The organism is Microcystis sp. LE19-131.1A (genome assembly GCF_027532015.1).
Lineage (GTDB): Bacteria > Cyanobacteriota > Cyanobacteriia > Cyanobacteriales > Microcystaceae > Microcystis > Microcystis ichthyoblabe_A.
In genome coordinates, this window is the sequence record NZ_JAPZSS010000067.1 from 1 (window position 1) to 43,668 (window position 43,668).

The 43,668-nt window shown below is 43.6% G+C and carries 42 protein-coding genes and 1 pseudogene; 18 read left to right on the forward strand and 25 right to left on the reverse strand.

Annotated features, from left to right (window positions below):
• Nucleotides 1–370: 370 nt before the first annotated feature.
• The gene (gene mutL, locus O9323_RS05915; RefSeq protein WP_288124820.1) at nt 371–2,023 is read right to left on the reverse strand and encodes a DNA mismatch repair endonuclease MutL; all 1,653 of its coding nucleotides are present in this window, start codon (nt 2,021–2,023) and stop codon (nt 371–373) included.
• Nucleotides 2,024–2,265: 242 nt separating this feature from the next.
• Between mutL and aroQ the strand changes: the two genes are divergently transcribed.
• Nucleotides 2,266–2,721 (forward strand): type II 3-dehydroquinate dehydratase, encoded by a 456-nt coding sequence (aroQ, locus tag O9323_RS05920; protein WP_002745954.1) that lies wholly within the window; start codon nt 2,266–2,268, stop codon nt 2,719–2,721.
• Nucleotides 2,722–2,745: 24 nt separating this feature from the next.
• Here the strand turns inward: aroQ and O9323_RS05925 are convergent, their stop codons facing one another.
• The 4 genes from O9323_RS05925 to O9323_RS05940 form a co-directional block, all read right to left on the reverse strand.
• Nucleotides 2,746–4,545: an ABC transporter ATP-binding protein gene (locus O9323_RS05925; RefSeq protein WP_024969314.1), complete on the reverse strand. Its 1,800-nt coding sequence runs from the start codon at nt 4,543–4,545 to the stop codon at nt 2,746–2,748.
• A gap of 40 nt (nt 4,546–4,585) precedes the next feature.
• Nucleotides 4,586–5,662 (reverse strand): phosphotransacetylase family protein, encoded by a 1,077-nt coding sequence (locus O9323_RS05930; RefSeq protein ID WP_002752744.1) that lies wholly within the window; start codon nt 5,660–5,662, stop codon nt 4,586–4,588.
• 37 nt (nt 5,663–5,699) lie between these two features.
• On the reverse strand, nt 5,700–6,074 hold the full coding sequence (ebsA, locus tag O9323_RS05935; protein ID WP_103111116.1) for a type IV pilus biogenesis protein EbsA: 375 nt from the start codon (nt 6,072–6,074) through the stop codon (nt 5,700–5,702).
• A 119-nt stretch (nt 6,075–6,193) separates the two neighbouring features.
• Nucleotides 6,194–7,450, reverse strand: coding sequence for a GAF domain-containing sensor histidine kinase (locus O9323_RS05940; protein ID WP_002773209.1), 1,257 nt, complete (start codon nt 7,448–7,450; stop codon nt 6,194–6,196).
• Nucleotides 7,451–7,838: 388 nt separating this feature from the next.
• Between O9323_RS05940 and O9323_RS05945 the strand changes: the two genes are divergently transcribed.
• Together O9323_RS05945 and O9323_RS05950 are read left to right on the forward strand one after the other, a co-directional pair.
• Nucleotides 7,839–8,159: a DUF3155 domain-containing protein gene (locus O9323_RS05945; RefSeq protein ID WP_002732265.1), complete on the forward strand. Its 321-nt coding sequence runs from the start codon at nt 7,839–7,841 to the stop codon at nt 8,157–8,159.
• A gap of 371 nt (nt 8,160–8,530) precedes the next feature.
• Entirely contained in the window at nt 8,531–9,547 is a 1,017-nt protein-coding gene (locus O9323_RS05950) for a type I glyceraldehyde-3-phosphate dehydrogenase (protein ID WP_002731954.1), read from the forward strand.
• 88 nt (nt 9,548–9,635) lie between these two features.
• On the opposite strand, the gene O9323_RS05955 is transcribed toward O9323_RS05950, so the two are convergent.
• Nucleotides 9,636–10,412 carry an ABC transporter permease gene (locus tag O9323_RS05955; protein ID WP_002734326.1) on the reverse strand — a complete coding sequence of 259 codons (777 nt, stop codon included), beginning with the start codon at nt 10,410–10,412 and terminating at the stop codon, nt 9,636–9,638.
• Nucleotides 10,413–10,539: 127 nt separating this feature from the next.
• Between O9323_RS05955 and O9323_RS05960 the strand changes: the two genes are divergently transcribed.
• Nucleotides 10,540–11,652 carry a DegT/DnrJ/EryC1/StrS family aminotransferase gene (locus tag O9323_RS05960; protein ID WP_002752735.1) on the forward strand — a complete coding sequence of 371 codons (1,113 nt, stop codon included), beginning with the start codon at nt 10,540–10,542 and terminating at the stop codon, nt 11,650–11,652.
• A gap of 406 nt (nt 11,653–12,058) precedes the next feature.
• On the opposite strand, the gene O9323_RS05965 is transcribed toward O9323_RS05960, so the two are convergent.
• Both O9323_RS05965 and hflX read right to left on the reverse strand, forming a co-directional pair.
• Entirely contained in the window at nt 12,059–12,226 is a 168-nt protein-coding gene (locus tag O9323_RS05965; RefSeq protein ID WP_288124821.1) for a hypothetical protein, read from the reverse strand.
• A 506-nt stretch (nt 12,227–12,732) separates the two neighbouring features.
• Nucleotides 12,733–14,436 (reverse strand): GTPase HflX, encoded by a 1,704-nt coding sequence (hflX, locus tag O9323_RS05970; protein ID WP_149107765.1) that lies wholly within the window; start codon nt 14,434–14,436, stop codon nt 12,733–12,735.
• A gap of 508 nt (nt 14,437–14,944) precedes the next feature.
• On the opposite strand from hflX, the gene O9323_RS05975 reads away from it, so the two are divergent.
• A complete protein-coding gene (locus tag O9323_RS05975) occupies nt 14,945–15,664 on the forward strand; it encodes a Uma2 family endonuclease (RefSeq protein ID WP_002752731.1) in 720 nt (239 codons plus the stop codon).
• 6 nt (nt 15,665–15,670) lie between these two features.
• Here the strand turns inward: O9323_RS05975 and rpsF are convergent, their stop codons facing one another.
• Nucleotides 15,671–16,060 carry a 30S ribosomal protein S6 gene (gene rpsF, locus O9323_RS05980; RefSeq protein ID WP_149107763.1) on the reverse strand — a complete coding sequence of 130 codons (390 nt, stop codon included), beginning with the start codon at nt 16,058–16,060 and terminating at the stop codon, nt 15,671–15,673.
• Nucleotides 16,061–16,205: 145 nt separating this feature from the next.
• On the opposite strand from rpsF, the gene O9323_RS05985 reads away from it, so the two are divergent.
• Nucleotides 16,206–16,988 (forward strand): fumarylacetoacetate hydrolase family protein, encoded by a 783-nt coding sequence (locus O9323_RS05985; RefSeq protein WP_288124822.1) that lies wholly within the window; start codon nt 16,206–16,208, stop codon nt 16,986–16,988.
• Here the strand turns inward: O9323_RS05985 and tpiA are convergent.
• Nucleotides 16,985–17,710, reverse strand: coding sequence for a triose-phosphate isomerase (tpiA, locus tag O9323_RS05990; RefSeq protein ID WP_016515627.1), 726 nt, complete (start codon nt 17,708–17,710; stop codon nt 16,985–16,987). The genes O9323_RS05985 and tpiA overlap by 4 nt on opposite strands.
• A gap of 377 nt (nt 17,711–18,087) precedes the next feature.
• On the opposite strand from tpiA, the gene O9323_RS05995 reads away from it, so the two are divergent.
• Entirely contained in the window at nt 18,088–18,852 is a 765-nt protein-coding gene (locus tag O9323_RS05995) for a metallophosphoesterase family protein (RefSeq protein WP_002778142.1), read from the forward strand.
• Here the strand turns inward: O9323_RS05995 and O9323_RS06000 are convergent.
• The 3 genes from O9323_RS06000 to pgl all read right to left on the reverse strand — a co-directional run bounded on the left by O9323_RS06000 (nt 18,771) and on the right by pgl (nt 21,605).
• Nucleotides 18,771–20,018, reverse strand: coding sequence for a site-2 protease family protein (locus O9323_RS06000; protein WP_288124823.1), 1,248 nt, complete (start codon nt 20,016–20,018; stop codon nt 18,771–18,773). The genes O9323_RS05995 and O9323_RS06000 overlap by 82 nt on opposite strands.
• Nucleotides 20,019–20,123: 105 nt before the next feature.
• The gene (locus O9323_RS06005; RefSeq protein ID WP_002752720.1) at nt 20,124–20,750 is read right to left on the reverse strand and encodes a double zinc ribbon and FHA domain-containing protein; all 627 of its coding nucleotides are present in this window, start codon (nt 20,748–20,750) and stop codon (nt 20,124–20,126) included.
• Nucleotides 20,751–20,882: 132 nt separating this feature from the next.
• Entirely contained in the window at nt 20,883–21,605 is a 723-nt protein-coding gene (gene pgl, locus O9323_RS06010) for a 6-phosphogluconolactonase (RefSeq protein WP_002733040.1), read from the reverse strand.
• Nucleotides 21,606–21,998: 393 nt separating this feature from the next.
• Between pgl and O9323_RS06015 the strand changes: the two genes are divergently transcribed.
• The 3 genes from O9323_RS06015 (at nt 21,999) to O9323_RS06025 (ending at nt 26,805) form a co-directional block, all read left to right on the forward strand.
• On the forward strand, nt 21,999–22,790 hold the full coding sequence (locus O9323_RS06015; RefSeq protein ID WP_130757105.1) for an HpsJ family protein: 792 nt from the start codon (nt 21,999–22,001) through the stop codon (nt 22,788–22,790).
• A 525-nt stretch (nt 22,791–23,315) separates the two neighbouring features.
• Nucleotides 23,316–24,047: an undecaprenyl-phosphate galactose phosphotransferase family protein gene (locus O9323_RS06020; RefSeq protein ID WP_002752714.1), complete on the forward strand. Its 732-nt coding sequence runs from the start codon at nt 23,316–23,318 to the stop codon at nt 24,045–24,047.
• Nucleotides 24,048–25,176: 1,129 nt separating this feature from the next.
• Complete coding sequence (locus tag O9323_RS06025) at nt 25,177–26,805, forward strand: cation:proton antiporter (RefSeq protein ID WP_002752713.1); 1,629 nt, start codon at nt 25,177–25,179, stop codon at nt 26,803–26,805.
• On the opposite strand, the gene O9323_RS06030 is transcribed toward O9323_RS06025, so the two are convergent.
• The 6 genes from O9323_RS06030 to O9323_RS06055 form a co-directional block, all read right to left on the reverse strand.
• The gene (locus O9323_RS06030) at nt 26,762–27,478 is read right to left on the reverse strand and encodes a potassium channel family protein (RefSeq protein ID WP_149107760.1); all 717 of its coding nucleotides are present in this window, start codon (nt 27,476–27,478) and stop codon (nt 26,762–26,764) included. The two genes, O9323_RS06025 and O9323_RS06030, sit on opposite strands and share 44 nt — an antisense overlap.
• A gap of 261 nt (nt 27,479–27,739) precedes the next feature.
• The gene (locus tag O9323_RS06035) at nt 27,740–28,078 is read right to left on the reverse strand and encodes a toxin-antitoxin system TumE family protein (RefSeq protein WP_238142021.1); all 339 of its coding nucleotides are present in this window, start codon (nt 28,076–28,078) and stop codon (nt 27,740–27,742) included.
• Between the two features lie 57 nt (nt 28,079–28,135).
• Nucleotides 28,136–28,438 carry a hypothetical protein gene (locus tag O9323_RS06040; RefSeq protein ID WP_002747587.1) on the reverse strand — a complete coding sequence of 101 codons (303 nt, stop codon included), beginning with the start codon at nt 28,436–28,438 and terminating at the stop codon, nt 28,136–28,138.
• A 115-nt stretch (nt 28,439–28,553) separates the two neighbouring features.
• Nucleotides 28,554–28,961, reverse strand: coding sequence for a ferredoxin (locus tag O9323_RS06045; RefSeq protein WP_002747586.1), 408 nt, complete (start codon nt 28,959–28,961; stop codon nt 28,554–28,556).
• Nucleotides 28,961–29,347 carry a DUF1257 domain-containing protein gene (locus tag O9323_RS06050; RefSeq protein WP_288124824.1) on the reverse strand — a complete coding sequence of 129 codons (387 nt, stop codon included), beginning with the start codon at nt 29,345–29,347 and terminating at the stop codon, nt 28,961–28,963. Before O9323_RS06050 ends, O9323_RS06045 begins: the two co-directional genes overlap by 1 nt.
• A 44-nt stretch (nt 29,348–29,391) precedes the next feature.
• Nucleotides 29,392–29,607: a DUF2997 domain-containing protein gene (locus tag O9323_RS06055; RefSeq protein WP_002752708.1), complete on the reverse strand. Its 216-nt coding sequence runs from the start codon at nt 29,605–29,607 to the stop codon at nt 29,392–29,394.
• Between the two features lie 310 nt (nt 29,608–29,917).
• Between O9323_RS06055 and bioU the strand changes: the two genes are divergently transcribed.
• Nucleotides 29,918–30,919, forward strand: coding sequence for a (S)-8-amino-7-oxononanoate synthase BioU (bioU, locus tag O9323_RS06060; RefSeq protein ID WP_024969126.1), 1,002 nt, complete (start codon nt 29,918–29,920; stop codon nt 30,917–30,919).
• Here the strand turns inward: bioU and O9323_RS06065 are convergent.
• Nucleotides 30,916–31,842: an RluA family pseudouridine synthase gene (locus O9323_RS06065; RefSeq protein WP_002734135.1), complete on the reverse strand. Its 927-nt coding sequence runs from the start codon at nt 31,840–31,842 to the stop codon at nt 30,916–30,918. The genes bioU and O9323_RS06065 overlap by 4 nt on opposite strands.
• A 301-nt stretch (nt 31,843–32,143) precedes the next feature.
• The gene (locus O9323_RS06070) at nt 32,144–32,485 is read right to left on the reverse strand and encodes a phage holin family protein (RefSeq protein WP_002752706.1); all 342 of its coding nucleotides are present in this window, start codon (nt 32,483–32,485) and stop codon (nt 32,144–32,146) included.
• A gap of 295 nt (nt 32,486–32,780) precedes the next feature.
• Between O9323_RS06070 and O9323_RS06075 the strand changes: the two genes are divergently transcribed.
• From O9323_RS06075 to O9323_RS06085, 3 genes are all read left to right on the forward strand, one after another.
• On the forward strand, nt 32,781–33,170 hold the full coding sequence (locus O9323_RS06075; RefSeq protein WP_149107371.1) for a DUF8738 domain-containing protein: 390 nt from the start codon (nt 32,781–32,783) through the stop codon (nt 33,168–33,170).
• A gap of 300 nt (nt 33,171–33,470) precedes the next feature.
• Complete coding sequence (locus O9323_RS06080; RefSeq protein WP_002752704.1) at nt 33,471–33,827, forward strand: iron-sulfur cluster assembly accessory protein; 357 nt, start codon at nt 33,471–33,473, stop codon at nt 33,825–33,827.
• 175 nt (nt 33,828–34,002) lie between these two features.
• Entirely contained in the window at nt 34,003–37,995 is a 3,993-nt protein-coding gene (locus tag O9323_RS06085; RefSeq protein WP_288124826.1) for an Eco57I restriction-modification methylase domain-containing protein, read from the forward strand.
• A 77-nt stretch (nt 37,996–38,072) separates the two neighbouring features.
• Here O9323_RS06085 and O9323_RS06090 read toward each other — a convergent pair whose 3' ends face one another.
• Complete coding sequence (locus O9323_RS06090; protein WP_288124827.1) at nt 38,073–38,534, reverse strand: DUF29 domain-containing protein; 462 nt, start codon at nt 38,532–38,534, stop codon at nt 38,073–38,075.
• Between the two features lie 321 nt (nt 38,535–38,855).
• Here O9323_RS06090 and O9323_RS06095 point away from each other — a divergent pair, with 321 nt between their 5' ends.
• A complete protein-coding gene (locus tag O9323_RS06095) occupies nt 38,856–39,071 on the forward strand; it encodes a type II toxin-antitoxin system HicB family antitoxin (RefSeq protein WP_288124828.1) in 216 nt (71 codons plus the stop codon).
• Here the strand turns inward: O9323_RS06095 and O9323_RS06100 are convergent.
• Nucleotides 39,014–39,967: a LysR substrate-binding domain-containing protein gene (locus O9323_RS06100; protein WP_288124829.1), complete on the reverse strand. Its 954-nt coding sequence runs from the start codon at nt 39,965–39,967 to the stop codon at nt 39,014–39,016. The genes O9323_RS06095 and O9323_RS06100 overlap by 58 nt on opposite strands.
• Before the next feature lie 147 nt (nt 39,968–40,114).
• Here O9323_RS06100 and O9323_RS06105 point away from each other — a divergent pair, with 147 nt between their 5' ends.
• Together O9323_RS06105 and O9323_RS06110 are read left to right on the forward strand one after the other, a co-directional pair.
• On the forward strand, nt 40,115–40,798 hold the full coding sequence (locus O9323_RS06105) for a cadmium resistance transporter (RefSeq protein WP_016514555.1): 684 nt from the start codon (nt 40,115–40,117) through the stop codon (nt 40,796–40,798).
• A gap of 132 nt (nt 40,799–40,930) precedes the next feature.
• Nucleotides 40,931–41,365, forward strand: a complete 435-nt coding sequence (locus O9323_RS06110; protein ID WP_002734854.1) for a YidH family protein — start codon at nt 40,931–40,933, stop codon at nt 41,363–41,365.
• 10 nt (nt 41,366–41,375) lie between these two features.
• Here the strand turns inward: O9323_RS06110 and O9323_RS06115 are convergent, their stop codons facing one another.
• A complete protein-coding gene (locus tag O9323_RS06115; protein ID WP_024970193.1) occupies nt 41,376–42,173 on the reverse strand; it encodes a sulfite exporter TauE/SafE family protein in 798 nt (265 codons plus the stop codon).
• A 274-nt stretch (nt 42,174–42,447) separates the two neighbouring features.
• Here O9323_RS06115 and O9323_RS06120 point away from each other — a divergent pair, with 274 nt between their 5' ends.
• Nucleotides 42,448–43,452: a sulfate/molybdate ABC transporter ATP-binding protein gene (locus O9323_RS06120; protein WP_002778122.1), complete on the forward strand. Its 1,005-nt coding sequence runs from the start codon at nt 42,448–42,450 to the stop codon at nt 43,450–43,452.
• Nucleotides 43,453–43,548: 96 nt separating this feature from the next.
• Here the strand turns inward: O9323_RS06120 and O9323_RS06125 are convergent.
• A pseudogene (locus tag O9323_RS06125) lies at nt 43,549–43,668 on the reverse strand (IS5/IS1182 family transposase); the annotation flags it as partial.

The following is a 43,668-nucleotide window of genomic DNA, read 5'->3' on the forward strand; positions in this document are numbered from 1 at the left end:
ACCCTTATAGAGACAGACATTACCGCGATTTTTGTCAATTGTTTGCGATCTAGAGCGAACTAATCAATTAAATCTCTTGCCAGATAAGGATTTAGTCGATTTATGCCCCCATATCGAACCATACCAAGTCCCGAAGAGCCTTAATTTGCAAGAGTTCTAGTAAGTCAATTACTGTTTCTTTATAATCGGCGAAGTGATAGTTATTAAATCTTTCGGTGCTGGTTTGATCTTTGGGTTTCTTTTCCTTATGTGAAGAAGCCGAAAATCAATTTAGTTGTAAAATACCTACACCTGTCAGAGAGGGGAGAGGAGAATAAATAAAAATAATCTCCTGAATCCTGACTCCTGAATCCTGAATCCTGATAACTGATTAAATGCCGTGACTTTTGCCGATTACCCAATGACGACGGAAGAAGCGAGCGAGCGAAGTTTCTTCTAAGGATAAGTAAATCGGTCTTCCGTGGGGACAAGTGCGGGGATTACGAGTATTTTGCCAATCATCGAGTAAATTCTGCATTTCTTCTAAACTTAAAGCTGTACCGTTACGGATCGCACTACGGCAAGCGGTGGCCACCTGAGCAGTTTGTAAATCCCCCCCTAAACTTAATTCTAGTAAAGCATCAGCCCGATCCTCCCGTTCTTTTAGGAGAACAGGAATACTACGAATTGCCCAAGAGCGATCGCCAAAACTAGCAATTTCTAATCCTAAACGTTGTAATTGTTCGATTTGTCGAGTAGTTAACTGATTTAAGATGATCGGAGTATCTAACGGCACGATTTCCCAGTTATCCTCTAAACGTTCGTACAAAACCCGCTCATGGGCAATATGTTGTTCCACTAACCATAATCCGTTAGGATGTTCGGCAACTATATAAGTTTGGTGAATTTGAGCTAATGCCTTTAATTCCAGCCGATTTTTCCTGGATTTCTCCCCTATTGTATAGGTGCTTTTTTCTTCGGCAGCCTTGAGAATTTGACTGACGCGCTGATTTTGCGCTTTTTCGGGCATATGTTCGGGATTTAGTCCTAACGCCTTGTCTATGGCTGAAATTATCTGTTCTTGCCAAAAAACGAGGTTATGCAGGTATATTTCCGCTTTAGCTGGGTGACGATTCCAATCGATCGAACGAGGGTTAAGATGTAAATGGAGAAAACAAACGGGATAGCGATCTTTAGGGACTGTGCGAGCGAAAGCTTGAAATATTGCCTGTTCTAACTCCGATGAGCGCACCATTCGCCCATTAACAGCAATTTTAACCCAATCCGGTTGATGGCGAGAAATGCGATCGGGCAACCCAATGACTAATTCAATTTGAGCCAATTCTGCGTCAGGAGTCGTTAAGTCAAGTTTTAGGGCTGCTAAATCGTTAAAATGCAGAGATTTAACTAATTGCGGTAATATTTGACTGGCATCCTTACCCGGACTAATGCGTAACCAATCTTGATGATCTTGGAAAACCTGCCAAGTAATTTGGGGATGACAGAGAGCAAAATTATGAATTAAAATCTGTATATCCTTTAATTGTTTGTTAATTGACGGTAAAGCTTGACGACGCACAGGAAAGTTAGCAAAGAGATTTTCTACCGTGACGATAGTGCCGATAGCTATAGGAATCGTTTCTAAATTATCCGGCTCGCCCTGGTGATTGTAAAGACAATAACAACCTAAATCATCGTCATGACGACTGGCAACCCGCAGACGCGCCACCTGTGCGATACTGTGCAAAGCTTCACCACGGAATCCGAGACTGGTAATCTGCCAAAGATCGTCCCGTTGGCGGATTTTGCTGGTACTGTGGGCATAGCTACACAGTTGCAAATCTTCTCTAGACATTCCCCTACCGTTATCCGATACTTGTATTCGCCAATTTTGGGGAGATATATCGATGGTAATCCTATCTGCCCCCGCATCAATGGCATTTTCGACTAATTCCCGCACCACAGCGCCTAAAGAGTCGATTACCTCTCCTGCGGCAATTAAATCGATTACGTCTTGGGGTAAAACTTGTATGGGCAAGGTCATCAATTAATGGTTTTAGCCAAGGGCAAACTCGATATATTGTCCCACAGGGGGTGCATGATTAAGGATTCCCCCCCTAGCAATTTATCGGCGATCGCTGCTTCCTTGCCATCCCGCTGCACCGATCAAATATAGCGATAGTCCTGGAGCAAGTCCAATGATACTAAATCGGCAAAAATGTTGTTGATAGGCAATAATCCCTGATCGAGATAAGATTAATTCTGGTGATGATAGGGAAGACAGTGGTGAATAAACTAAGCATTCTGGTTTTACACGGACCGAATTTAAACCTATTGGGGAAAAGAGAGCCGAATCTCTACGGTAACATCAATTTAGAAGCGATTAACCAGTTTTTAAGCGAAGAAGCTACCCGTTTAGGTGTGAATTTAACCGCGCACCAGTCCAATCAGGAAGGGCAATTAGTGGACTGGATTCAGCAAGCATGGGGTCAGCATGACGGTATTTTGATTAATGCAGCAGCTTATACTCATACCAGTATCGCCATCCGCGACGCACTCTTAGGCACAAAAATTGCCTGTGTGGAAGTACACTTAAGCAATATTTACAAACGCGAGTCTTTTCGTCATCATTCCTACATTGCCGATATAGCTATCGGACAGATTAGCGGTTTTGGGGCCGAAAGTTATCGCTTAGGATTATGGGCATTAGTCGATTATTTGCAAAAGAATGGGAAAATTTAAGACAAATGCTGGAACTTCGGGCTTTTAAACCCAAATTTTCGATAAACTAGCGTAGAGGCCGTCTTTAGTTAATAAATCTTCATGGGTTCCCGATTCGACTAATTCCCCGCGTTTCAGGACAAGAATTCGATCGACATTGCGAATAGTAGAGAGACGATGGGCGATAATAATAGCAGTACGATCGACTAAAATCTGTTCTAAAGCTTCTTGAATTAATACTTCCGTTCCCACGTCTAAACTAGCAGTAGCTTCATCTAAAACTAAAATTTCTGGGTTACGAATAGCGACTCTCGCAAAAGCGAGTAATTGTTTTTGTCCTCCCGACAAATTTGCGCCCCGTTCGCGTAAAAGAGTATGATAACCATCGGGTAACTCCTCGATAAAGTGATCGATATTAGTTAATTTAGCCGCTGCCTTCACCTGCTCAAAATCATAATTTTCTCCTAAAGTAATATTGCGAGTAACATCTCCAGCAAAGAGAAAAGTTTCTTGGAGAATCACACCGATATAACGTCTTAATTCCGCTTGGGGAAGATAACGGATATCGATACCATCCACTAGAATTCTGCCCTTACTTGGTTCATAAAGACGACAGAGAAGACGAATAATCGAACTTTTTCCCGCACCAGTGGGACCGACTAAAGCGACTTTTTCACCGGGATTAATGGTAAAATTAAGACCTTTAATAATATATTCATCAGGTTTATAACCAAACCAAACATTTTCAAAAATAATCTCGCCAGTTTTAAGTTTTGCTGGGAAAGAAATCTCTTTATAATTGTTAGAATCAGTAATTTCAATGGGAATACTCATTAATTCCCCAATGCGTTCAATAGCAGTAAAACCCGATTGAAACATGGTAAATTTTTCAGCAAACTGACGCAGGGGATTAAAGAGACGTTGGGAGAATAAAATAAAAGCCGATAAAATCCCAAAATCAATGGTTTTTTGGAGAATAAAAATACCCCCTAACCATAATACTCCTGCCACGGCAATTAATCCGATCCATTCCAACGTAGCTGAGACGGCCGAATCATAAAAAATTGTTTTATCTAGGGATTGACGATAGTGAGTATTGGTAGCGCGAAACATTTCAGCGTTAAAACGTTCGCGGCGAAATAATTGAACAATATTAACTCCGACTACATTTTCCTGTAATTGGGCATTAAGTTTTGATAATTCCTCGCGTACTTGATAGTTAGCCCTGCGATATTGTTTTTGAAAAAAGATAATTAAAGCAGTGACAGGAAATAACATCAACACCAACAATAGAGCTAATTGCCATTGCAGGGTAAACATGGTGAGGATAATAACTAAAATATTGACCAGATCACTGACAACTCCGATCGCCCCACTAGCAAAAACTTCTCCTAATGCTTCCACATCGCTGGTTAAACGAGTGACTAAACGTCCCACGGGAGAGCGATCAAAAAAACTAGAGGAAAGGGAAGTAACATGACTAAATAAATCTTCCCGGACATTAGCAGTAATTGACTGACCGACTTTCTGCACTAGATAACCTTGTGTTGTCCCTAAAATCAGTCGTAAAATAATCGAAACCGACAGGATAATAATTAAGGTATTAATGGCTGCTGTTAAGGGCATTTGAGCCAAAAAACCCCAGGTTTGTTCCTTTTGCAAAAGGGAAACCGCTTGACCGATAATTAAGGGTTGGATCGCCCCCGTCAGAGATAGGGGAAAAAGAAGTATTAATGAACAAAATAGCAGGGCTTTTTGCTTTTTTGCGTAGGGAAGTAATCTTAATAATAAGCTCCAGTCATTTTCTTTGACCGGAGGGGACACAGGGGAGGATGATAGACTCATGAAGTGATTTCCCATGAAATTCTGGGCAGCAGGGGAGAAATTACGCCCCTATTGTTAACTTTTCTAACAGGCGATCGATTTGGAAATGTTCCCCCATTAATTCTCGAATACAAGCGACTTTTACCTGTTCCTGTAAGCGAATTTTCCCGAAGGCCTGATCGACGATTTCCACGGTACTGAGAGTATCTAAATTTACCGAGAGAATCGGTACTTCTAAATCCTCGGCCCGTCCCAAAATTAGGGGATCCGGAGAGATAGAACCAGTTAAGATCAAACAGGTGGTAGAAGTTTCTAGGGCAGCTAACTGGAGGTCTGTGCGATCGCCGCCCGTAATCACGGCCATATTTTCCCCCTTGCGAAAATATTCTAAAGCGGCGTTGACATTCATCGCCCCGATCGCTAAACTTTCTACCATCCAATCTAAACGATCGGGACGACATAATACTTTGGCCCCCAAAAGATGGACAATTTCCCGAACACTAATACTACGCAATAATTTACTAGCAGGTAACAGTCCTAAAACTTCCACCCCTTGGCGGGACAAATAGGGTTTCAGGAGAGATTGTACTTCCTCCCAATCATCGGCCGGGATATCACTAATCACTACCCCCAGCAGCTGATTATTTAATTCCTCTCTTGCTTTCAGCAGACTCTCGGCAATTAGGGGAGAACTATAGCGGGCCACCAATAGGATTGGAGTCTGGAGAATTTTGGCCATCTCCCCCATCGATAACTGAAAAATACTGCCTTCCCAGAGAGTCCCCGGCCCTTCGAGGAGGATAATATCACTGTTAACTCGATCGAGATAACCAGCAAGAATATTGCCGTAGTCCTGTTGATCTACACCTTGTAAACGTTTAGCAACGGAATCCGCATCAGTGTAGATCAGGGGTAAACGCAGCTGCTCCGGGGATAATTCTAATAATTGCCGAATAAATTCTACATCCTCATCGACCAATTGCCCATCGACGTATCCCGGACAATTGCCCACTGGTTTGCCGTAACTTATCTCTAGTCCTTTTTGTCGCAAGAGATGCGCTAACCCGACGACAGTTCCCGATTTACCACTGAGGGGTTCCAGGGAAGAGATAAGTATAGATTTGGCTGATTTGGCCACGATTTGCTCCTTTTAACCCGTAAAATCCCGACTTTTATCATTCAAATTGCAGCAGTTTCCGATAAAATCCCTGCGAAAAGTCGGCCGAACCTAGCTGCTTAAAGGTTTTAATTGCACCGATGAGATACTCGATCAACTCGGCGTTAAGAATCGTCATTTCATAGCTTAGGTCGGCCTGTCCTTCAAATTGTAAACGACAACGGGTCAATTCCGAGGGCAATTTTGATACATACCAAGAGGCCACAAAGGGAATCCCTTCGCTATTTTCTATGTGACGACGACCTTCTAAAGATCCTCCTTGATACAAAGCGATCGCATAGGGCAAGATACTATGTTTGTCCTTGGCATAGTAGGGCATATATACTAACACATCAGCCTTATTAGCGGGTTCCAATTGTTCGATCGTCGGCATAATTAGTCAATTCTTGGGTTCTCAGCCAAGTTACCAGTGACACTGATATTTTCTATATATTTTAACCGATCGCCCCCATAATCTCCCGATCAAGAAAATAGGCAGATTTTACGGCCAGATCAGCTTTCTTCACTGAGGTGATCATCGGCTATAACTGGCATACTAACCCGAAAAACCGTGCCGGGGTAAGGGGAACTTGTTGGATCGGGATTAGGACTGATAAATTCAATCGTCCCCCCCATGCTGGTAATTAATTCTTTGGCGATCGCTAAACCCAATCCCGTACCAGGTATATCTCCCCCTGCTTGCACTCCCCGGTAGTGACGTTGAAAAATTCTTTCTTGATCACTCCTCGCTATACCATAACCTGTGTCTTTAAAAACAATTTCTACACTATTCTTAACATTTTTTACCTCGACGGTGACTTTTCCGCCAGCAGGAGTATATTTGAGAGCATTATCAATTAAATTGCTGAATACTTCCCGCAAACCGGGGATATTGGCCCGAATAAGTGGTATGTCTTCCCCGTGAATCGTTTCTAGACTGAGATTTCTCTCTTTGGCTACAGCCTGGGCCGAAAGGAGCAGCGGATCGAGAATATCATGGAGATCGATCGGAGTTAGTTGGCTGCTGCCAGCAGGCAAGAGAAAGGTGGTGGGGGAAGATTGCGCTTGCAGGAGAGGAATATCGACGGTGGGGTAATTTTCGCTTTCTTGCTGAATTTGTGCCTCAAATTCGGCAATTAAGTCCCGAACTCGATCGCTTTCCCTCAATATACCGGTAATGGCAGGATCGTTACCTTCTTCGGCTAAAAGCCTTTTGAGTAGAAGTTTACCAAAGGTTTTTAAAGCGGTAAGGGGATTGCGGATTTGATGAAGAAAAGTATCGAGGCGCTGACGTTGCCATTGTCGATAATAACGTTCTTCTCCCAATTGGCGATCAAGTACACAGGCTAAAGCGAGGGTTTGGGTGATTTTTGCCATCTGGGTTAATTCCCAACTTTGCCAAGGTCGTTTTTCTCTGGTTGTCACCAATAATCCGATCATGCCCTCTTCATACATTAAGGGTAAAAACAAGCGATGACCGCTGACGGTCTCCTGATTACTCCAGAGGTGGGATAAATCTTCTAACTTAACCGCAGTTAACAAGTCAGCCGCCGGTTGCCCCGGTTGTAAGGAAAGCCGCTTTTTTTGGGGAGAAGGGGGATTAAAAGGCGGATAAACAACGACTGGGATTAAATTACTCGATAAAGGTTCAGTTAAATAAACCGCACTTCTGTCCGTTTCCATTTGCTCTCGCAAAAGTTCCATCTGTGTCTGACACAGGGCAATAAAATCATCACTCAGGGGAGTCCGGGAGGGGGAGGAGAAGGGCATACTAAGAAAGTAAAAAGTAAAAAATCAGAAAACCTTGATAAAGCTAGGGTTACGAGTTTTATTTCCCAGTTGACAGGGGAGAGAATGACTCTCTCCTTGGGTCGGGTGCAGCCAGTAAAAAGCAATTAGGATAAGGGTTTGGTCACTGTTTTCGGGGTGGATCACGGTATATATTAAAAAAAGTTTAAAAATAATAAGTTTTGTATCGGGATTTGGGGCTGTGTTTTTGTCAGAAAAACTTAAACATAGTCCCAGTCTAGCTTCCGGTCAAACTTGTCCGTAATTGGCTTTCTAAGGGACACTTGATTTCTCGATCTAGAAGGGATATAATCGCTACGGCTTTTGTAACTATCATTACAACGATTAGCCAAAACAGGAGGTAATTGGGTTGGCCAGAAAACGGAAACGTAAGAGTCGCCGTCGTCAAGAAGGACGTAAGATACTTGAACTTGTACCCCAGTATAGTATTGAAAGTGGCGAAGATAAACCCGTAACTGCGGCGCGTAAGTATATTCAAGCTATAGGCATTAGCCCACCAGCTTTATTGGTTGTTAAGCGTAACGAGCATACAACTGATCGCTATTTCTGGGCTGAAAAAGGACTGTTTGGAGCGCAATATGTGGAGGAAAACCACTTCCTTTTCCCAAGCTTGCGCGATCTGCAGCCCCAGCCTCAGCCCGTCAAAGCACCGGTAGCAGTTGCCAAATAACTCAAAGGACTATTAATCGTATCATGGAAAGTGAACTCGTTTACGGAAAAGTAAACGAGTTTTTTTTGAGGATAAGAGGAGCGGGGACCTTTAAGTGATCAGTAATCAGTAAACTGAAAACTCACATCTGATTACCGAAAAGGCGGACAGCTAAGGAGGGAATGGGGTTATGAGAATCTTTTAGGGATTATTTAGGCTAATTTTGGCTTTAAATCGCTTTAATCAATTAAATTTTCTCATTTAAACCCGATAGGATTGCTGAGGTAATAAATTATTTTCGATCAGGATCGTAAAGTTCAACCTTTAAGGTATGATTGGGAACATTAATTATTTTTTTATGTATTGCACTAGAACGTAGAGGGCAAGCAGCAGTGATTAGAGTAGCGATCAATGGTTTCGGACGGATTGGACGTAATTTCCTAAGATGTTGGTTAGGACGGACTAATAGTGGCTTGGAGGTAGTGGGGATCAATGATACATCCGATCCCCGGAGTAACGCTCACCTGCTCAAGTATGACTCGATGTTAGGCAAACTTAACGCTAATATCGATGCCGATGATAATTCTTTAATTGTTAACGGTAAAACCATTAAATGTTATTCCGATCGCAATCCCCTCAATCTGCCCTGGGCAGAATGGGGTGTAGATTTAGTGATCGAAGCTACCGGTGTTTTCGTTGATGAAGAGGGCGCTTCTAAGCATATTGTCGCAGGAGCTAAAAAAGTCCTCATTACCGCACCGGGTAAAGGTTCGGGAGTGGGAACCTATGTCGTTGGTGTCAACGCTCACGAATACGAACACGATAAATACAATGTCATTAGCAATGCCAGTTGTACCACCAACTGTCTTGCTCCTGTTGTCAAAGTGATTCACGAAAACTTCGGCATCATCAAAGGGACGATGACCACCACCCACAGTTACACTGGTGATCAACGGATTCTGGATGCTAGTCACCGGGATCTGCGTCGCGCTCGCGCCGCCGCCGTTAACATCGTTCCCACCTCCACCGGTGCCGCTAAAGCTGTAGCCTTAGTTATCCCGGACATGAAAGGGAAACTTAACGGTATCGCTCTGCGTGTACCCACTCCTAACGTTTCTGTGGTGGATTTAGTGGCGCAAGTGGAAAAAAGCACGATCGCGGAACAGGTAAACGAAGTCCTCAAAGAAGCTTCGGAAAATTCTTTAAAAGGAATTCTCGAATATAATGATTTACCCCTCGTTTCCTCTGATTATCGCGGTGTTGATGCCTCCTCGATCATTGATGCTAGTCTCACCATGGTGATGGGTGGCGATATGGTGAAAGTTATCGCTTGGTACGATAACGAATGGGGTTACTCCCAACGGGTGGTTGATCTCGCTGAAGTCGTTGCCAGCAAGTGGAAAGGCTAAATCAGTGATCAGTCAACTGTAATCGGTGAACAGTGGGCGTTAATTAGGAGTCAGGAGTGGTTAGTGATAACTGACTAACTGATAACTGTTAACTGATAAGTGATAAATTCTCACCGAAAAAGCGCCGATAGATTCCCTCTGTCACCAATTGAGCGGTGATTAGGTTAGCTAGGGCAATCATAAAGAGGATCAGTATCTGGTAGGAAGCGGCGTTTAAAGGTTCACTTCCTGCCAATACCTGTCCGGTGAACATTCCGGGTAAACTGACTAAACCCACCACCATCATCTGATTGAGGGTGGGTATTAAACTAGCTCGAATCGCTGCTTTTTGGTAAGATGCGATCGCTTGTTGAGGGGTTGCCCCTAAACAAAGATGGGTTTCGATTTCCAAACGGTGACTTTTAATGGCACTGCTTAATCTTTCCCCGGCTAAAGAGGCACTATTCATGGCATTGCCTAACACCATCCCCGTCAAGGGAATCAAGTATTGGGGTGAGTACCATTGTTCTGGTTGAATAATTAAAGCAATCGCATAACCTAAAGTTAGACAGCTACTAATCAATAAAGAGCCAAAAACTAGGGGTAATAAGCCTTTATCTCGGCTATCAATGCGATTTTTAGCAACAATAGTCGCGATAGTCATCATTACTGCCAAAATCCCCAGCACGGCTAGAGGATTATCCAGGGAAAAAATAAAGGCGATAACGTAGCCTACCACTAATAATTGCAGGATCGATCGACCGGTCGCCAATAATAATTGGCCCTCTAGAGCTAAATTTGACCAACGGGAGAGGATTAAACAAATACCCATCATCCCCAAAGCCCAACCCAAGTCCACCAGATTTAGTTCTACTAATCCATCCATAAAAATAAAAGAAACAAATTACAACAATACTTAATCTATAAATAGCAAGTTTATAATTATTTTTGACTAATTATTCCTTCTTTTCCCCAACAAATCCCGATTAGTCTCTAATTTTGAGTGAAAGCGCGTGAGTACAATTCCCCCCGTCGATTTATCCCGTCAATACCAAGTCATCAGCGAAGAAGCTAACCATGCCGTTTTAGAAATCCTCCGTTCTGGGCGCTATATTGGCGGTGAAGCTGTGAGCGAATTAGAACGACAATTTGCCCTCTATCATGGTGTTAGCGATTGTGTTGCCTGTAATTCGGGAACCGATGCCCTTTATCTGGCACTGCGCTCCCTCGGTATTCAAGCGGGGGATGAAGTAATTACTTCCACTTTTTCGTTTATTGCCACCGCCGAAGCGATTAATTTAGTCGGGGCAGTGCCGGTTTTTGTCGATATCGATATTAATACTTTTAACCTCGATGTGGCACTGTTGGAAAAAGCGCTTACTCCCCAGACTAAAGCGATTATCCCAGTACACCTTTTTGGGCAATCTGTCAATATGTCTGAGGTAGTAAATTTCGCTCGTTCCCATAATTTATTTGTAATCGAGGATTGCGCGCAGGCAACGGGAGCAGAATGGCATGGGCAGAAAGTGGGGAGTATCGGCGATATTGGCTGTTTTAGCTTCTTTCCCACCAAAAATTTAGGCGGTTGTGGCGATGGTGGCGCAATTACCACCAATAACCCCGAGTTAGCGGCACAAATTCGCATGGTTAAAGAACATGGGAGCAAGGTGCGTTATTTTCATGAGGTAATTGGGGTGAATAGCCGCTTAGATGCCATTCAAGCGGTTATTTTGCAAATTAAGCTAAAATATCTCGATTTTTGGAATAATCAACGGATCGAGATTGCCCAACGTTATCGGGAATTACTGCAACCTTTGCCTAATATCACTTTACCTACCGCTTTAGCCAGAGGTAAGCACGTTTGGAATCAGTACACAATCCTAACGGAAAATCGTGACCAAATTCGGGCAGCTTTGCAGGAAAAAGATGTCCTATCCATGGTTTATTATCCGATTCCCCTACATTTACAGCCGGTTTATCAGTATTTAGGCTATAAAAAAGGTGATTTACCCGTGGCTGAATTGGCCAGTGAAAAAGTGTTATCTTTACCTATGTTCCCCGATTTAAGCTTTGAGGAACAACAACAGGTAGCCTATGCGCTGAAAGATTGTTTGCATAGTTCCTGAGTTATCAGTGGGAATTATGAATTATGAATTATGAATTAAGTAGGTAGGTGTTAAAAATTGTCAGATTTCCCCCCTTATTAAGAGGGGACAATTGGGGTGCATCTCAATTTTGGACAAATATCTAGATGACATTTTGGGCGCACGCAGTTCGATCAACTCACTGACCACGGTGCGCCCCTACCATTGGCGCGATAATATGATTGTAGGGGAGAATTGCATTCGCCCTCTTTGAATAACTGCTGCTGCTCACATATATGTGAGGGAAAGTCACAAATAGGAGATGCAGCCGATAATTTGGCGTTGTCAAATTGAAAGATGCTCCCAATCAGCTTGGAACTGAAATTACTTTGATAGGAAAGATTACATGGCATCTTTCCTATAGTGTTTCATGAACGAATAGTGCCTTTTATAGTTCAATTACAGTTTCCTTTGTCACCCTCCCGTCCTCGTCGTACTCCCTTACTGTGATTTTTAGGCCGCCCATGATATTTCGGTAATCGTATTCTGTAATATCTTGAACTTGATCGTATTCTGAATTGACAAGAACCAAATCAGTAATTTGAAGTTGGGACATTGGAATTATACTCCTAATTAAGAAAAAAGTAGTTGGCTTGAGATTGGGTTTACCTCACTCATCTGTTCCTAGATTAATCGCTCTCCCAGCAGATGACAACCCCCTGGAAGGATGATTTTTGAACATAATTCTAGTATTTTATGTTCAATTTTCAAGGACAGTCCCCAACGAGAAAATAAGGGTTTCCGGTTATTTCGCCAGCAACTTTGAGATGAAAACTGAGTTTTGCCCCCTAAATCCTGAACATAAATCAACTATTTATGTGTTTCCATTCAATTAATTTCTAAGCGCGAGACCACGGTGCGCCCCTACCATTGGCGCGATAATATGATCGTAGGGGCGAATTGCATTCGCCCTCTTCAAAAACCTGGCATTTTTATTGGCGATCGCATCAGGTTCCACACCTCATACTAAATCCGGTTATTAAAAACTGATTATTTATTCCTCCTTTTGCCTCTTGCCTCTCCTCACAAGTAGCCTATACTTAACGGATTTAGGATCAATAATTAAGCGGTTAAATCGATTAACTTTTGTTTTAAAGTTTCCAATCCTAGCCGACGAATAGCCGAGATAAAAACAGCTTGGGGATATTTTTCCTTAGCTATTTCCAAATCCTCGCTTTTTACCTGATCCAACTTATTAAACACCATTAACATCGGACCGGTTTGAATCGGCATCTCCGAGAGGATTTTTAACACCGAGGCAATCTGACTTTCCCAAGCTGGATGGGACAGATCCACCAGATGGAGTAATGCTTCTGCTTCCGTTACTTCCTCTAAAGTTGCCCGAAAAGCATCCACCAGCGCGGGGGGTAATTCATGGATAAAACCCACCGTATCGGTTAGTAACAGGGTGTGAGAGACTTGGGTGAGGGAATCGGTAATAGTTAAGCGTCGGGTGGTGGGATCGAGGGTAGCAAACAGTTGATCGGCGGTATAAACTTCGGCAGCGGTGAGCGCATTAATTAAAGTAGATTTTCCCGCATTGGTGTAACCGACGATCGCCACACTGGCTACATCTTGTTTTTGCCGTTGTTTGCGTAAACGGGAACGATGAGCTTGCAGTTGATCCACCTCATCCTGGAGACGGGATAAACGACGTTGAATAGTTCGGCGTTCTGTTTCTAATTTTGTCTCCCCCGGTCCGCGAGTGCCAATTCCTCCCCCTAATCTCGACATGGCTAATCCGCGCCCGGTCAGACGGGGTAAAGTGTATTCTAATTGGGCTAATTCTACCTGTAGTTTACCCGCTTGGGATTGGGCCCGTTGGGCGAAAATATCCAAGATCACCTCGGTGCGATCGACCACTCTCACCCCGATTTGGTTCTCTAGATTGCGAATTTGGGCGGGAGAAAGGTCGCGATTGAATACAACTAAATTAGCCCCCGAAGTTTGCACCTGTAGGGCGATTTCTGCCACTTTTCCCGAACCGATCACAGTTTGAGGATGGGGATGATCCCGTTTTTGTCGGGTGACTTGCAAAACTTTACCCCCGGCGGTATCAACTAAACGTTCTAATTCGCTTAAACCGTCCTCAAACTGGCGATCGCTCATATTGTCGGTCATTAAACCAACCAATAGCACCCGATCTTCGGCTGTATCAACGGTTATAGCGGTAAATTCTCGCTGAAACTCCGCCTCTAGTCCTTCCACTAACTCTAAAAAGTCCTGTTTGCTTAAATCCTCTAGATTTAAGGGCGGGGAGACAGACCAGTATATATTACTATTGACATTTGTTTGACTTTGTGGTATGAGATGCGCCAGATAGACTTGCTCCACATAACCGGTCGCCCCACCACCGCGACGGATCATGCCTGTGCCAGTTAGGGTTAAGATCACCAGTGCGTCTAATCTTTGCAAAGCCATGGCGGTTAGACTGGATTCTTTTGGCGGTTCTTGCTTGAGTTCCGTGGCGATGCAACGAATTCCGCAAAGACGTTCGGAACCGTAGCGGGGTAGTTCCAAGAGAGAAAATTGCGTTTGTCGGGGGGTTCCCACTCCCACTCGAATTACCTGGCCGCGACGGTTGATATAGGTGCAGAGGGGTTGATGGATATCGGTACTAATAGCCGCCAGTCTTTGGGCGAATTCTGGGGTGGTGAGGGTATCAATAGGCAAGCGTTCATGGTACAGCCTTTGTAGCTGTTTCATCTGACTAGCTTTTAGTCCCTGGGTATTGCCGAAGATGGTATCGATAGGCTTTCCTCGCAATTAGGATTTTATCCATATATTGTAGCGATTTTGACACTCGCTGCTCTTTCCTTTTTTGGCACGTCGCCAATGAGAACAGACAAGTCTGGGCATTTTCAGGAACAGGGAATAGACAGTGCTTCCTTCTCCAGCAAACCCAGGATATGAATCTTTATTAGCGAAAAATATGGCAAAATTTTCCACCGTCGTCAAGAATTTTTACATTTCATATTTTGCAATTTTTATAGCCAAACTAAAGTATTTACTCAATAGTAACCTTTCCTTATATTAATAAAGCAAGAATAACAAAAAGGGAGAAATTAAAAACTGATTATTTATTCCCCCCTTTAACTTTTGCCTTTTGCATGAGTGCCTGTCCTGATATGTAGCCTATACTCAAAGGATTTAGTATTATACAACTTTTGCCAGAGGTCTAAGGCAAAGTCGTCCTCAAAGGATGGGGTTTTAAACCCAGGATTTGCGATGATACAATAAAGCTAGGCCAAAATGCGATCGCAAGAGATAAAGCATGGTTCAAGCACCCATCGAACCCCAACTTTTCTATCCTGATTCCGACGGTAAACCTATGGCCGACAACACAGTTCAATATCGCTGGATTGTTCGCTTGGTTGCCAATCTCAGGTATTTATTTAAAGAGCAAACCGTCTTTGTCGCCGGAGATTTGCTCTGGTATCCCCAGCAGGTAACTGTACCACCCGCTCCCCGTCAAGCTCCCGATGCCATGGTAGTTTTCGGCCGTCCACCGGGTGAGCGCGGCAGCTATAAACAATGGGAAGAAGACAATATTGCTCCCCAGGTAGTGTTTGAAATCCTCTCCCCTAACAATAGTGCTAGGGAAATGCTCAAAAAGCAGTCTTTCTATCGGGAGCATGGGGTATTAGAAATGTTTTTCTATGACCCAGACTCCCATGATTTCTGGGGATTGGTGCGGGCCAATCAGCAAGAGGATTTTTTCCCAGTAACGGCCTTGAATTTTCCTTGGACTTCCCCAATCCTAGGAATTCGGTTTGAGATGTTTGAAGAGGGTTTAGAGGTCTTTTATCCCAATGGGGAACGATTTAAAGACCCTGAAACCCTCTTTGAGGAACGCAACCAAGCACAACAAGAACGCGACCAAGCACAACAAGACCGCAACCAAGCACAACAAGAACGCGACCAAGCACAACAAGAACGCGATCGCGCTTTTGCCCGATTACGCGAATTGGGCATTGACCCGACACAGTTGTGACTATAATTAATCTTCAGCGGAGATGCCGTCCTCTTCCACCACCGCTTCGGTGATAGGAGAGGGGGGAATTTCCGTTAAGGGAGATAAATCGGCAGGGGGGGGCATCACGCGATCGAGTTTTAGGGTTAAATAACGAATAACCTCATCACTTAAACGCATGGCCCGTTCCATGGGGGCGACTTGTTTGCCGCTGGCCTGATAATTCATCTGCACATAGACACCATCATTGAGTTTTTTGATGGGATAGGCCAGACGTTTTTTACCCCACACCTTAACTTGAATGTCTGTGGCGCTGTGTTCGCTAATCAGAGTTCGATAACGTTCCACTTGTTGCTGAACGACTTCTTCCCCTAAATCGGGACGGAGAATGTAAAGAGTTTCGTAGTTATTGCTCATCTCAGAATCCTTATGGACTAGAAGGCTTCTTTGTCAAGGCCAGAGGTTAATTGATTTTAATAACTCTCTAGCTTTTAATAAAGAAGCAAGGATATATGATCATACTACTATCCGAGAGTCGATCGCTAGTCATTCCCAGAAAAATATGGCGCAACGCTATGTACGAGTGAAACATCGTCAAGGACAAATCTTCTACGGACTGTTACAGCTAAACCGTAGCGTTGCCGTCTTTGATGCCCCTCCCTGGCAAGGAGGGCAACTAACCAAGCTAGAATTAGAACCTGATAGCTACCAACTATTAGCCCCCTGTTTCCCGTCGAAAATTATTGCTGTGGGCAAAAATTACCCGGCCCACGCCGCCGAGATGGGAACACCTGTACCAAAAGAACCGCTTTTATTTCTCAAGCCACCGACGACAATTATCGCCGATGGTGAAACGATTTTTTATCCGCCCCAATCGAAAAGAGTAGATTATGAGGGAGAATTGGCATTAATTATGGGAGAAACCGCCAAAAACTGCACCACAGCCCAAGCCAGAAGCAAAATCTGGGGTTATACTATTGCTAACGATGTCACCGCTAGGGATTTACAGAAAAAAGATAGCCAATGGACGCGGGCGAAAGGATTTGACAGTTTTTGTCCCCTCGGCCCCTGGATTGTCCGGGAACTGAGTATCGGGGCGCAATTAACCACTTTTCTCAATGATGGCAGCGAACCCAAACAAAGCAGTTATCTGAGTGATATGGTCTTTCCCCCCGATGTCTTGGTGGCTTATATCTCCCAAGTGATGACCCTGCTGCCGGGGGATGTGATTTTAACGGGAACTCCCGAAGGAATCGGACCGCTGCAGGTGGGGGATAAGGTTCGGGTGGAAATAGAAGGCATCGGGGTTTTGGAAAATCGCGTCATGGCAGCAGAAATCAATTAACGATAATTAACAATCCTAGCGAATACGGTGGGGTCTAGACTCGCCCCACCGACTAAAGCCCCGTTTATCTGCGATTGAGCCATAATTTCATCGATATTATCGGGTTTTACCGAACCACCGTACTGAATGGTTACGTCGGGATTGTCTAATTGTTGTCGAATCAAACCGATAACGCGGTTCGCTTCCTCGCTTTCGCAGGTTTCCCCCGTGCCAATCGCCCAGATGGGTTCGTAGGCGATAACGAGGTTTTTTTGGTCAACATTGACTAAACCCCCTTGAATTTGCTTGATAATTACCTTTTCCGTTTCTCCAGCATCTCTTTGGGCTTTACTTTCTCCCACACAGATAATCGGGATTAAACCTTGTTTTTGGGCAGATATGACCCTTAAATTGACGGTTTCATCGGTTTCGCCGAAATATTGCCGGCGTTCACTGTGACCGATAACCACATAGTGAACCCCAATTTCGGTTAACATATCCGCCGAGATTTCGCCCGTATAAGCCCCCGATTTTTCCCAGTGGACATTTTGCGCCCCCAAGCGAATACGACCACCGTGGAGGGTTTTAGAGAGGACAGCTAAAGCTGTGAAAGGGGCGCAAAGAACCACTTCTCGGTCGTCGGGGGTTTCATCTAGATGGGATTTAAAATCTTGCAAAAACTCCAAAGCTTCTCTCTGGGTTTTGTGCATTTTCCAGTTACCTGCAATAACAACTTTCGGCACAGCTTAATTAATTTAGTAGATTTGATAATTTATGGTACATTTTACTGTAAGCCTTTTTGTTACCCTAAGCAAGATCACCGATAATCGCTGTCTGTCGTGAACAGATTTCTTTAATACTTTTACCTGTACCTAGGGTTTGCTGAATAAATCTAAAAACTTTGTTTGATAAGGCTTTTAGACTTTTTTGACCTCAAAAAGTGCCTACCATTGGAGGGATCGGGGGTAAAATTCCTGGACTTTTTCCCTGAAAATTAGGTAACTGACCACCTCAAAATCGGTAAAACCCTACACCCTACACCCCACACCCCACACCCTGCCCCCACGAAAAACTTTTTGCCGCAAACCCTACCTATGCCCTAATCCCCTACCAAATCCTCATGCGAACCTTAGCGATCGGCGATATTCATGGTTGCTCGAAAGCTCTAGATCACTTACTAGAGATCGTCAACCCCAAACCGCAAGATACTTTAATCACCCTCGGTGATTACGTTAATAAGGGCAGAGACTCGAAAGGGGTGATCGATCGCCTGATTTCCCTACATAAACAGGGAAATTTGATTCCCCTCAAAGGTAATCACGAGATTATCATGCTGCAAGCCCGTCATAACCCCCTTAAACAGCGTCTCTGGTTAGAAAAAGGCGGTAAAGCCACCCTCAAATCCTATAGTGAAGGCCACCTAATTAAAATTCCTGAATCTCACTGGGATTTTTTAGGAAAAGTCTGTATAAATAGCTACGAAACTGCCAATCATTTATTTGTTCACGCTAGTCTCGATCCCCATCTACCCCTAGCCAGACAACCAGAATACAAGCTCTTTTGGGAGAAATTTCAATATCCCGCCGCCCATAGTTCGGGAAAAACCATGATTTGCGGCCATACCAGCCAAAAAAGCGGGAAACCGATTAATCTCGGCCATGCCATTTGTATTGATACTTGGGCCTACGGCCAAGGCTGGTTAAGTTGTTTAGATGTGGAAACGGGGAAATTGTGGCAGGTTAACCAGCGAGGAAATTTTCGGATTAGCCAGATTCAAGATTATTATCTTCCATCCTCTCTACGTCAGGACATTAAGGACGGTTCGCCGATTTTTGGCCGTTCACTCTTGTCGAGAGCGGCAGCAATGACATTTAAGGGCAAATAACTGGGGTAAACTCCCTCGCGAGCGCGTTCAATATCCGTTTCCTCTAGGGGAATTTGGTATTTAATCGCAATTGCCTTGAGGATATCGCCGCGATCGATTACTCCCGCTAAGGCGGAGGCCGGTGTTAACACCGTGAGCATTGGGTCCTGGATGGTTTCCAATTTCTGCACCACCGTCACTAAGGGGGTTTTTTCCTCAACAGTGGCAATTTCCGTGAGGGGATGGGCAATATCAAGCAGTTGTTTTTCTGACCAGAAACTGCGCTCGATCGCCTGTAAATCTGCCACCCGAATTAATCCCCGATAACGTCCCTCGGAAGCGGCAAAATAAGCAGTATTGGCAGCCGCTCGGTCTAAAACGTATTCTTGGGCGAATTCCTCTAGGGTTTGATGGGCGTTTAAAACCCGCAAATTTCTGCTCATCACCTCTCCCGCTTGCAAATTGAGGAGACTTTCCTGTAAATTAGTTAAATTATCGTAAGCGCGGGCATTTCTGAGGATAAACCAGCCCATTAATCCTAACCAGGCACCCCCCACATCTGCCGTCAAGAGAACCAAGAAAATCCCTAAAATAATCCCTAACCAACCGATGAATTGACCACTGATCGCAGCCCAATGTAAACCTTTCCAGCGATCGCCAGTTGCTTGCCAGACCATTGCTTTGAAAATTTGACCGCCATCGAGGGGTAAACCGGGGATAAGATTAAATAGAGCCAAAAACAGGTTAATTATCGCTAAATGCCCGCATATATAAGTTAAATTGGCGTTTAAATAGGGTAAGTGACTGGCTAGGGATAAGAGACAAAACAGGAGAAAACTAACGGCGGGTCCAGCGATCGCTACTTGCAGGGCCTCGGGAGGAGTCCGAGATTCTCGATCGATCGAGGCCATACCTCCAAAGAGAAACAGGGTAATGGAATTGACCTCGATGCCTTGGGAGCGAGCCATGAAACTATGACCTAATTCGTGGAGTAAAACCGAGATAAATAGCAATAAAGCCATGATTAAACCCAGCAACCACGCTAAAACAGCACTATGGGCGGCCAGAGACTGAATTTCTGCATCGGTGGCATTGATCAAGGTGACAAAAGCCAGAATCAAAAACCACGAGGAATCAATATAGAGAGGAATGCCCAATAAAGAGCCGATTCGCCAATTTGTACGCATAATTTTCAGTGGGGAAATGGGGAAGTGGGGAAGTGGGGAAGTGGGGAAATGGGAAATTTAGCTGAAATTTCCCTATCACCCTAAATCCCTAACCTCTAACCTCTTTTAAGACATTTGGAAAATAAAAGTCATTTTGTCGCCTTTACCGAGGGAAATGCGATCGCCTGCCCGAAGACGATGACGATTGCCGGGGGGTAGGGGATTGTGATTAACGTAGGTTCCGTTAGCGCTGCCCGTGTCTTCAAGATAATAGATGCCCCCTTCGACGCGGATATCGCCATGAACCCGGGAGACGATATCAGAATCGGGAAAACCGGAAACATCGATATCGGGGGGAATGCGATCGTTAGGTTTGCCGATATGAATTACCGATAGATGTAAGGGTAATTCAATTTTGCTATCGGTTTGTAGGTGCTGGAGACTAGCCATTTCCGTCTGTAAGCGGGTGGCAGCCGGAACCGGTGGGGGGGCAACAGGCGGAGGTGCGATCGAGGCGACGGTGGCTGTAGGGACTGGTGGGACGGGTTCAGGTTCCGATTCGGGTTGGGCTGCCACCATGGGAACGGAATTAGGCTGTAAATTGTAGCCACACTGACCGCAAAAGGTGGCATCAGTTTGGATGGTTGCCCCACAACTAGGACAGGAAGACATCCGCGGCAAGGGAGTGTAACAGGCCTCGCATTGACTGGCCTCATCGGGGTTAGTATGTTCGCAATTAGGACAAACGATCATTTTTAAGGAAAAAGTAAAAAGTAAAAAGTAAAAAAGCAGATTAGGGGTTAGGGTGTTGGGGTGTTGGGGTGTTGGGGTGTTGGGGTTTTAGTTGAATTACCCCATTTCCCTATTCCCCTATTCCCCTATTCTCTAGACAAAAGAGGAACCAGCGGCCGCATCGAGCAACCAATATAATTCCCCGGCCGGGGGGTGGATGAGACGGGAAGGATAGGAGAAAGAGTCACCATAGGCAGAGAAAATCTGATGTAGAGCGGGGCGTTTACTTTCGCCGGCAGCGATAAAGATCACACAACGGGCCTGATTGATCAGGGGAACGGTAAAAGTTAAGCGGGGATTGCCGTCTTTCTCGCCGACGGTGATACAGCGATCGCTCACCGTTAAAGCTGCCGTGTGGGGAAAGAGAGAGGCGGTGTGACCATCATCGCCCATTCCCAATAAAATCAGGTCAAAAACGGGAAAATCGGGAGAATTAACCCCAAACCATTGGCGGAGATGATCATCGTATTTTTGGGCAGCCAGGTGGGGATCGGGTTCATCCGTGGGCATGGGATGAATATTAGCGGCTGGGATCGGTATGCGATCGAGCCATGCTAACCGGGCCATGCGTTGATTACTGTCAGGATGATCGGGACTAACGTAGCGCTCATCTCCCCAGAAAACGTGAATTTTTGACCAGTCGAGGGGTTGAGAGGATAAAGCCTCGTAGAGAGGTTTCGGGGTACTACCGCCGGACAGAGCGATGGTAAAATAGTCCTGTTGGTCGAGGCTGGTTGTGATTTTTTCCAGAACCAGCGCCAGAGATTTTGCGATCAGAGCTTGTTTATCAGCTAAAACTTCCACCAATTTCTGCATGGGTTTTGTTATCAACTCAGGGGGGCTGTCTTTACTATAGGCTAACCATTGAGGACTCATCTGAGAGCTTGGGAAAATTTTATTCTTTGACAGTCTCTGTCTTAGGGAAGAGATCTAGGGAAAACCCAGTCTGAGAGCTTGGGAAAATTTTATTCTTTGACAGGGATAGGTTTACCGATGCCATATTGAGGTAATATTTCTAGAGTCGATTCTCGAAAGAGGTTGACAAGCAGAACGATTTAGCGTAGGGTTTAGCGGGAGGTTGAGCAAAAGTTAATTAGAAATTGCAGTTTGTCAGATTGCCTCTCGGCAAAATCCGTCTGGGAACCCCCAGCGAGAACTTTTAAACAGACTAATGAATCTATTCATTGACATACCATTACAGAAACAGCGATGAACAGTTTTACTTCTTTGTCCCTGAAATTAACGGGATTGGTTTTCATTCTTTCCTTCCTTTTGGATGCGTTTATCCTGCCGCTGCCCTATCAATTCAGTCAATCCCAATGGCAGGTAGGGTTCGTCACCACCTTTGTCGATCGAGGAATTGTTCCTCTTCTGGGTATCGTTCTCGTTTTAATCGCTTACTGGATTGACGATAACAATAAAAATTTCACTACTAGGAAATACCACTTTGAATTGCGTTGGCCGATCTTTATTCTTTCCACACTGTTAGGCTTAGTTTTTCTGTTGATGATTCCTGTTCATATCAATAATATCAACCAGATTAAAAACGACGCTTTGACTCAAATTGAACAGGGTGTTGATCAAGGGGAGGGACAAATTCAGGCTTTCTTAGCCCAGTTAAATACTCTATCGCAAAATCCCCAACTATTAGAACAGCAGATCTCTCAGAGAACTCAAGTGATTGAAACTGGTCGTTTCCAAGGACAACCGATCAGCACAGAACAGTTACAAACCCTTCGCCAACAAAGAGAGCAATTAACTAATTTACGCGATTTATCCAAAAGCCCGAGGGAATTTAAACAGAAATTAGATGAGATCAAAAATCAGCTACAAACTCAGCTGCAAGAGCGGCGAAAACAGGCAGAAAGCCAAGCTAACTTCGAGGCTTTGAAACAGTGGTTAAGAATTGGTAATCAAAGTATGTTGCTATCGATTTGCTATAGTTTGATCGGTTGGTTAGGCATTCGAGAACTAAGTAGTATGAAACAACCCATCGCCTAAGTAGGGGATTTATCTTAAATGATGAAGTCTAAAGTTTTCGTTTTCGGGAGCCAAAATTCGGGCTTCGGCCAGGAGCTCAGCGTTCGACAAAAGCTCACGCCGAGTTCCGAATGGACTCAGCAGACGAGCGCGGACAACAGCATACTTAATCCTTAGGATCAAATCTGTAACTACTTAGATATTCAGCCACAAAGGGTATCATTTGTCGATGCTCTTTTTTTTATTAAACCTCTTGCATAATTAATTTTTGCTGATTCAAAAGCGTCCTACAATACTAAATCCTGTTTGAAAGGCATAGGGGAGCAGGGAGTGGGGAGAAGGGAGAATAAATAAAAATAATCTCCTGACTGCTGACTGCCGACTGCTGACTCCACCAAGAAACTTTTTCAGTAAACCCTAATTAGAGATTTTTTAGTACAAAGGCTCTAGAATGGCCCGTGCCAGTTATTGACCCGAAGACTTGTTTTTTCAGTCTTGTGGCTTTATCATGGGTACTGTGTGGTGTGTGTGATGTGAAGGAGTAAGATGACTGCTAATAGCCAACTTATCTCCGTCAAGGCTCTACAAGCTTTGATGAAGCGAGGGTTCAAACCTTCGGTCTCTGGTAGACGGCATCAAAAATCTTGGTTAATAGCTTTAGACGGCGATACCTCAAAACGATTATTCGATATCGTTTTCTCCCTATCGGTTCTAATTTTCTTTTCGCCGCTTTATTTGATCTTAGCCTTATTGATCGCGATTAGTTCCCCCGGTCCGGTCTTCTATATGCAGAAGCGCGTCGGTCAAAACTTCCAGCATTTCAACTGTATCAAGTTCCGTACTATGGTAATGGACGCGGATAAGGTATTAGAGAGACTGATGGAAGACTCCCCCCAACTGCGGGCGGAATTCGAGGATAATTTCAAGCTCAAGGACGATCCCCGCATAACTTGGATTGGCAAGTTTCTCCGCTTAACCAGTTTGGACGAGTTTCCCCAATTCTGGAACGTCCTGCGAGGAGATATGAGCGTCGTCGGTCCGCGGCCTTTAGTTCCCGAAGAATTGCAGAAATATGGCAATCGCATCGACAAGGTCTTAACTATTCGCCCCGGTTTAACTGGTTTATGGCAAGTTTCTGGACGTAATGACATCCCCTATCCCATGCGGGTGCAGATGGATGTGTATTACGTTAATTCGCGTAACTGGTTAACCGATATCTGGGTAATCTTCAGAACTATCGGTGTTGTGGTTTTTCCCAAAAATAACGGTGCTTACTAAAGCGGTGAATAGTAGTTCAAGATTACTGGCTACTGTTCCAATGTAATTAATCGCTAGACTGGAGGAGAGAAAGGCAGAACTTGCTTTTTTCTCCTCTTTTTTTGAGAAGAAATATTATGATATAGCGTTTTTCAGTCTGCTGAGGTACAAAAGTTATGGGTTTTAGGCAAAAGGCAATAGGCAAAAGGCAAAAGGGAAGAAAATAGGTGTACCTCACTAGCTTAGGAAACGCTATAGTAATTAGGGCTTGCTAGATAATGGTATAACCCTTTTAAAATAAGACTTTTGACCTTTTAAGAGCCGATGTTAGTGCTAAAAAATAGGATTGAGACCTTCAAAAACCTTGCATTATCCTTTTTGTGGTACGCAAACTGGTAAAAAAAAGGGGAGCAACAAAGCCTTAAACTCCTGTCTTCTGCCTGACCCCATCCTAGGCCTTTTCCAGCAAACCCTACTTAGCAGTTATCTTAAGGGTGAGGTACGAAGTCTCTGATTTTAGGAAACACTGGAACTAGAAATGATGCTAAATCTCGTCATTTCTTCTGTACCACAATTTAGGCATTTTGTCAAAAAAATTTTGACTTTGCAACAAAACTACACAAAAATTAGATCAACGTTGTTAGGGAAAAAAGGGATAATTGGCGAAAGTGTTTGGTTTGGCTAAAAGGGAAAGTCTAGATTTAGCAATGGTTTCAAGGCAAGCTAGACCTTGAAAAGTCTAAAAAAGACCAGAAAAACCCACCATAGCATAATGCAAAATTATACCAGAATCGCTGGAAGTATTGCCACCTCGTAAATAAATAGAAATTATTCTCAATAAATTCTTGAGTAAAAATAAATATTACCAATTGTAAATTTAAATATTTTTAAGTATTGAAGATGTTTGTATATAAAATACTTATCATTTTGCCCCGATTGCCTCTAACTTTCCCCTCCCCACAGTAATCACCGGGTAAATAGAAAATTTCTCACTCTTTCTCCTAAAGATGAAGTACAAATTAATCCTTACTCATCAAGTATTTTAGCAACAATAACTAACCTCATCTTTCTGAGAAAGGCTCTAACTGCCATAACCTACCTTGTATTATGAACAATAGTCAAGTTCTTATATTCTCGGTAAAATCGTCTTATGAGGGGAGAATTATTAGTAGCCTGGGCAGCACAACAAAAATCCTTCGATAGCAATTCTGCTGTGAACAGCCAAACGGTGGGAGACATTCCTGAACTGGTTCTTGTCTTGATCCTGCTGCTCCTGATTGCCACTGCCGTTGCCCTAGTAACCCAGCGATTACGCATTTCCTATGTGGCAGGTTTAGTCTTAGCAGGATTACCGATTACCGATCTGTTATCTCGTCGTATTGGCTTAGATCCGTTTTTAGTGCTTAACCTTTTTCTGCCGATTCTGATTTTTGAAGCGGCGATTAATACCGATATCAGCCGTCTTCGCAGCACCTTTAAACCGATCGCACTGCTCGCAGGACCCGGCTCGGTTTTTTCTGCGGCGATTATTGCCGTTTTGGTAAAATTCGGGCTGGGGCTAGATTGGATTCCCGCCTTACTGGTGGGAGTGATTCTGGCAAACACCGATACTGTCTCGATGATTGCCGTCTTTAAAGAAATTCGGGTTCCCTCTAGACTCTCCACTATTGTGGAAGGGGAAACACTATTTAATGATGCAGCCGCACTCGTCACCTTCAATTTGCTCTTGGTGATTTACGCCACTGGAACCATCAGCACCACACAAGTCATCAAGGAAGTGTTGATCGTTGCTCTGGGTGGGGGATTAGTGGGTGCTGTCCTGGGCTATCTGTGTCTTCCCATCTATGTGCGCTTACGGGAGCCGCTGAGTAGCCTGTTACTTACGGTTGCACTTGCCTTGGGAGCTTTTCAACTCGGGCAGTTTTTGGGTGTATCGGGAGCGGTGGCGGTAGTTATTGCCGGACTTGTCTTTGGTAACTTGGGGCTGCCTCGCAGCGCCTCTGCATCCGATCGCATTACCCTGATCAGTTTTTGGGAATACGCCGGTTTTATCGTCAATACCTTTATTTTTCTGCTCATTGGCATTGAAATCAACCCCTTGACCCTATGGCAAACCTTGCCATCGATTGTGCTGGTCATTTTGGCTTATCAATTGGGGCGTATTCTGTCAGTGTATTCTTTACTATGGGTACTTCGCTGGATTGATCGACCGATCCCCTTGCGCTGGCAACATATTCTGATTTTGGGCAACATCAAGGGTTCCCTCTCCATGGCCCTAGCGGTTGCTATTCCTTTGACTCTAACAGGGAGGGAATTGATCATCGAGCTAGTCTTTGGCTCTGTGTTATTTTCTCTGGTTATCCAAGGATTAGCCTTACCCTGGTTAATTAAAAAGCTCAATATTAGTCAGGTTTCGGCAGTAACCCAGGAGATTGGCCAGTTGCAGCTGCAGTTGATCGCGTCGAAAGCGGCACAAGATGAGTTAGCCAATTTACTGAAATCCGGCGTTTTACCGAAAGCAGTTTACGAAGAACTGTGGGCATCTTATCAGGCAAAAGTGGCGGTATCGGAACGGCTGCTGCGGGATGCTTATAATCAGTCTCGATCGGGGCAAATGGAGCCTAACAACAGTCAGTTAGATGCCATTCGACGACGATTGTTCCTCGCTGAGAAAGCAGCCTTGAGCGATGCACTTCGCAAACGCATTGTACCGGAAGACTTGGTACAATCCTACGTTAAAGGTTTGGATGAGAAACTTCTATCGTTGGACGATGATTAGTTTGAATGCCGAGGTAATCGATCATAGGTTTGACGAATTCCGGACGAGTGACCACCAGAATAGTTGAGTCTGCTTCTAGGACGGTATTGCCGTTGGGAATCTCTAAACTGGCAGAAGGGTGACACTGATAGCCAATAATCAGCGAACCGGTCGGAAAGTTGGCATCTTGAGCAATTTGGGCAACGGTACGCCCAGCTACATAACAATCCTTGGGGACGGGCAGCTTTAGCACCTCCACTTGTCCCTGTTCAAAGTGCATCATCGATTCTACTTCGGGGTATTCGATCGCATTGGCCATGGTGACAACAGCTAAATCAATCGTGCTGATGATGTGACTAGCTCTAGCAAGACGATAGGCCTCGAGAAATTCGCGATCGCACATTCTCACCACAATATGGGAAATGCCATAACTTCTGGACAAGGTAACTAGGGCTAGATTCATCGCATCGTCCCTCAGTGCGGCAACAACCGCGTTAGCTTGTCGAATCCCCGCCTCTAGCAGAACTTTCGTACTGACAGCACTCCCCTCAAAGGCCATGACACCGATTTTTTCCCGGGCAAACCGACAAGCTAAAGGGTCCACATCAACGATGGCGACGGTGTGTCCCAAGTCTAAAAGTTGTTGGGCTAAACCTAGCCCCATCATTCCCGCCCCACCAATTAAAACGTACATAGCGGCTCTTTACTTAACAAAATACTACCCAATTAAGTGGTTTCAATTAGATTATAACCAGCTACTTACCCCAAAAATCTCCACAGACAACATCAAATAAATTTATTTTTATCAATTCAAATACAAGAAAAAACAACTCTCTTGATTCTCAATCGATCAATATTTCGGGAAATAGTCAGGTATTTATCCTCCAATCGGATAATTCTCGCAACTTGCTCAGGATTTGGCGAGTTATAGGAGTTGGTTTCGCTCTAGGACGCGTTATGTTGACAAAATCTCGATCTCGCGCTCGATTACGGTGATAATTTGTAAAATATTTCTAGATTCGCCAGGTTGAACGTTTAACTCATCTCCTACATGGACATGATCGGGAAAATTCGGTAAATCGGGAAAATGTTCCACGTTATCCCAGCGTTTTCTTAACTTCTGTTTGCTTGCGTCCATCCATTGATAGCGATAGCTTATCGTAACGATGCGTTGATCGATCGAGGTAAAAGCCTCCGCAATTTCTAAAAAATCTCCGTTCGTTAAAAGGACTCTCGCTCGGAAATAGCCTCGATCGAATAAAATTCTTTCATCGACAATCGTGAAAGAGTTCACAATCGAACTCTCAGATAATTTCCGTTTAACCTTGCGAATATAATCGGCTATCTCCATCTAATTTGATCGTAAACTTATCTCTTTTCTAGCTGCCAATAGCATTTCATAATAAACATTCCACTCGAAATAATCGATAGCGTCCCCTAGCTCACCAGAACGAAATCTAGGAGAGAATTCTTCCGAACTCATGCGATATTGATTTTCGTATTGCTTGACACGGGTTTCTAAATCCAAAATTTGAGCGTTAATCTGCAAATTTTCCCGTTGTTCGCTCTCAATTTTCCGATTCAGTAACTCTCTTTCTTCCTCGGAGAGAGAGAGAATAATTCGCGCGAGAGAATCAATCAGTTGGGTGTTCATTGTCGTTAAAATCCGAGATAGGATTATTTCCCCTGAGAACTGTAGCAGATTCGATCGAGAACCGCTGCCATGACTTCTAGGAAATAATAGGTGGATGAGGCTGTACCTATCCACCCTAGATATCTAAATCTGCGGGGCTAAATTTCTTGTGAATCTGAGGAAAACCTAACTGTTTAATCACTTGATGTTTGCGTTCTTCCTCAAGAGATGACAACTGATTATAATTAACCCAGTGAATACAGTTAACCGGACAAGTCTCGATCGCTTCTTGAATAATTTCTTCTTCGTCACCGTCCTGATTATAGACACGAGAGCGACCGTATTCGCCTTCAATAAAAAAGGTATTGGGGGCAACGTGGGCGCAGTGTTTACAACCAATACAAGTGACCTCATCGACGTAAACCGCTTTCTGGCGCAGTAAACCGCCCAATTCGGGTTCAAAACCGGTGCGATCAGGGGAATCTCTTAGGAATCCCCCTAACTCTGGTTCAAAACCAGAGCGTTCGGGAGAAAAATCAGCCATTAGGCACTCCAACGTTGTACCACTAGACGAATAGAACCATCAGTATTTTTTTCCTGTGCTGCCACCTGAAAACCCTGTTTAGCAGTTTCTGCCAGAATGGTGTGGTAGGCATAACCTTGATTTACTTTTCTTAAAAATCCCTCTACGGTTAGAGGTTGTTGCCAGTATTGTAAATCGGCAACTAACTCGTACTCGTTGCCATTCCAGCGAAAACCGATATCGTAATTGTTATCTTGCTCGATTACCACCTCTGCGTTTAAAGTTTGACCTTGATAACCTTTGACGGGGTGGGAACCCTCTTTCCATTCCATCCCCATATCGCTCAGGGCGGCTTTTAGGTAGGATAGATCGCGGATTTTGGTTTTGATATTGCTAAAGTGTGACATGGCTTTTCAGTGGCTTAAATAAAGGGATTGGGAAAAATGAAAAATTACCAGTCGCTAAAAGTGGCTGCGTTGCTGACTTTCTCTGACTGGCTGACGGTTTGATGGTAATAATCCGAGGTTTTCTCTTGAGACATCAGCTGCCCGAGTTGTGCCTCGATCGCCGCCGTCACCTCTTGACAAGATGAACCGACTATGCCTGTCACCTTTTCCATGACGCGACCATCGGGATAGATGATAAACTCTAGGCTTTCCATGCTCATAGGTCTTCTCGGCGTAATCTGGGGTTTGCAAAGCTCCCTATCGTTTTAATTTACGATAGTTTGCTAATCGTAGCAATCTGGTTAAAATTTTAGCAAAACTTTATATTACGTCACCTAACCACTTTCATTTTTTGTAAGTTTCGCGTAACTTTTCTTTATCGTCAACGGCGAACCTATCCCCGGAGGGCATAATTTAACAAAACTACACAAAAAAGACGACCTGAAGCGATAAATTGAAAATAAAGGAGATGCAACGGCGAACCACGACCGCCGAGATCATAGAATTTTGTCTATAGGAATCAGAACAAATATGAATAAACAAATAGCCAGCGATCGCCTTCGGATCGGTGTTTTAGGTTTTGGTGGTTTGGGACAGGCTGCCGCTAGAATTCTCGCCCCCAAACAGGAAATGCTCTGGACTGCCGCCGCCGATAAAGCCGGTTTTGCATACCACAAAGACGGTCTAGATGTCAATACCTGTAACAAAATTTATCATGACCGGGGTTCGATCGGTTATCTGGAAAATTACGGCAGTCTCAGCCAGAACAGTATCGAGGAATTAATCAAAACTGCCGACGTAGAGGGCTATTTTCTCGCCTTACCGAATTTACCTAACAATTTCATGGCCGATATCGCTAAAACTTTCATTCGCTTAGGTTGGCGCGGGGTTTTAGTCGATGCTCTCAAACGTACCAGCGCCATGGCACAAATCTTAGCACTACAAGCAGACCTAGAAGCCGCCGGCATCACCTACATGACCGGCTGCGGTGCTACCCCCGGACTGTTAACTGCGGCCGCTGCCCTAGCTGCCCAGAGTTATGCAGAGATTCATAGCGTTAAAATTACCTTTGGCGTGGGAATTGCCAACTGGGAGGCTTATCGTGCCACTATTCGCGAAGATATCGCCCATTTACCCGGTTACAACCCAGAAACAGCCCACCAGATGAGTGACGCAGAAGTGGAAATGCTGTTAAATAAAACCAATGGCATTCTTAGCCTCGAAAATATGGAACACGCGGACGATATTATGCTGGAATTGGCTGGAATTTGTGGACGCGATCGCGTTTCCGTCGGGGGTGTGGTGGATACGCGCAACCCGAAAAAGCCTTTAAGTACCAATGTTAAGGTCACGGGGCGGACTTTTGAAGGCAAAATTTCCACCCATACCTTCACTTTAGGTGATGAAACCAGTATGGCGGCCAATGTCTGTGGGCCAGCTTTCGGTTATCTGAAAGCGGGGGTTTCCCTGCATCGTCGCGGTATCTACGGATTATGGACAGCAGCGGAGATTATGCCGCAATTTGTGCGCTAGGGGTTTCTCTGGCGTAAAATAGCTAAAACTTTCGGGAAAATAGCGGGTAAGGGAGCGATCGCTTCTAGGCTCTCCCCCGTGACCGGATGTATTAAGATTAAACGATAGGCGTGGAGTAATTGTCCGGGTAGATTAATTCCGATGGAACGACCGGAACTATAGAGGGGATCCCCAAGAATCGGATGACCGATGTGGCTGCTATGAACGCGAATTTGATGAGTTCTGCCAGTTTCTAGGCGAAATTCCATTAAGGTGTAGTTGCCTAGTCTTTCTTTGACTTGCCAGTGAGTGACGGCATTTCTACCTCCTTTTTCCACGGCAATAATAGCCATCTTTTGGCGATCGCTACGGTGACGACCGATCGGCAGATCAATTGTACCTGTTTCGCTTTTGGGGACACCGTGGACAAGGGCCATGTATTCCCGGCGTGCAGTTTTGGTTTTTAATTGTGCCTGTAGGTGTTGATGGGCCTGGTCGGTTTTGGCAATAACGATCGCACCCGTGGTATCCTTATCTAAGCGGTGGACTATGCCGGGGCGTTGAATTCCACCAATTCCAGCTAAATTTGGGCAGTGATGCAGTAAAGCGTTGACCAAGGTTCCCGATTCGTGACCGGGGGCCGGATGAACCACTAAATCGGCAGGTTTATTGATAATAATCAGATATTCGTCTTCGTAAAGAATATCAAGCTCGATCGCCTCGGCGCTTAATTCGAGGGGTTGACTGTCGGGAATGGTAATCTTTAAGCGATCGCCTTGACCAACTTTAGTATTTTTATTAGTGCAAATTTGACCGTTTAACTGTATATATCCCTGTTCTATCAGTTTTTGCAGCCTCGATCTCGATAAATCGGGCAATTGTGACCCCATCCAAGCATCTAAACGTTCTTTTTTTCCCGCAACTTCTAAGTTTAATTGGTTCATCGATTTTTAGTGATCAGGGTGTAAGGTTTAGGAGAATCGAGAAAAACTGACTTGAGATTATTTAAACTTAGCTCAACAATTCCAGTTATTTTAACAGTAATTGAACTTGCTCTGGCTGCTTGAGATAGGAATCTTGGGATTAAATTTTCCTGATTTTTAACGACAAAAGCCAAAGCAAATCAGTAGAGATTTACTCATACCCAAAAAAATAGAGAGACGTTGATTATAGCAACGTCTCTAGATCAGAAATTAATCAATCAGAGTAAGCCAAGCTGTTTTAAACAAGCGAATTTTGCCCACTTTAGTCAACAAAAAAACCATTTAAAACTCCTGAAATGATCGAAACCACGATCGAACCGAATAAAGCCGCAAAAAATGATTTTACCTCAAAGCCACGGATAAAATAGGAGGCTAAAGAAAAGGAAATGGCATTGACCACAAAAATAAATAACCCTAGGGTCAAAATAGTTAAAGGCAGGGTAAAAAGAATCAACAGGGGTCTAATAATAGCATTAATTAAACCCAAAGCGACAGCAGCTATCAAAGCCACGGTAAAATCTTTAATTTCTATACCTGGTACTATTCGCGCTGTAATCAATAAAGAGACGGCGGTAATCAACCAACGGAGGAAAAAAGATAACATAAGTCCATCCATCTAAGATAGTTCATCCTCATCTATTCTAATCGCCATCGCCCCTTAAAAAGACGGAAGTTTTCAGGAGATGACAACGAAAACCGAGAGTGACTGCTGCTTCTACTCGAAAACCAGAGCGGGAACATAAGTAGCTGGTTATAATTAAATTAAAAATGGATTTTAGGTTCGATCCCCCCTGCCCCCCTTGATAAGGGGGGTGCCGATAGGCGGGGGGATCTGACACTGACAATAAACAGGAAAATTTGCTCAGACTATCACCCCCTGGAAAGAGACAGCACTAAATATGATATCTAGAAAAAATTTTAGCCAAAGCCAGCAAGTACCAATCGGTAAAACGAGAATTATTCAGGGAGCAACTGGCACTTTAATGCTAATGACTCTGCTTTCTCTCCTCTTAGCACCACCCAGTTTAGCATCTCCTGAGCCACCTAATTCGGTCATCGCCGCTACCCGTCAAGATTTGAGTCGGAAAACCAAGATATCGGTTAATCGCTTACAAATCCAAGCATCACAACCAAAAACCTGGCCCGATGGTTGTTTAGGATTAGCTAAACCGGGAGAATTCTGTACTCAAGCACTGGTGCAAGGATGGCGAATTATTCTGACTGATAAGCAAAAAACTTGGGTTTATCGCACCGATAGCAGCGGCACTAATCTCCGCTTAGAAAAGTGAATTTCTTTGGCTCTTTTCCGGCTGCTTTTTCGGCATCCCCAAGGCAGCGCTGTCCTGTCCGTTGGGTGATGAAAATCGGCTGAGAATGGCTCTAGGGTTTGTTTCAAGAATCTAGTCGTCTCTGGCAACGCTATTTAATTAATAATCCCAGTTTTTTGCTTTTTTTGCCCTATAACTCCTGCGAGGCTGGGAAAAGTACACAGTAATCCAGTCAACAGTCCTCAACTATCGTTAAGATGGATAGGAGAAGGTAAAGTTTTATATGTCCCCTTCAACTGCGTTTAGGAGTTCCTGCTAAAGATGACACAAGCTACTCAGATTCAAGGAAAAGGAATTTTACTCAGTGAGGCTGCCCTCAAACACCTTACCACGCTCAAAGAGCAACAGGGCAAGGATTTATGTCTGCGCGTGGGTGTGCGTCAAGGTGGTTGTTCGGGAATGTCCTATATGATGGATTTTGAGCATCCTAGCAATATTGCCCCCCAAGATGAGGTTTTCGATTACGATGGCTTTAAAATTGTCTCTGATAAAAAAAGTCTGCTCTATCTCTACGGTCTCATGTTAGATTACAGCAACGCGATGATCGGCGGTGGTTTCCAATTCACTAATCCCAACGCCAGTCAAACCTGTGGCTGTGGTAAGTCTTTTGGCGTTTAATTATTTCTCTGGGGTGATACCTTTCACCCCCGCCTCCCAGAGGCAATTTTTTTTTGGCCAAAACTCTTGACAAAATCGGAGACTTGACATATACTTTTTATATAATGGGAATCCGTGCCTGCCTGCGAACCCTTCATTTTTAGGCTAGATACCCTCAATGTTAGGATAATCGGCCATGTCAGGACAAACGGGCAATAAACCACTTTTTTCTCAACACTATCTTGAGCATCGGCTGCCGGATTCTGGGGAATGGCAAGAGGATGTATCCGTGGCATTTTCCCGCTTAGAGAGTCTTTATCAACAAAAAAAGGCGATTTTGCCGACTCTTAACGAAGCGCAAACGGAAGCAGAATTAATACAACCGATTCTAGAAATTCTCGGTTTTAGTTATATACCGCAGGTAAGCAGTAGGGGAAAAGGAAGGTCAGAAAGGCCAGATTATGCCCTATTTGCCACAGAAAATGACCGTTATCAAGCCTATGCTCTCCAGAATAATGAAAAAGCCTTTTATAGTCAAGTTTTAGCGATCGCTGAGGCCAAATACTGGCAACGTTCTCTTAGTGACGTTTCTAAGAATGATCAGCGAGATATCTGGAAAAATAGTAATCCTTCCTTTCAGATCACCAATTATCTCACGGGGACGGGAGTAGATTGGGGTATTCTCACTAATGGTCGAGAATGGCGCTTATATTATCGTCAAGCGTCCTCCACAGCCACGGAATTTTATCTAGTGGACTTGATGGAACTATTAGAAGGGGGAGACCGGCAAAAATTTCCGTATTTCTGGTTATTTTTCCGTCAAGAGGCTTTTATTAAGGATATTCACGGTCAGAATTTCCTTGAACGGGTGCGGGAGGAGAGTACCACCTATGCCACCAGAGTGGGTAACGAGTTAAAAGAGTTAGTCTTCGATCGCATTTTTCCCGATATTTCTCAAGGTTTTGTATCATTAAATACAGACATACAGCCAGATTTATTGTACGAGGCGAGTTTATCCCTGCTGTATAAATTATTATTTCTGCTCTACGCAGAAGCGCGGGATTTGCTGCCGGTGAGGGGAGACTATCGCGATTACAGCTTATTGCAAAAGACGCGAGAAATTGCCGTTAAAATCGATCGTCAGCAGGTCTTTAGTGGCACCTCGACGGGAATATACGATGCTCTCCTCAGTTTATTTCGCATTGTCGATCGAGGGGATGCTAATTTAGCCGTACCTCGTTACAACGGGGGTTTATTTGATATGGAAGAAGGCCGGGTGAATTGTTTTCTCGGTCAATACAAGTTATCCGATGCGGTTTTAGCGCCCATTTTAGACAAGTTAGCACGTTTTGAGGGACAGCCGATCGACTATAGTTTTTTAGGTGTGCGACAGTTAGGATCAATTTACGAAGGATTACTGGAATATCGCATCGTGATTGAGGGGGAATCGGTGCATCTGGAAAATGATCGGGGAGAAAGAAAAGCCACCGGTTCCTATTACACTCCCGATTATATTGTTAAATATATTGTCAGTCATACCCTCAAACCAATTTTAGAGCAAAGAGCGCGACAGTTCGGGGATGTGATGACAGAAATCGCCACCCGAAGACAAGAAAGCAGCGATAGACGTTTAGGAAATCTCAGTCAGCAGGGATTAGAAAAAGAGCTACAACGCTTAGAAAAAAAAGCGATCACCACCTTACTTGATCTTAAACTCTGTGACCCCGCCATGGGAAGCGGACATTTTTTAGTAGAAGCAGTGGACTATCTCACCGATGAGTTAATCCAGATTCTCAATCTTTATCCCGAAGATAATCCCGTTTTAACCATGTTGGAAACCACCCGACAAAACATTATCGACAATCTCCGACAACAGGGAATTATTCTCGATTCTCCCACCCTTGAACCAACGCAATTATTACAGAGAGTGGTGATGAAGCGCTGTATTTATGGGGTGGATATCAATCCGATGGCCGTAGAATTGGCCAAAGTTAGTCTCTGGTTACATTCTTTCACAGTGGGCGCACCTTTGAGTTTTTTGGATCATCATTTACGTTGTGGTAATTCTCTGATCGGAACTACCGCCAAGGCCGCAGAAGCAGCTATGATCGAGGAAGAAAGTGGTCAATTAACTCTTTTAACTGGCCCTTTTGTCGGGTTACTTCGGGCCGCGGAAATTATGCGGGGAATTAGTACCCTCAGCGATGCGACTTTTGCTGAAGTGGAAGCAAGCGAACAGTTATTCCGTGATTTTGATAGTCAAGCTAAACCCTACAAGCGTTTATTAGATGTTTTCCTTTCTCGCTTTTTTGGGGTTAAAACTGCTATCGAGTTTCTGCAGCGCTACGGTGGCAATATATCGGCAATTAATTGGGATAAGTTACCCCGATCAGATCAAGGAATTTTAGACCAAGCAGCTAGTTTATATAAAAGTAAGTGTTTTTTTCATTGGGATCTGGAATTTCCCGAAGTTTTTATCGATCTTGATTCCGCTTCTTGGAAAGATAACCCCGGTTTTGATGCAGTTATCGGTAATCCTCCCTACGTTCGACAAGAAGGATTAAAAGAGATTAAACCTTTTCTAAAAGAAAATTATCAATCTTTTCATGGAGTTGCCGATTTATACGTTTATTTTGTCGAAATGGGGTTACTATCCTTACAGCAAGGAGGTCACTTGGGTTTGATTATATCCAATAAATTTATGCGTGCTAATTATGGAACGAAATTAAGACAATTTCTAACCCAGCAAACAACTATAAAAGAAATTATCGATTTTGGAGAATTGCCTGTTTTTTCGGAAGCGGCAACTTTTCCATCTATTCTACTGATTGAAAATAATATTGTAGGTCAACAAAATGTTTTAGTATCAAAGATTAAGTCTCTCAAATTCAATAGTTTAATTGATGTGATTAATGATCTATCATATTATGTATGTGAAAATAGTTTGTCCGTGGAAGGTTGGTCGTTAGCTAAAAATCAGATTGCTACAATTGTCGAAAAATTACAAAAAAAAGCTGTTTTTCTCAGTGAATATGTAAACAATCAGATTTATCTAGGAATTAAAACAGGATGTAACGAAGCATTTGTGATTGACAAAAATATCAAAGAATATTTAGTAAAAACCGACCCAAACAATCAACAATTTATCAAGTCTTTAATAGTAGGAGATGATTTAAGGAAATATGAAATCAAGAATCGGGACTTATATTTATTATTGATTCCCTCGGGATGGACAAAACAAAAAATAGATACAGATCAGGAAAAATTGGCTTGGAATTATCTTTCTTCATTATACCCTTCTCTCACTAAACATCTTGAGGGTTTTGCAGAAAAAGCTAGAAAACGATGTGATCAAGGACAGTTTTGGTGGGAATTAAGACCTTGCACTTATTACGATATTTTTGAAAAACCTAAAATCATATATCCAGATATTGCTAAAGAATCGCGCTTTACTTTAGATAATAATGGCTTTTACTCAATCAATACTACCTATTTAATTCCTAGCCAAAGTTATTATTTACTAGCTCTTTTAAATTCCCGCTTAATTTTCTTTTATATGTCTCAAAACAGTGCTGTATTGGGGGATACAGAGAAGCAAGGTAGATTAAGATTTTTTGGTCAATACATGGAGAATATCCCCATCCGAAAAATATCTTTTAGCACCAATAGCGATCGCCGTCAACATTGTTTAGAGAAACTTATCAAAAGTTATCAAGAAAAGCAAGAGATATTAAAGGAAATCGAGGAGCATATTAGGAGAGAAGAAACCGATATAGTTCATGATATTCTGGCCTACTTAGCAGAACAGATGATCGAGATCAATCGGGAAAAACAAAAAGAAATCAAAAGCTTTTTGAGATATTTAGAGAGAATAATCGGCAGTGCGATCGATAATTTAACCAACAAATCAAAAATCCAAAACTATCTCGGTGACTATCAAAAAAGCGAACCTCATCTTAGCTTGGATCAACTGTGGGAGATACTGAAAAAGAACAAAAAGAAAATTACCGTTAACTTGCTAGATCGTCAAATACAGGAAACCTTAGAAAAAGAATATCAAACCAGTCTCGATAAACTTTTGCCCCTAAAACAACAATTAAGCGCCACCGATGAATTAATCGATCTAATTGTTTATAAACTCTATGGATTAAGCGAGGAAGAAATTAAAATTATTGAAGGGAGAGAGTGAAAAAAAGAATCAGCTGCCCGCGTATTTAAATTACTTGTTGAGATACAATACCCGTCGAGGCGTTATAACCGTTAAATTTACGACCAATCCTGACTCGTATCGCAGAGGAAATGGTCGGCCATGATGTTCTCGAAGGTGAAGGGACAGTGAGAGGGAAAAGTCCGTATCGGTAAATCCGTCTCGCGTAAAGCCAAATCCACTCCGGCCTCGAAAGCATCGGATAAAGCCGTCGGTATCCGGGATTTTAAACTAGGATTGCCCTCTAGATGCCGTCTGATCCCTCGTCTCTGTTCTCTAATCGTCAAAAACCAGCTGCGAGAACGTTTATCTGGCTGATATTCCCATTTGAGAAGATGTCCTACCAAAACGGTTAGACGGCTCACCAGTTCTCGATATTCTTGTTTACCCAAGGAAATGATTTCCTCCCGTAAGTTTTGCCAGTCCAGAGCTTCTACCTGTCGGTTGGCTAGAGCTTTCGCTTGTAGCTCTGTCCACCCGTAGAAGTCGGATTCATACAGGGAATTGGCTCGATCTTTCATATTGGAACTTTACCTAAAATGTCGGCTGGAAGGAACCCTAGAGATGAAAGGTTCCGCCAGTATAGAACAGCGAAGCACGGTTTTACAAGTAAAGGGTTCAAACCAATCCTATTGATAGATTTAATAATACCGTAGAGAGTCTTCCTTTTTCTAAAAATACTGATATAATACGAAAACAAGTTACTGAACCTTACTCAATAAACAAAAAGCAACAGCGAGTTCTGAATGCAATTCAGACAAGGATATACGCCTCTTTTTAGAAAATGCTAATATCATTTAATTGCCTCAATTATTGATTATTTATTGAGAGAAACAAAAACTATGTACACCACAACTTATAAAGGATATACAGGTAAATTTGAAATTGACTTTGACGATAATCTGATCTCTGGAATCGTCATTGACATTAAAGATGTGATTACTTTTCACAGCAAAACTATTGAAGAAGCTGTACAGTGTTTTCATGAATCTGTTGATGACTATCTAGAATTTTGCCAAGAATTAGGAGAGGAACCCAACATCTGCTCAAAAACTTGACAGATGCGGGGTTGAAAGCGCTGACGGTGTTTTATTTTTAAAAAAGGGCGCATAAATTCGAGATAGCGAGGGGATAAACCGGAAGTATCGATGACTCGAATCGATCGCAATGTGCCTAATTCTAATTCCTTTTGAACCATCAATTCGGAAATGCCGGCAGCTGCCGAACTATTCTCGATGATTGCTTTCACCATTTCCCCCGTATTTAACAGCAAAGTTACCTTTAATGTGCGTAAATCGATACCCCAATTCCGTAGCGCTTCCTCGAATCTTTGTTGAGTTCCCGATCCCGATTCTCGCATTACCCAAGGGGTTTCGACTAATTCTGGTAATTCGATCGCTTCTCTTTTATACCAGGGATGAGAACGTCCGACAATAATTAATAGGCGATCGCTGCCGACGATCTCCTGTTCTAAACAATTTGTTAAATCACTCTTGACTTCTCCCTCGATTAATGCTAAGTCAAAACGTCCGTTAGCCGTACCCAGACAGATTTCTTCCGTATTAGCTAGGGTGCAGTTGATCTTAATTGCCGGATAGCGCTCCTGAAAATCGCTAATTTTTGCCGGCAGCCAATAGTTACCAATAGTCAAACTCGATCCTAATTGTAGTTCTCCCCGTTGCAAGTCGTTAAATTCCGCCAATCCCCTTTCTGTCAAAGTTACCTGGGTAAGAATGCGTTGCGCTTCTAATTGCAGTAAACGTCCTGTTTCCGTGATCTCGATATGACGACCGACGCGATGGAATAATTTCACCCCGTATTCACTTTCTAGGGAGGCAATGGCGGCACTGACGGCCGGTTGGGTGATATATAAAGCTTCTGCTGCTTTGGTGAAGTGGAGATGTTCGGCAGTCGCGAGAAAGATTTCCAGTTGATCTAGGGTCATTCTGGCCATGGCAAGGAGTTTTTCCGTCTCTATTGGTCTTTCCATCATTTTAATTTATTAAATCAACAAGAAAGAATATTTGATTTTATTAATAGCTCTTTCTAGAGTGGAAGTAGGGCGATCGAGACCAGAAGAGCCGATTAAGAAAAAAATCCTATGACTACCATGATTACTGCCATATCCACAGCAATAGCGGCCTTTATTGCCACCAATCTCGATGACATCCTGATTTTGACGATTCTTTTTACCCAGGTCAATAAACTTTTTCGCCGTCGTCATATCGTTATCGGTCAGTATTTAGGCTTTATCCTGCTGATTTTGGCGAGTTTAACTGGCTTTTTCGGGAGTTTCTTGATTCCGGCTCAGTGGATTCGTTTTCTCGGTCTGTTGCCTGTGATTTTCGGGATTCGGAGTCTCTGGCAGCGAGAAGAAACCGAGACGGATAATAATATCGAGGTGGTCGTAGGATCGGCACCTTCTTCTCCTTTGCTGGCCTGGTTTTCCCCTCAAACCGGCGCTGTGGCGGCAATTACCATCGCCAATGGTAGTGATAATATCGGCATTTATCTGCCGCTGTTCGCTAGTAATACCTGGCAAAATTTAGTCACTATCGTCAGCGTTTTTCTGATCTTGGTGGGTGTTTGGTGTTTTACTGCTCATCAGTTGACTAAATTACCGGCGATCGCTAATTTAATTACCAGTCACGGCAGCCACTTTGTCCCCTGTGTACTGATCGGTTTGGGTGTATTTATAATCAAGGAAAGTCTTCCCCTCGCTTTCTTGGCCCTATCCTTAAGCTATGGATGGGCGCTTTTCCAGCAGCAAGCAGAATCTATTTAATTTTTGATTCAATACAAATACATTTAAAAAGAGATTTTAGATTTTTTCCATACCATCTATAACTCAAGTGCCATAGAATAACATCATCTTCTCAAGTGCTCCCCTTGAAACGGACCCCCAGTCATCTCGATCATGTTATTTTTTCTCAAATCACCAGTGACGGAAAGCAAGACCAGCATTAAACCGAAAAAAGTCAATCCCAATCGAGTCCGCGATCATCTGGCCAATGAACGCACCTATCTGTCTTGGATGCGAACGGCGATCGCATTAATGGGTTTTGGTATGGTTATCCTGCGTTTACGGGCCTTTCATCCTCCTCTGGTTCCCCGGCCCGGTTATGGCTGGAAATTAGGCTTAATGTTTGCTTTAGTGGGTTTATTGACCGTATTTTTGACCACAGCCCATTATTTTACAGTCAGACGAGATATAGATGAAGATACCTACGAACCAGCCGATCGATGGGTGGTACTATTTAGTTTAGCGATCGTTATTCTCGGTGCGGGAATTATCTATTTTGTCGCCACCAGTCCCGATCTGTTGATCGGTAGTATGATGACTTTCGAGTAAACTCTGGGGATTAGGTGGGTTGGAGTAAGCGCCAACTGACCGTGACTAGAACCGTATAAAGCAGTATTTTTAGGGCATTTTTGGGCAAATATTCCGATAATCTTGCTCCCACTACCACCCCCGGTATCCCACCTAACCAGATGGGAAGTACCAGATTCCAATCTACCGTTCCTAATCCCAGATGACCGATGGAAGTACAGGTTAAGAGGATGGACGCTTGCGATAGATCTGTACCGACTAATTTGCGAGAATCAAGGTGAAAAAAGGTTATCAAGACCAATGCAAACAAGGAACCACTGGAAATACTGGTTAAACCGACCAAATAGCCTAAAACTGCCCCTAATATCGTTGTTTTTATCTGACCGGAGCGAGTGGTTAAATCTAATTTTGGCCAGGACCAAGGGGACAAATCGGGAAAAAACAAGGAGATTAGTAGTTCTAGGGCCGCTAGGACGGTTACGATCATCAAGACAAGACCGATGATATGGGGCAACCATTGATCGAGATTGAGGGAGCTATTCTGCTGAAAATAGCGAAAACCGACTAATCCTAACAGAGAACCGGGTACACTGCCAATTACTAGCCATTTTACCACTTCTAATTCGATCGTTTGCTGTTGCCAGTGACGAACAGTGCCGACCACTTTCATCAACCCGGCCGCTACCACATCGGAACCCACTGCGGTGGTAGCGGGAACCTGAAATACAAAGATCAATAGGGGTGTAATCAAGGATGAACCACCAATTCCCGTTAATCCCACGATAATTCCGATAAAAAAGCTAAATATTGCCAATAAAGAATAGTCCATTTTTGCCTCAGTCGTCTCTCTTCTCTAGTGCGTTTCTGGTCGTTAATGGACAAAATTAGTTAATTAAGCCTTTAAAAAAGTAAAAAACAGTAATAGTAAGCTTTTATCGCTGTTTAATCTTTTTAGTCTCCGTTTATAACCAGTAATCTCCCGAATCGAAACTTAATTTTCTTGCTATCTTGTAAAATGTAATTGTATTTTAATACGACTGCGATTAAATCATGGTTAAAATACGGTCAAACCCTATACATTTTTTGCCAGAGGATTAGCCACCGTGAGTATCATCATCGAGCAAGTATCGAAAAAATTCGGCACCTTTACCGCTTTAGACAACATCAATCTAGAGATCAAATCGAATCGTCTGGTGGCACTGCTGGGGCCGTCTGGTTCAGGAAAAACTACTCTCCTGAGAGCGATCGCAGGATTAGAACCCCCCGACACAGGCAAAATTATCATCAACGGCAAAGACACAACCCATTTAAACGTCAGAAAAAGGAATATTGGCTTTGTTTTTCAGCATTATGCGCTTTTTAAACACCTGACGGTGCGTCAGAATATCGCTTTCGGTTTAAATATTCGCAAAGCTACCCCGAACTACATTCAAAAACGAGTGGACAATCTCTTGAGTTTAATTCAATTGCAGGGATTAGGCGATCGCTATCCGGCCCAACTATCCGGGGGTCAACGTCAACGGGTTGCCCTGGCCCGGGCCTTAGCGGTGGAACCGGAAGTATTATTATTAGATGAGCCTTTTGGGGCCCTGGATGCCAAAGTTAGAAAAGAGCTACGGATTTGGTTGCGACAGTTACACGAGGAAGTCCATGTCACCAGTGTTTTCGTCACCCACGACCAAGAGGAAGCCATGGAAGTGGCCGACGAGATCGTAATTTTCAATGAGGGTAAAATCGAACAGGTGGGAACTCCCGATCAGGTGTACGATCATCCTGCCTCTGCTTTTGTGATGAGTTTTATCGGCCGGGTGAATGTTGTACCACCAACCTCGGCTGCACTGTTCGAGCAGCTTGGGGGGGGTACTAACGGAGTCAAGATTTTCATTCGTCCCCACGACCTGGAAATTCTCTCTTCTCCCAATGGGTCTAGCATTGAGGCAAAAGTCGAGCGCATTATCCATCTGGGTTGGGCCATCGATGTGGAATTAATTCTACCGGATCGCTCTCTCCTGATTGCCCATCTGAATCGAGAACAACTGGCTCAACTGCACCTCAAGGTCGGGGAGCAAGTTTATGTTCGTCCTCGGGATGCTCGCGTTTTTGCTTAAAAGTCACCCTTATTGTTAGCACCTGACTCGAATAAAATCGTCAACATTAAAGGTCCTAATAGGTGTAGGGTCATGAATAGACCTCCTGCAAAAGTCTTATTCAGCTACTTGATTATAGCCTAAAGCAAGTTCGTAGTTGTAAATGCCAGCGATTAAATTAAATCTCAGACCAAAACGTCGTCTCCGATTCCTGTATCTTGATGATAAAATTCTAAA

What these genes read in the sequence shown, in the direction of transcription:
- mutL (WP_288124820.1), bottom strand. Translation starts at nt 2,023, where the DNA reads ATGACCTTGCCCATACAAGTTTTACCCCAAGACGTAATCGATTTAATT.
- O9323_RS05925 (WP_024969314.1), bottom strand. Translation starts at nt 4,545, where the DNA reads ATGAGTCTATCATCCTCCCCTGTGTCCCCTCCGGTCAAAGAAAATGAC.
- ebsA (WP_103111116.1), bottom strand. Translation starts at nt 6,074, where the DNA reads ATGCCGACGATCGAACAATTGGAACCCGCTAATAAGGCTGATGTGTTA.
- O9323_RS05940 (WP_002773209.1), bottom strand. Translation starts at nt 7,450, where the DNA reads ATGCCCTTCTCCTCCCCCTCCCGGACTCCCCTGAGTGATGATTTTATT.
- O9323_RS05955 (WP_002734326.1), bottom strand. Translation starts at nt 10,412, where the DNA reads ATGGATGGATTAGTAGAACTAAATCTGGTGGACTTGGGTTGGGCTTTG.
- O9323_RS05965 (WP_288124821.1), bottom strand. Translation starts at nt 12,226, where the DNA reads ATGTCCCAACTTCAAATTACTGATTTGGTTCTTGTCAATTCAGAATAC.
- O9323_RS05975 (WP_002752731.1), top strand. Translation starts at nt 14,945, where the DNA reads ATGGTTCAAGCACCCATCGAACCCCAACTTTTCTATCCTGATTCCGAC.
- rpsF (WP_149107763.1), bottom strand. Translation starts at nt 16,060, where the DNA reads ATGAGCAATAACTACGAAACTCTTTACATTCTCCGTCCCGATTTAGGG.
- O9323_RS05985 (WP_288124822.1), top strand. Translation starts at nt 16,206, where the DNA reads ATGGCGCAACGCTATGTACGAGTGAAACATCGTCAAGGACAAATCTTC.
- O9323_RS05995 (WP_002778142.1), top strand. Translation starts at nt 18,088, where the DNA reads ATGCGAACCTTAGCGATCGGCGATATTCATGGTTGCTCGAAAGCTCTA.
- O9323_RS06000 (WP_288124823.1), bottom strand. Translation starts at nt 20,018, where the DNA reads ATGCGTACAAATTGGCGAATCGGCTCTTTATTGGGCATTCCTCTCTAT.
- O9323_RS06005 (WP_002752720.1), bottom strand. Translation starts at nt 20,750, where the DNA reads ATGATCGTTTGTCCTAATTGCGAACATACTAACCCCGATGAGGCCAGT.
- pgl (WP_002733040.1), bottom strand. Translation starts at nt 21,605, where the DNA reads ATGCAGAAATTGGTGGAAGTTTTAGCTGATAAACAAGCTCTGATCGCA.
- O9323_RS06015 (WP_130757105.1), top strand. Translation starts at nt 21,999, where the DNA reads ATGAACAGTTTTACTTCTTTGTCCCTGAAATTAACGGGATTGGTTTTC.
- O9323_RS06020 (WP_002752714.1), top strand. Translation starts at nt 23,316, where the DNA reads ATGACTGCTAATAGCCAACTTATCTCCGTCAAGGCTCTACAAGCTTTG.
- O9323_RS06025 (WP_002752713.1), top strand. Translation starts at nt 25,177, where the DNA reads ATGAGGGGAGAATTATTAGTAGCCTGGGCAGCACAACAAAAATCCTTC.
- O9323_RS06030 (WP_149107760.1), bottom strand. Translation starts at nt 27,478, where the DNA reads ATGTACGTTTTAATTGGTGGGGCGGGAATGATGGGGCTAGGTTTAGCC.
- O9323_RS06040 (WP_002747587.1), bottom strand. Translation starts at nt 28,438, where the DNA reads ATGAACACCCAACTGATTGATTCTCTCGCGCGAATTATTCTCTCTCTC.
- O9323_RS06045 (WP_002747586.1), bottom strand. Translation starts at nt 28,961, where the DNA reads ATGGCTGATTTTTCTCCCGAACGCTCTGGTTTTGAACCAGAGTTAGGG.
- O9323_RS06050 (WP_288124824.1), bottom strand. Translation starts at nt 29,347, where the DNA reads ATGTCACACTTTAGCAATATCAAAACCAAAATCCGCGATCTATCCTAC.
- O9323_RS06055 (WP_002752708.1), bottom strand. Translation starts at nt 29,607, where the DNA reads ATGAGCATGGAAAGCCTAGAGTTTATCATCTATCCCGATGGTCGCGTC.
- bioU (WP_024969126.1), top strand. Translation starts at nt 29,918, where the DNA reads ATGAATAAACAAATAGCCAGCGATCGCCTTCGGATCGGTGTTTTAGGT.
- O9323_RS06065 (WP_002734135.1), bottom strand. Translation starts at nt 31,842, where the DNA reads ATGAACCAATTAAACTTAGAAGTTGCGGGAAAAAAAGAACGTTTAGAT.
- O9323_RS06070 (WP_002752706.1), bottom strand. Translation starts at nt 32,485, where the DNA reads ATGTTATCTTTTTTCCTCCGTTGGTTGATTACCGCCGTCTCTTTATTG.
- O9323_RS06075 (WP_149107371.1), top strand. Translation starts at nt 32,781, where the DNA reads ATGATATCTAGAAAAAATTTTAGCCAAAGCCAGCAAGTACCAATCGGT.
- O9323_RS06080 (WP_002752704.1), top strand. Translation starts at nt 33,471, where the DNA reads ATGACACAAGCTACTCAGATTCAAGGAAAAGGAATTTTACTCAGTGAG.
- O9323_RS06085 (WP_288124826.1), top strand. Translation starts at nt 34,003, where the DNA reads ATGTCAGGACAAACGGGCAATAAACCACTTTTTTCTCAACACTATCTT.
- O9323_RS06090 (WP_288124827.1), bottom strand. Translation starts at nt 38,534, where the DNA reads ATGAAAGATCGAGCCAATTCCCTGTATGAATCCGACTTCTACGGGTGG.
- O9323_RS06095 (WP_288124828.1), top strand. Translation starts at nt 38,856, where the DNA reads ATGTACACCACAACTTATAAAGGATATACAGGTAAATTTGAAATTGAC.
- O9323_RS06100 (WP_288124829.1), bottom strand. Translation starts at nt 39,967, where the DNA reads ATGGCCAGAATGACCCTAGATCAACTGGAAATCTTTCTCGCGACTGCC.
- O9323_RS06105 (WP_016514555.1), top strand. Translation starts at nt 40,115, where the DNA reads ATGACTACCATGATTACTGCCATATCCACAGCAATAGCGGCCTTTATT.
- O9323_RS06110 (WP_002734854.1), top strand. Translation starts at nt 40,931, where the DNA reads ATGTTATTTTTTCTCAAATCACCAGTGACGGAAAGCAAGACCAGCATT.
- O9323_RS06115 (WP_024970193.1), bottom strand. Translation starts at nt 42,173, where the DNA reads ATGGACTATTCTTTATTGGCAATATTTAGCTTTTTTATCGGAATTATC.